Source organism: Moorena sp. SIO4E2, from assembly GCF_010671945.1.
Classification (GTDB): domain Bacteria; phylum Cyanobacteriota; class Cyanobacteriia; order Cyanobacteriales; family Coleofasciculaceae; genus Moorena; species Moorena producens.
In genome coordinates this window covers 1-42,314 of the sequence record NZ_JAAHIE010000020.1, presented here as the reverse complement: position 1 = coordinate 42,314, position 42,314 = coordinate 1, and the positions used below count along the sequence as shown (strand labels likewise).

Here is a 42,314-nt window from a genome sequence, read left to right as displayed (position 1 = left end):
CCGGAACCATTTGTTTGCCAGAAGCTAATATAGAAATTCAATTCCAAGTTGCCGCCGAATTCACTTGGGCGGTTCCCGCTGAAAAAAATCATCGCGCCGTCATTCACCAACCAAAACTCCTGTGCACTGTGAACACAGGCGATCGCACTCAAAAAGCTATAGGTTATTGCAAAATTTATGATGGAGATTACCCCAAGTTTTGGGGCTACCACTTTGTTCATGCCTTTTTCCCTGATTACGGAATCATTTGGAGTGCTGAAGCCACATTTGGCGAAGAAAAATACAATTATTTCAAGCTCCTCAACACCTCCCAAACAGAAAAAGAAATATTGTTAAACGGAGAAGATTCTTACCATCGCAAAACAAGTGCCCATGGCCGCATTCAAGACAAAATATATCACTTGAAATTCGACAATAATGCTTTTGCCAATTGGTCGAGTATCCTGCGAAATCAACCATCGACTATGGAAAGTAAGCTATGCTTGGAATACAGACCCGCTATTCTAGAAATAGACGACCAAAAAGTTGGCGAAGGAATTTGTTTAAAAGAATTTTGTTTCGGCACAATTACATAAATTGATTATAAATTAGTTCAAGGCTATCATATCGAAAAAAAAACAGCTGCTCAAAAAATAGCTAATCCATATAAAATTACCGAGAAACGATGGTGAAAACCCCTGTATTTTAAGCAGGGACTTAAACCGAGCCGTTTAGGCGCTTTCATATTTATCTGTCCTGCCTATGGTAAAATGATTCTTAAAGGAGGAGGTTAAGACAAGATTAACAATAGCAGTGAAGTGATGGATAAGTCTACTTTCTCTAATTGGGATACAGAGGCAGACGTGGTAGTTGTTGGTAGTGGAGTTGCTGGACTAGCGGCTGCGGTTGAAGCCAAAAATGCTGGTGCATCGGTAGTTGTTCTGGAAAAACGCAGCAGCTGTGGCGGAAATTCCATCATGAGTGATGGAGGGGTGGCGCTTGCGGGGACTGATTTTCAGAAACAATACGGTATTCTAGATTCTTGGGAACTCATGTATGAGGATATGTTGAGAGCTGGCTTGAATATGAATGATGCATCTCTGGCTAAGATAGTTGCTCAACAGTCTAATTCTGTACTAGAGTGGCTTACTGAATATTTAGCTGTCAAATTTAGAGATAAGCCCATAATCTTTGGCGGCCATTCTGTTCCTCGTATCCATCTGCTACACAATTTTTCTGGAACAGCAATTGTGAAACCTCTTCTTTCAAAGGTAAAGGAGTTGGGCATTGATATCAAAACCAATATTTGCCTCACAAAGTTCGGAAAGGATGTTCGAGAGATTGAAGTTTATGACAAAAAGGAAAACCAAGCCAGAGCAGTCTATGCAAATACCGGTGTCGTTTTAGCTACTGGTGGTTTTGGCGGAGATGTTGCTTTCCGAATCCTTCATGATGCTCGTCTAACCAGCACCGTAGGTAATACTAATCGTTTGGATACTACAGCAGAAGGAATGCTAGAGGCGATCAAGATTGGTGCTAGTTCTGTGCATTTAGAATATATTCAGTTATCACCTTGGAGTTCTCCTGACGAGAAACGTGATAAAATTGCTACCGAATTTTTTTATACAGTTTTTCCCTATGGGATAGTGGTTCATCCCTTAACAGGAAAGCGATTTTTTAATGAATTAGCGGACAGAAAAATTAGAGCAGATTCAATTTTAGACATTGGTCAACCCAGCATTGGTATTGCTGATTTGGAAGGCATGAACATTTCTGGTCACAGTATGGATCGGTACTTAAGCAGGAATATTGTGAAAAAGTTTGAATACTTGGAGGAACTTGCTGCAGCATATTCTCTGCCTTATCAAGCTTTAAAAGAAACTATCGATCGCTACAACAAGTATGTCGAGAATAAGAAAGATGAGAGTTGGCAAAAGCCTATTCCATTAGATGCAAAACCTCTCCATGCTCCATATTATGCTATGCGATTGTGGCCTAAGGTACATTACACTATGGGAGGCGTTACCATCAACGCTAAAGCTCAAGTTATTGATAATAATGGCCAGCCCATCAAAGGTTTGTATGCTGCAGGAGAAGTGACAGGCGGTATTCATGGTGCCTCTCGCCTAGGGGGTTCTTCTTTAACTGAATGCCTGGTGTTTGGTAGAATCGCCGGTAAAAATGCTGCTTTACAAAAATTTACATCAATATCCTAGACTTACTCTAGTAAGTTATGGAAAAATTTAAATTGTGTTTGCTAAATAATCATTTGTAATTTGTGTTGTTGACTGACATGCTGGAATATCCCGATGTACATACAATAGGCAAATTGCAACATGGCTAGCTTTGTATACTGAAGGGTATCAAGCAAATCACTATTGATTTAGCCATAAAAACTTTAGGTATTTTATCAATGGGTGTCGATCTCCCACAACTAACAATGAACAAAATCGTTTTAGAACGTCTCAAACAACATATTATTGATAGCGAATCGATTGGTTTAGAGGAAGCTTTAGAGGAAGCTTTAAAAGACTATTCACCCCGACAGATTATTAACACTTGCCTCTTACAGGCTATGAGGACTGTCGGCGAATTATATGGTTCAAGAGAAATTCCGTTACCGTCCGTTATAAAATCGGCGGAGACTAAAAAAACGGCGGTAGCCTATTTAGAAACCCATATGGATAAGGAAGAAATTGACGATATTACTCAGGGTAAATGTCTGATTGCGACGGTAGAAGGTGACCTTCACGATCTTGGTAAAAATCTAGTTGATATTCTCCTTTCTAGCAATGGTTACAAAGTAATTAATTTAGGCATTAACCAGCCAATCGATAACATTCTCAAAGCCTACGAAGAACATCAACCAGACTGCATTGCCATGAGTGGCTTGTTGATCAAGACTATGGCAGTTATGAAAGATAATTTGGAAATTTTTAATCAAAAAGGCATTACCGTTCCTGTTATCTTAGGTGGCGCTGCATTAACTCCTAAGTTTGTGGAAAAGGATTGCAAAACTACCTATAAAGGTCAAGTTGTATATGGTAAAAATGCTTTTGTTGATTGGCATTTTATGGATAAACTAATGGCAGCAAAAGCTGAAGATAATTGGGACGACCTGAAAGGATTTTTAGATGAAGAAACTTCACCTCCCCCCCCACTAACCTTAGAAGAGATGGGGCAAATGCCATTTGCAGAAGCCAATCAATATAAACTTTATATGAATGACTCATTTGTTTATACTGAAGAATCTTTGGCAAAAGAATCATCGGCAAAAAAATCTGTGGTAATTGATACTAAGCGTTCCCATGTAGTAACTTTAGATGTAGAACGCCCTACTCCTCCTTTTTGGGGAACTCAAGTATTAAAAGATGGAGACATATCAATTGAAGACATTTACCCTTATGTAGATGTACAGCTTTTATACGTCGGACGGTGGCGGTTCCGTAAGCTAAAAGATCAATCACAACAAGATTATAATGACTTTTTAGCAACAAAAGCTTATGGAATTTTAGAAGAATGGAAAGAAAAAGTTATTGCCCATGACCTAATACATCCGGCAGCAATTTATGGCTATTTCCCCTGTAACGCCGAAGGGAATACAGTGTATGTCTACGATCCACAAGATCACAATAAACTACTAACAAGCTTTGAATTCCCCCGTCAACGGGTCGGAAAACGTCTTTGTATTGCGGATTTCTATGCCACTAAAGAATCAGGTCAAATTGATGTCTTACCGATGCAAATTGTAACAGCAGGTGAAATAGGAACCACCCATGCACAGAAGCTATTTGAAGCGGATAATTATCTTGACTACCACTATTACCATGGTGTGGCGATGCAGATGGCAGACGCTATAGCGGACTGGCTGCACGCTAGAATCCGTAAGGAGTTAGGATTTGGGGCGGAAGAACCCGATAATATAACCGATATAATGCGCCAACGCTATCGAGGATCTCGTTATAGTTTCGGTTATCCTGCTTGTCCTAATATGGCAGATCAATTCAAACAAATGGATTTACTCGATACCTCTCGCATCGATGTGTATATGAATGAAAGCGAGCATCTACTTCCGGAACAGTCTACCACGGCGTTTGTTGCTCATCATCCTGTAGCAAAATACTTTAATACTTAGTTAATTAGATAAATAAGCCTATGATGGTAGGTTAATTACAAACTTTTTTTGTCTCCCGTAGATACGGAAACTTGGTAGATAAATTTTCGATAATAATATATAGCGGTTTTCAGTTTAATGGAATACAAATTTATGTGATTTTATGTGATAAAATTTTGACTGGCAGTGATGCCCATCCCACTCATATTGTATTGAATTAAAGTGAAAACCGCTATAACATCAGAAATGATAATTGACAAAGACTTAATTTATGCAAAACAAAATTTTATCAGCTTACCTAATTTATTTAAATTACAAGCACAAAGAACGCCAGAGGCAATTGCGATCGTAGATCGGACAAATTCAATTACCTATCAAAAACTAGACCAGTTGACAGATAACTTAGCGGGTTACCTTCAAAAACAAGGAGTCACTTCAAATCAACCTGTTGGAGTTTTACTGGAAAAATCTCAAGACTATATTATTGCTTGTATCGCTATCCTAAAAGCTGGTGGGGCTTTTATGCCCCTAGAATTAAAATATCCTGATGCTTTGCTTGCCAAAATAGTGGCAGATGCTAAACCTAGTTTAATTATTAGCAAGAGCCAATATTACCAAAGATTAAGTAGTAAAAACCCTCTACAAATTTTACCTATAGATAGAGAAGATAACTGGAACTTTCCCCTAAACCCAGAACAAAAATTACCATCCATAGACCCTAAAAATATAGCCAATATTATCTACACATCGGGAAGTACAGGAGAACCAAAAGGCGTAATATTAACCCATCAGGCAATTGTTACTGGGGAATTGAGGCGAGAGCAAGTAAGTCTCAGTAAATCAGGATATCCTATAGCATATGTATTATTTCAATGGGAAATATATAGACCTTGGATTAAAGGTGCAACTATATATATTGTTCCTGATGAAATAATTTACGATCATGAGCAATTTTTAGATTTAATATTTCAAAATAAAATCAAGGAACTCACCATATCTCCTTCCTTAATACAAAGTATATTTAATACAATTGAAATCGAAACTATTACTGCAAAATTATCAGGCTTGGAAGTTTTTTGGGTAACCGGAGAAGCACTAACACAACAACTAAAATATCAATTGATAGATAGACTACCATCTGCTCGCTTATTCAATTATTATGGGATAAATGAATGTTTTACCGTTGCTATTGATAACCTGCGAGAAAGCGAAGATTTACCATCAGGATTCTGTGCTGTTGGGATTCCTTTTGAAGACGATGAAATAATTTTATTGGATGAGAATGGGCAGCAAGTTACTCCAGGGAAAGAAGGGGAGATGTATATTAAGAGTCCCTGCCTATTTCAAGCATATTTTAATAAACCAGAATTGACTGCTGAAAAGCTTGTTGACCTGAACGGCAATCGCTTTTTTAGAACAGGAGATTTAGCAGCTATTTTACCCAACGGCAAACTAGAAATTAGGGGTCGTTGTAATTATATGGTCAATCTGCGGGGATATAATGTATCTTTAGCTGGGATTGAAAACACCTTATTAGAACATCCTGAAATAAAAAGCTGTGTAGTTATTCTTCAAGGCAAAGAAGAAGCAGAAAAGAAACTGATCGCCTATTTCGTACCTCAGAAACAAAGCACTGAACCCCAGCAGATTAGGGAGTTAAAATTAAGGTTACGTCATCACTTACAAGACCATTTACCTCCTCATATGATTCCATCGGTGTTTGTGGTAATCGATAAAATTCCCATGACACCGATGGGTAAGTTGGATCGTCGCCAACTACCAAGTATAGACCATTCTCGCCCAGAATTGGCAGTACCTTTAGTCAAATCCCAATCCGATACAGAGAAACGTATTGCTCAGATTTGGCAAGAAGTACTTCAGTTAGAGGAAGTAGGAATTAATGATAATTTCTTTGATTTAGGTGGTAATTCTTTACTGCTGATCCGGGTTCACAAAAACCTGAGCAAAATCTTTGCAATTCATCTACCTGTAACAACACTGTTTGAACACCCAACCATCGCTACTCTAGCTCAACACTTGGAGCAAGATAAGGGAGGAAAAACAGCCGCTAAGCAGTACGAGAAAAGAAAGAAATCCATCGGGCATGGCTCCGATATAGCCATAGTGGGTATGTCTTGTAGGTTTCCTGGGGCAAACAATACCGATGCTTTCTGGAACAATTTACGAGATGGGGTAGAATCAATTTCCTTCTTTAGCGATCGCGAAATTGAGCTAGAAGATCCCAACTGGATCGAACACCCCAATTATGTTAAAGCCAGTCCTATCTTGCCAGATATTGACCTATTTGATGCTGAGTTCTTCGGCTACAGCGATAAAGAAGCTGAACTAATGGACCCCCAACATCGGCTTTTCCTGGAATGTGCTTGGGAAGCACTGGAAATTGCTGGTTATAATCCTGGAAATTATCCAGGTGCGGTGGGAGTTTATGGGGGTTCGAGTCCCAGCACCTATCTAATTAACAATATATCTCATAGCTTAGGATCTTCTCGGACAAGTCCTTTGCTTACCCATTGTCTATTTAGGGGCACTAAAGATGTCCATACCGACCTAGGCAATGGGGGAGATTACTTACCCATGCGGGTCTCCTACAAATTGAACCTAAAAGGGCCTAGTCTTAATGTTCAAACTGCCTGTTCCACCTCACTAGTTGCGGTTCACTTAGCTTGTCAGAGTTTACGCAGTGGTGAATCTGACTTAGCACTAGCTGGGGGGGTTTCGATCTTCGTTCCTCAAAAGACTGGTTATTTATACCAAGAAGGCATGATGTTGTCTCCCGATGGTCACTGTCGTGCTTTTGATGCTGAAGGTCAAGGAACTTTATTTGGTAGTGGAGTTGGCATAGTTGTATTGAAGCGATTAGAGGAAGCGATCGCTGATGGAGACCATGTATATGCCACCATCAAAGGGTCAGCAATTAATAATGATGGGGCGGTTAAAGTTAGCTACACAGCTCCTAGTATAGAAGGACAGATAGCAGCCATTTCCGAAGCACTGGCTATGGCTAACATAGATCCTAGGACGGTGAGTTATGTGGAAACCCATGGAACTGGGACACCCCTGGGAGATCCAATTGAGATTGCAGCACTGACAAAAGCGTTTCGACAAAGTACGAACAGCCAAGACAATAATTTTTGCGCGATTGGATCGGTTAAAACTAATATCGGGCATCTCGATGTCACAGCAGGGATAGCAGGTCTAATTAAAACAGTGCTGGCACTCCACAATAAAGCCATCCCGCCAAGCTTGCACTTTAAAGAACCCAATCCCAACATAGATTTCCCCAATAGTCCCTTTTACGTTAATACAGCCCTCACCCCATGGGAACCAAAGGTCACGCCTCTTCGTGCTGGAGTCAGTTCTTTCGGTATGGGCGGAACCAATGTCCATGTTGTTCTAGAGGAAGCCCCGAAACAAGTTGAAAGTGGATCCCCCCTAACCCCCCTTAATAAGGGGGGCATAAGCGAAGCATCCCATGGCTTCCCCCTTAATAAGGGGGACATAAACGAAGCATCCCATGGCCTTAATAAGGGGGGCATAAGCGAAGCATCCCATGGCGTCCCCCTTGCTAAGGGGGACGGGAGGGGGATCGACGGGGGTGATGCAAAAGTCAAAAGTGAACGTTCTCTGCATATTTTGACTCTATCAGGGCAAACAGAGCAGGCTGTGGCAGAGTCGGTACAGAATTATATAACTTATCTGGAGTCCGATCCAAAGGCAGAGATTGGTGATATCTGTTTTACTGCCAATGGTGGACGTCAGCATTTTAACCATCGTTTGGCTGTTATTGCTGGCTCCACTCAAGACCTTCTCGAGCAGTTGCAAAGGTTTGGAAAGCCTGTTGATATCAACGATAGTTCCGAACCCCCAACAATTCACTCCCTCAAAGCAGACTCTACCAAGCAGATTGCCTTTGTGTTTACCGGACAAGGTTCTCAGTATATTGGTATGGGTCGTCAACTCTACGAAACTCAGCCCACTTTCCGCAAAACTTTAGACGAATGCGATCGCATCCTCCGTTCCTACTTAGATATTCCCTTGTTAGAAGTTCTCTACCCGGATTTAGATAACAGGGAACAGGGAACAGAACCTGACTCACCCATTCACCAAACAAGCTATACCCAACCTGCCATCTTTGCCATTGAATATGCCCTGGCCGGGTTGTGGAAATCCTGGGGTATCGAACCCGATGTAGTAATGGGTCATAGCATTGGGGAGTATGTGGCGGCTTGTGTTGCTGGGGTTTTTAGCCTAGAAGACGGACTGAAACTAATTGCCCAACGGGGTAGGTTGATGCAATCCTTACCCCAAGACGGAGAAATGCTAGCGTTGTTAGCTTCAGTTGCAGAAGCAGCAGAAGCAATTAAACCCTATGGCCGGGATGTGTCTGTTGCTGCGATTAATGGACCCCAGAGTGTGGTAATTTCGGGAGAAAGAGCCGCGATTAACACCATTGAGCGCAATCTTGCCGCAAAGGGAGTCAAAACCAAGAAATTAACTGTTTCCCATGCTTTCCACTCTCCTTTGATGGAACCGATATTGGGAGAATTTGAGCAGGTGGTGGCACAGGTGCGGTTTAATCTACCACAGTTAAAACTAATCAGTAATGTTACCGGAGAACTAGCCACAGAAGAAATAACCACTAGCAAATATTGGTGCGATCATCTCCGGCAGCCTGTGCAATTTATGGCTAGTATGTCAACCATTGCACAGCAAGGGATAGATGTATTGGTAGAGATTGGAGCCAAACCAATTTTATTAGGAATGGGTCGTCAGTGTCTCCCAGAACATCAAGGGTTATGGTTACCTAGTCTGCGTCCTGGACAAGAAGATTGGCAACAAATATTAACCAGTTTGGCAGAACTATATTTGCATGGTGTGCCAGTCAATTGGCTCGGTTTTGACCAAGACTTTGCTCGTCATCGCATTCCCTTACCCACTTATCCTTTTCAACGGCAACGTTATTGGGTGAATCCAGAGGATAGTTTAATGGGAATAACTGCCCCTTCAACATCCTCTGGAGCGATTGGCGCGGTAGCCCCAGCGCTAAAAGCGATCGCACCAAAAGATATAGGTAAAAAGCCGGATATTGCTGACTGGTTTTATATTCCATCTTGGAAACGGTCTATTACCCCCGCTTATCAACCAGGTGAAAAGCTGCTTGAGTCTGACACTCTAGTATTTATCGATGAGTGCGGACTGGGAGAAAAACTCGCAGAAAAACTGGCAATACAGGGGAGTGACGTTGTAAGGGTGAGTCACGGTTCGGAGTTTGCTAAGCAAAGCGATCGCGTCTACACCATTAACCCGACCCAAGCTGATGACTACCATACCCTACTCCAAGAACTGAAACAACTGAATAAAAACCCCAGTAGCATTATTCATCTCTGGAGTGTCACCCCAAATAACCACACAGAATTAGGAATAGAATCTTTTGAAGCGTCTCAGGATTTGGGTTTATACAGCCTGATATTTCTTGCCCAAGCCCTTGACAAACTGAATTTGATCGATCCACTCCAACTTACAGTTGTATCAAACAACCTGCAGGAAGTGAGCGGAGAGGAAGTATTATCTCCAGAGAAAGCAACATTGCTGGGAGCCTGTAAAGTGATTGGACAAGAATATCCAAATATAAACTGTCGCAGTATTGATATTGTTCTTCCCCCATCCCAAAAGCAAAAGCAGGAAAAACTTCTAACCCAACTACTGGCAGAAATTACAGCACAGTCGGAAGATTTAACCATCGCTTACCGGGGTAAACATCGCTGGGTGCAAAAGTTTGAACCCATGGGATTAGAAACACCTGGAGCAGAGACATTACCTCTGACAGAAGAAGGGGTTTATCTGATTATCGGTGGACTAGGGGCGATTGGTCTGTCCCTAGGGTTACACTTGGCAAAAACTGTACGCGCCAAACTAATCTTAATAGGGCGTTCGCAGTTTCCTGCCAGGGATGATTGGTCTCAATGGCTAGCTACTCACAATGCAGAGGATCGGATTAGTCGCAAAATTCAGAAATTGCAGGCTATGGAGGCTATGGGAGCCGAGGTGATGGTACTCAGTGCTGATGTAGCCGATGGACAACAAATGGAGGCTGTAGTCGCACAAGCAGAGGCTCGCTTTGGTAACATCAATGGAGTCATCCACAGTGTTATGTTTACTGGAGACAAGGCATTGTGTTCCATCAAGGAAATAACTAAAACTGATATTTGGCAGCACTTTCAAGGAAAAGTACAGGGAACCATAGTTTTATCAAAGGTTTTGCACAACAAAAACCTTGACTTTTGTATCTTAATGTCCTCCATCGCATCAGTGCTAGGAGGTTTGGGGGACGTTGCTTACTCAGCAGCCAATTTGTTTATGGATGTTTTCGTTCACCAGCAGAACCGAAGTAATTCCGTTCCTTGGCTGAGTGTGAACTGGGAGACTTGGGAATTCGAGAAACAAGATCAAAATTATGAGATTGCAGCAGGGCTGGCTGAATTTGCCATAACTCCAGAAGAGGGTATCCAAGCCTTTGAAAGGGTTTTATCCACTCAAGAACTCAATCAAATTCTTGTTTCCAGTGGAGATATACAAGCTCGCATCGATCGATGGGTCAAGCTTAAATCTGTAAAACAACAAAATAATTCCCACAATCAAGTATCATATACACCAGTTACCTTCCGTAAGCAACTAGAAACAGTTCCTGTGGGAGAGCGTCAGGGATTATTGCTTACTCACGTCCGGGCGCAGGTAGCCAAGGTACTGGGAATTTCTCCTGAGCGAATAACATTAGAGCAAAAACTCATAGACTTAGGATTAGATTCTTTGATGTCTATTGAGTTGAGAAATGCTCTCCAATTGAGTCTGGGTTTTTCTGTGCCTTCTACTTTACTCTTTGACTATCCTACACCGGAAGCCTTGACTAGTTATTTGGCTCAAGAAGTTGCTCACTTGGAGGACTCAAAAAGTTTAAGCAATGGCTCAATTCAACAAGGTATAGTTGAGGATGACTCTTACCACTCTACCTTAGTATCGATTCAGCCAAATGGCTCTAAACCTCCTCTGTTCTTTGTCCCCGGAGTCTTGGGAAATGTTTTCGATATCTATCCCTTGGCACAACACCTAGATTCAGAGCAACCTTTATACGGCTTGCGAGCCCTTGGTTTAGATGAGAGGGAAAAGCCATTAACCCGGATGGAAGACATAGCAGCCCATCACATCCAAGCCTTACAAGCCGTTCAGCCTGAAGGGCCATACTTTCTGGGCGGTCATTCAGCAGGAGGAAAGGTGGTTTTTGAGATGGCTCAACAGTTAAAAAATCAGGGACAGGAGGTGGCTTTACTTGCCATTATGGATGGTTTAGGGACAAATCTGCAAAAATATCAAGATTTTGCTGAGTGGGACAATAGCAAACTGATCGACGATCTAAGCAGTTTCTATCAAGGTTCTTTGGGAGAAGCGGTCAAAGTTGATCCTGAAACACTTCAATCTATTGGAGAAGACCGCAAGTTAGATTACCTTCTGGAAAGATTGACCATAGCTGGTTTGAATTTAAGCCAAGGTGAACTAAAACGCATTTTTAAAGTTTACAAAGCTAGTATTCAAGCTGATGTTGACTATATTCCACAGGAGAGTTACCCAACTTCAATTACTTTCTTCCGAGCTATGGAAACAGAAGTCTTTGAAGCTACCCTCGGTGAAACAACAATACTGGAAGACCCAACTTGGGGGTGGGGTGAGATTTCTGCTCAACCTGTGACAATTCACAAGATTCCAGGTAACCATTTCACGATGATGCGAGAACCAAATGTTGGAGTTCTAGCCCAAACCCTTAGGACTTGTCTGGAAAGCTACCCACGGGCGGTGCATCACCCCCTATGAATGGAAGAGCCCAATTTCTTTTCCTTTTCCGAAGCTCCCTGCTCCCTACTCCCTGTTCCCTGTTCCCTTGTGTTTTATAAAATTACCAACAAATAGAAAAACCATGAAAAAAATATTAGCTTTATGGGCAACCCTTCGCTCAACCTCCACCGCCTTTGAAACAATGATGCTCCAAAGAGGAGATTTTCTTATTGTTCACGAACCTTTTGGCTTATCTTACTACAATTCTCCAGAGCGTCGCGATAGTAATCGTTATCCAGATCTAGAACTCAATCCTGAATATAATTACCAAACAACCTGGCAAAGGCTAAAACAACAGGCAGATTCCCAGGCGGTTTTTATCAAGGATATGGCTTATTATATGTTCCACGTAGCCGATCGAGAATTTTTGTCTATATTTGAAAATACTTTTATAGTGCGTCATCCCGCTAAAATGCTGCCATCACTTTACGACAAGTGGCCTGATTTTACTTTAGAAGAAACCGGTTATGCTGAACTCTACAAACTCTTTGAAATGGCTAAAGAATTCAGTGGAAAAATTCCAGTAGTAATTGATTCCGATGATCTGGTGCAAAAGCCCGAAGCAACAGTTAAAGCTTACTGCGATGCTGTTGGTATACCGTTCATTAGACAAGCCCTACAATGGGAACCGAAATCCCGTCCCGAACTTACTAATTGGGACGGGGGAACTTGGATCGCTAACGCAATGTCTAGTAGTTGCTTCAAGGAACAAAAGAAAGATAATTATGTGGCAGTGGAAGATAATGAGCACTTACAAAATGCTTATAATTTTTGTTTGCCTTATTACGAAAAGCTTTACGAACATAAGCTTATTATCGATTAAATTTGATGGTAAAGTTAATCAACATATTATCAATTAAGTCCATGGTAAACAAAAATTTTGTCACAATTGATGGTAAATGCTTTCACTACATGTGGTTGCGGGATAACTGCCTATGTCCAGAATGTCGCGATTCTAATTCATTTCAGAAAATCTATGACATTAGTGAAGCTCAATCTCCCCCAGAACCTTTATCTATAGTGGAAAATAACGATAAATTAACTATTACTTGGAAAGAAGAACCTATTCACCAAAGTGAATTTTCTATTTCTTGGTTAATGGCTCATGCTAATGAATTGGAAATTCCATTAGAATCTTCAAGAAAGATTACTTTATGGAATAAAGCTGAGTTACGAAAAGAGGGAATACTAAGACATGACCTTCACAATTGTGATTCTGATATGTGGATGAATCAGCTTTTTAACTTGGGTTTTACAATACTAGAAAACATCAAATCTACAAAGGAATTAGAGTCTTTTCTTTACTCTATTGGACCGATTCATGAAACCTACTATGGAAAATTAATTGCAGTCAAGCCAATCAAGGGTAATGAAGCGGTAGATTTAGCTTTTTCATCTGTGGGTCATCCTTTGTTACCTCATGTGGATTTAACTTACCTCAATGTAGGGCGAGTAGTAATGTTTCTTTATTGTGAAGAAAACAATGTTTCTGGTGGCGAGTCAATAGTTGTAGATGGCTATCGTGTAGCTAGAGATTTTCGCCAAAACCATCCTGAATACTTTAATATCTTAGCTGAAACCCCAGTGCATTTTAAACAATTTGATTCATTGCGTCAATATTATTTATCTAATAAAACTCCCATATTAAAACTCAATCAAAAAGGTGAAGTCAGTGAAGTTTACTTCAGTCACAAAAACTTCAAGCCAAATTTAATATTCGACAAAGTAGAATCTTTTTATGAAGCTTATAAAACTTTTTTTAAGTATTTAAAAAGCCCTGATTATCAATATTGCTTTCGCCTCAAACCAGGAGATTGTTTGATGGTACAGAACTTCAGAATATTGCATGGAAGGAAAGCCTATGATACTAATTATGGCTTTAGACATCTTGAAGGAGGATTCTTAGATTGGGAGTACTTTAAAGCAAGACAAAATTTTAGAGACTTCAAAAAGTCGCATCTAAAAAATATATAGAAAAATAGGGTTGAAAGTACTGATTCAGCTAACATTTAATTCAGAGGGTGATTTAGAACATGGATTATCAAAAGGTAATAACTGATGCAAAACATATTCAGGAACTGAACAAACCCGATCGCTTTGTCAAGATTTCTGCCAGAGAAGATAGATGCGATTTACCATTTGCAACTTGGAAAACACTCTTAAATAACACTTATTTACAGACTTGGAAAGGAATAATTCTGAACAAAGGTGTCACCGAAATTGGAATTTATCCTATGCTTTTATGGGAACTTAAACCCCAAACCATAATTGAAATTGGTGCTTTAAATGGTGGTAGTGCTGTTTGGCTAGCAGATAATTTAGAACTTTTTGGAATTAAAGGTTCAGTTTATTCTATCGATATCGATTTATCTCTTCTGGATAAAAAAGCTAGGGACAATCTCAAAGTCAATTTTATTGAAGGAGATTGTAATAATTTGAGTACTGTTTTACCAAAAACAATGCTCGAGCGACTTCCTCATCCTTGGTTAGTTATAGAAGATGCCCATGTTAATGTTCTGGGAGTAGTGGAGTATTTTCACGAGAATGGTCTCACAACTGGAGATTATTTAATTGTAGAAGATACTAATAAGTTGATCTGGAATTCAGGCAACGAAAATTGGGACGATAAAGAAGAATATGAAAAAGGAAGGCAAAAAATGTCTAACTTAAGGGGTTGGTTGTTTAACCATGAAGATGAGTATTTGATTGATACCTACTATCAAGATGTGTACGGTTACAATGGCTCGAAAAATTGGAATTCTATTCTCAAAAAAGTCTAAATTACGGCATTTATAAATTACGGCATTGGTGACAAGTTAATGCTTCTTTAAAAAACCTGCTAAGATAGATGAAATTTCTAATTAAAGCTGTACGTTTGCCAATAAATCCAATTATTAAGCAGGGAATGCCAGGATTAGAAGGCGATCTTGGTACTAACATTAATGGTCCATCCCTGATTCGCGTTCCTGACTGGATTGAAAATCCCCTAGGACGCTATTATCTTTATTTTGCTCATCACTTGGGTAAATATATTCGTCTTGCCTATGCCGACTCTCTAGAAGGAGAATGGAAGATCTATGATCAGGGAACCCTAAACTTGAATGAAACAGCTTGCTTGGATCATATTGCTTCTCCAGATGTCCATGTTGACAATGAAGCCAAAGAAATACGGATGTACTTTCATGGCGACTATCAAGGGAGAGATAAGTATGATCAGATAACAATGGTGGCAAAATCTGAAGATGGTCTGCATTTTACTGCTTTGCCAGAGATACTTGGACCATACTATTTTCGAGTTTTCCAGCACAATGAATTCCACTATGCTATTGCCAACAACTGGTATGGTACAGTGATGAACAACCGTCCCATAGCTGGAATTTTACTGCGGTCGAAAGATGGTGTGACGGCGTTTGAGCCAGGACAAGATTTTATACTTAACCTACGACACGGTGCTGTATTGGTAAAAGGTGACAGGTTGCTCCTCTTTTATTCCAAATATGGCGATGCTCCCGAACGTATTTTAATGAGCTACGTGGATTTAACCAAGGATTGGGACAAGTGGATTCTTTCAGAACCAGTGACAGTTATGGAACCAGAAATGGATTATGAAGGAGTTGCTTTGCCTATTGTTTCTTCGGAGGTTGGTATTGCAGAAGAACCGGTGCGAGAACTGCACGACCCAGCTATCTACACCGAGGGAGAAAAGCTGTACTTACTCTATTCAGTAGCAGGGGAACAAGGTATTGCGATCGCTGAACTAAAATTTTGCTATTAATGGGACAGAGGATGGCATCGCTGGGGAACTCCTAGAAGCAGGGATTCCCAAAGAGCTTATTGTTCTAGGCTTTAAATCACCCGGAGTGAGGAAGCACACAGGGTTTGCAGTTGCCTAAAGTCACCCTGAATTCCATACGGTTTTGGTACAATTCCTTAACTATCGCTTTGCCCTCAAAGCCGAAGATCCAGAGAGACTCTTGTATTTAGCTATTCCTCTTGAAATTCACGAGACCTTCTTTGCCCGTCGCTTCGTTCAAATGATTACCCAAGAGTATCAACTGAAATTGATTGTATTCGAGCCAACTAAGTAGGAAATTGTTCAATGGCAAACCTAGAGTAATATCGGCAACTCGTCAAAGAAATTATAACCGAATATAGTAGCCACAAACCCGCTTATGGTGAAGTAGAAGTGGAATTAATCTTTGATACCGAAAGAGACCGCTACCAGCTTGTCCATGCCGGATGGAGTAATCATCGCCGTATTTATGGTTCCACAATCCACATTGACCTTAAAGATAATAAGATTTGTATTCAAAATGATGGTACAGAAGTTGGGATTGCTAACGTCTTAGTTGAACGCGGTATCCCTCACCAAGATATTGTTCTGGCCTATCATGCCCCTTACCTCAGGAAATTTACTGACTTCGCAGTAGGATAAGAAATAATAACTGAGCTTTTTAAATTGTCCATACCAAGAATAACCAGGAGGTTTTGATGGTAACTGCTTTAAGCACTCCCGATGCAACCTTAGCAGCAATTGAAGCCGCCTTACCCATTGACCCTCAGCCCTATACTATTGGCGATCGCGCCACGGGTTTGATCGTTGTGGATGTGGTCAATGGCTTTTGCACTGTTGGTTTTGGTCCTTTGGCTCCAACAGAACCAAATCAACAAATAGCCACCATGGTATCAGAAAGCGATCGCCTAGCCAAAGCTTTCACAGCCAAAGGTTGGCCAGTCTTAGCTTTCCTAGATACCCACGAACCAGGCAAACCAGAACCTCCCTATCCTCCTCATTGCGAGAAAGGGTCTGGGGAAGAAAAGCTGGTTCCTGAACTGGAATGGCTAGAAACTCATCCCCACACCACCTTAATTAAAAAAGACTGCATCAATGGTTTTATTGGTTCCATTGATGTAGATAGTGGCAACAATAGTTTAATTCGCTGGATAAACCAGCACAAGCTAGAAGCCTTAGTAGTTGTGGGCATCTGCACAGATATTTGTGTAATGGACTTCGTGGTTACGATGCTATCAGCACGCAATCATGATATGGTACCAACGTTAAAAGATATTGCCGTCTATACCGAAGGTTGTTCCACCTTCGACCTCTCGGCAGAGATGGCAGCCCAGCAGGGTTTGCCAAAGACGGCAATTCATCCCCAGGAAATCGCTCATCATGTTGGTTTATACACCATGGCAGAGCGTGGAGCGTTCATTGCTTCTACAATTTTGATGTGACCAATTCCAGGCATTGCTGAATCAAGGAATTAATATGAGTGGGGTGGGCATCCTGACCGCCGGAAAATATATTGAAACTGGCAAGATGCCAGTTTCACGCCAGATGCCCATTACACAGCAAGATGCCCATTACATAGCAAAAGCCTATTACATAGCAAAAGCCCATTAAACCTCACTCTTAAAATCATTCCATTATTAAGCAACGCCCAATCTCAATTTAAAAACCAAGTAAAATTTACCTTTTTAATAAAAAAAATGAAATCTCGACTAACAATTGTCACAGGTGCAAGCGGCGCTCTGGGTAACAGTTTTGTTCAACACTTTATACAGCAAGAAAATACCACTTGCGTAGCCATTTCTAGATCCCCTATGGAAACGGATGCCCTGCATTGTCAATTCGATCTTCTCGATAGCCAAGCCGCAGAGCAAGCCATCACTAATCTCGAGCTTTCGGAAGTTTCTGATGTGATCCTTATCCATGGCGTAGGCAAATTCAAATATGAAATCGAGACAGAAACCACCGAGGCAGACTGTGATGAAAAGGGAATTGATGATGAAATATTATCATCAAACTACCATACCTTTGTCAACGTAGCCCAGCCACTTGTCGAAAAACTTAACCAAGAGCATAAATGCAATCGCCAGACGACCCTTGCTCTTTGTGGTTTCGGTTCTGTTACGGATAAATATAAGATCCCTTTCTGGCGCTCTTATACTTACGCCAAAGATACCTTACGGAGCTATATCCAAGACCTAGCTAAGTCAGAAGACTGGCAAGGACTAATCAGGGGACGGTTTATCAATGTGAGTACTACAGACACAGGTAATGAAAACAAATTGCGACCCAATGCAACAGCTGAAGAGAAAAAATATTGGCTCAAGCCAGAAAAAATCGTCAAGCAATCTCTAGAATCTCTGGAGTCCTTGCAGCCTCTGTGGCAGGAAATAGATGTCTATGAACCCATGCCAGGATTCGAGCCAGACGACTATTACAGCAATTACGATAAAATTCAAGAAAAATGGCAACGACAGATGGGAGTGCCATCTTCATTAACTTAACTGCTTTTTTGCTAAACTTTTAACTGAGTAGTATTTCCTTATCCTTTTTTGGCAATAAGATAGGAAATACTCCTGGATCTAGGAAGTATAAATAGTAGTCTAATTGCTGCATAGGAAATTAAATTGGTTAAGAGTTATGGCAATATTACCTCCCCCAATAGTGTTAGACTCTCTACTGCATCAATGGCTCAAAGAAGATATTGGTAGAGGCGATCGCACCACCCAAGCTTTGTTCGCTCAAGAAGTTAGTTCTGGAAACGGACAATGGATCGCTAAGCAAGCAGGTACAATTGCGGGACTGACAATTGCAGCGCGGGTGTTCTATTTATTAAATGAAAAGGTCAGCTTTATCCCCCTAGTAGCAGAGGGAGAAAGTTGTCAGCCAAGCCAAGCCATTGCTCGTTTTCACGGACCATTTGATGCTTTGTTAATGGGAGAGAGAGTAGCTTTAAATCTAACTATGAGTCTGAGTGGCATTGCTACCCTAACCCGTCAGTATGCCGAAAAAATTGCTGATTTGCCTGCTCAGTTGGTGGATACTCGCAAAACTACTCCAGGCTTAAGACTCTTGGAAAAATATGCAACTCAAGTGGGAGGAGCTATTAACCATCGCATGGGCTTGGATGATGCGGTGATGATTAAGGATAATCATATTCAAGCGGCTGGGGGAATTGGGGAAGCGATCGCTCGAATTCGTAAGACTATTCCCTATCCTATGACCATTGAAGTAGAGACAACAACTCTCGCGGAAGTAGAAGAGGCTATCGCCCACAATGCTGATATTATCATGTTGGATAATATGCCAGTTGAGCAGATGGAGGTAGCAGTTAAGCTAATTCGCGTACGCAACAACAACATTAAAATTGAGGCATCGGGTAATGTTACCTTAAAGACGATTCGTGCAGTGGCAGAAACAGGAGTAGATTACATCTCCAGCAGTGCTCCCATTACTCGCTCTAGTTGGTTGGATTTGAGTATGAGATTAGGGAGTTTAGATCAACAGTAGTATCGCCATTTATCTCAAAGAGTATACCAAGTATACCCTGGGATATATTTTGAATAAAGTTCGAGCTTATTACTGTACTATTAACGAGGATGACTTGAGCGAGCAGCCATGACAGAGTTAATGAATGCTGTTATTCTTACCGGATTTGGAGGGCCAGAAAAACTGGTCTATACCCAAGTCCCTAAACCAGTACCGAAACAGGGAGAAGTGTTAATTAAAGTAGGAGCTTGTTCTGTTAATAATACAGATATAAATACTCGTACTGGCTGGTATGCTGCGGAGGATAATTTTCAAGATATTCTGCAAGATACCAAACACAATGACCCGAATCACTCCTCTTGCTGGGCGCAAAGTGGTATAGAATTCCCTCGGATTCAAGGTGCTGACATTGTTGGTCAAGTTGTGGAAATGGGTTCCGATGTAGAACCGCAACTCCTTCATCAACGAGTTATGGTTGACAGTTGGATTCGTGATGAAACTTTAGATGACTATCAATATGTTGGCAGTGAATTAGATGGGGGATTTGCCGAATATGCCCTCATTCCAGGGACCAATGTTTATCCCATTAAGTCTCCACTTTCCGATCTTGAACTCGCTACCTTTCCCTGTTCCTATTCCACAGCAGAAAATATGGTAACTAAGGGAAGAATTTCAGCAGCAGACACAGTATTGATTATGGGGGCTTCCGGTGGTGTAGGCAGTGCTTTGATTCAATTAAGCAAAATTAGAGGAGCCAAAGTTATTGCCATTGTTGGCGCTAATAAAGAGCATTTTGCAGAGGAGTTAGGTGCTGATTATGTCTATCGACGAGATGAGCAATTAGCCTCTAATTTAGAGCAACATCTAATTACTGTTGCTCTAGATGTGGTGGGAGGAGATTATTTTAATTTGATGATTAAAGCGCTTAAACCCAGAGGAAGATATGTTTCTTGTGGTGCAATTGGAAATCCCATGGTTACTCTAGATTTGCGGGATTTGATTTACAAGGATTTAGAGATGATTGGAGCAACGCGGCTTGAACCTGATGTGTTCCAGCAATTGGTTGGATATCTTGAAGAAGGTCTTTTAAAACCTTTGATTGCTAAAGTTTTTAAACTTTCGGCAATTAAGGATGCTCAGCAATTTTTTCAGACTAAAACCTTTTTTGGAAAAGTGGTTATAACCCCTGAGTAAATAACTCATTCTATAGTTAACATAAAAAAGAGGTAAATTTAGAGCATTAAATGAATATCACTTTAAAACTTTTAGATTGCACTCGCTCCAAACACAACCTTACATTACTTTATCAATATGACGAAATAACTTTTACAACTACTCTCTGGTATTCAACAGTTGACTTTCATCAGCTTGAGTCTGAGTATAGTCAGGAATACATGGAAAAAATTTATTTCCATATTTTGTTATTTCATGGTTTAAAAATATTAAGTTTAAAACCGACTCATCTGGATTTAGGAAAATATGGCAAATATTGGACAAATAATCTACAAAAACTATGGGAAGTAAGTGTTGAACAATGTTTAGGGCAGTGGCGGTATGAAACGGGTAATTTAGATTATCAAGGAGCCGAAATTATTCATCAAGATGTTACCACCATGAAAAGAGAAGCGGTAACTCTAGTTCCAGGAAGCACTCCCTTGCTTCTTTGTAATGGTGGTGGTAAAGATAGTCTACTAATGGCACGTTTGTTGGACGATAATAGTGTTCCTTTTGATAGTTTCAGTATTAACCTACACACCCATGCTAATCCTGAAGAGTTGTTTGAAATGCACGAACAACATCTTTACAAACTCCAAAATCCGCCACCCAAGATTCATCGTCAGTATATTATCGAGTCATTCCTCAATTCTCCAGCAGCTAAACTTCATGGGGTAGAAGGTGTACAGGTTTCTGAAATTAGAAACTATGAAGACTTGCCCCTCGCTTATGGTATATTTGGTATTCTTCCCATAATCCTTCAGGAGAAATATACCCAACTTTGTTATGGAAATGAAAAAAGTGCTGACAGCGAACAGGTTAAGGTAGATAATCAGGTGATTAATCACGCCTGGTGTAAAAGCACCGAATGTGAAATTTTTTATGAAGAATATATTCAACAAGAATTTATCAGTAATCTGACAATTTTTAGTTTACTCAAACCCATGTCAGATCCCTTAGTTTATCGGTTCTTATCTCAAAAATTTAGAGAAGAAGATCTCAAATTAGTTTATTCATGTAACACCAATCCTCCTTGGTGTAAATCCTGCCCTAAATGTGCTTACGTTTATTTATCTTATATGGCTTATGTTACTCCAGAGCAGGCAAATGAAGTTCAACACCTCTTAGGCAAGGAAAATCTTTTTGATCGCCCAGATTTACAGCTTTATTATCGTCAGTTGATGGGGCTAGAAGCTCATAATGCTTTTGAATGTGTGGGCGAAATCGAAGAAACGAAAATTGCTTTAGAAAAATGTGTTGAACGGGGATTTACTGGAGAGGCGATTAACTGCTATTCTAAAAAAGCCCGTCTAGATAGGAGCGAATATCAAAAGTTGTGGATACAATACCACCAACTGGATTTATCCTATCAGCGTCTGCCGCCAAAACTGATGGAAATCTTGCTAGAGGAATGTCAGAAATTGGAGAATAAATAAAATTTTATACTGGTTGTAAATATTACACACCATTGCAACAACAAATAATCAGGAGGTCTTGATGACAAGCAATGTAATCACAAAAGAGAGCTTTTTAACAGTTGCAGGTAAACGCTTCCACTACATTTGGTTGCGGGATAATTGCTTATGTCCCCAGTGCAGCCATCCAACTTCTTTTCAGAAGCTCTATGAGATTAGTGGCACCTCAACCCCAGAACCCTTATCTTGGGAAGAAAAAGATGGGGAACTGAGGATTACCTGGAAAGAAGATCCGGCTCATGTCAGTATATTCCCAATCTCTTGGTTGCTCGCTCATGCCTATGATGACGAATCAGAAGCAGGTAGTGCCAATCAACAGCCGGAATCAGATCCTCACAACCAGGAAATTCTGTGGGATAAAGCTTGGATAGAGGCAAACATATCCGGGTTGCAGGAAGCCCTTTCATCCGATCCTGAGTTGTGGCTCAATCAACTCCTTACCGTAGGATTCACCGTACTGCATAACATAGAATTTAAGGATTTGCAGCCAATGCTCGAATCCATTGGACCCATCTACAAAAGTGACTATGGATTGTTCGCACCATCAAAGACCACAAAGGAAGGAAAGGACTTAGCAGAGACTGGTAATGGGATGAGCTTGCATACTGACTATACCTATTGGCACACTCCCCCTCTCCTGTCGTGCTTGTATTGTGTGGAAAATGATGCTTCTGGTGGGGAATCACTTATAACAGACGGTTTTCGAGTCGTGGATGACTTTCGTCAGCAACATCCAGACCATTTTCAGCTTTTGACTCAAACTCCCATTCAGTTTAAACAGGTTTACACAGAATGGCAATACTTTTACTCTAGGACTCAGCCTATCCTAGAATTGGATGACTCCGGAAAGGTCACGAGAATCAACTTTGCCAATTCTCACAGCTACAGTTGGAAACTACCATTTGACCAGATGGAGGCATTTTATGCAGCCTACACAACCTTCTTTCTCTATCTAAAAAATCCCGTTTACCAATACTGCTTTCGTCTCCAACCGGGAGATCTTCTGCTGATGAATGACTCCAGGATTATGCATGGACGGAAAGCTTTTGCAGGTAATCGACATCTGGAAATCGCCTGTATTTCTTGGGACTTTTTGGAGGCAAGGCAGCGCTTTCATCAATATAAACATCTCTATGTAGATCGGTAAATCCTCCCATCTGAGAGATTTTAATAAGAGATTTTAATAAAATGAATTTACGAAGCGCTACAGTAGTGGTATTGACAAACTGAATATTATTACCAAACCGCTCACCATTCATAATATCCTTGATCAACAGTTCCACAGTACCACCAGAGTCAGCAGGACGAGAATAAGGAGCTAGGAAGTAGTGCGTAGGGTGCGTTAGGGGCGGACTAGCCCTTATTTTTCGCCTAGTAGTCAGCGTTGCGATAGTCCGCCCCGTAACGCACCACCAAAAGGCTCGCCCTCATTTTCTCGGTAGCCAGTGTTGGGACAGTCCGTCTGAAAAGAGCAGAAACGGGCAAGATCCCCATTCCACCAAGATCCCCATTCCACCAAGATCCCCATTCCACCAAGATCCCCATTCCACCCACCGGGTCAAACAGCTTTAATCAGATGCACCCTTAGCTTCTCTGTTACCCCCTAAGTTTAAGTATAAATCACCATGCCCTCACCATTCCCTGGAATGAATCCCTATTTAGAAAATTCAGCCTATTGGTCAAGCGTACATCATTGGCTAATTACGGAAATTGCTCGCTTATTAAACCAACAGTTAGCCCCTAAATATGTAGTTGCGGTAGAAGTGCGAATCTACGAAACTAGTGGAGAAAAGTCCACGCTTATTGGTATTCCTGATAATGTCATTGCTAAAAGCTCTGAAAATACGATCAGATATCCCGAGTCTAATGTAGCTGTTGCAGTCCCTCCTACCGAACCTTTAACCATAGAACTTGCTCTCACAGAAACTATTAAGCAAGGATATTTAGAAGTTAGGAGAGTTGGTACAGGAAAAGTGGTTACGGCTATTGAAATTATTTCTCCTATCAATAAAAATGTAGGAGAAGGTCGGATAAAATATGAAAAAAAACGTCAGCTTATTTTAAGTAGTAAAACAAATTTTGTAGAAATAGATTTACTACGTCAAGGGAATTCACTGATTAATTTAAATCAGAATATCGAGCGTGACTATCACATTTTAGTTAGTCCTAGTCATCAACGCCCTCAAGCCTATCTATATGCTTTTAACATTCAAGATGTGATTCCTGTTTTTCCTTTACCTCTATCTCCAGAAGATCCAGAAATAATTCTAGATTTACAAATGATTTTACATCAAGTTTATGACCAAGGACGCTATGATTTAATGATTGACTACAAACAAAAAATTATTCCTGCTTTATCAAAAGCTGATGCAATTTGGGTAGAAAATATTTTAAAAAACAAGGATTAAATTAAATTAGCTATTGTAAAAATTGACATCATAACTAGACTCGTTAAAATCAAAAAAAATCACCAGGTTTTTTGGTAAGAGTTATGGCAATATTACCTCCCCCAATAGGGTTAGACTCTCTACTGCATCAATGGCTCAAAGAAGATATTGGTAGAGGCGATCGCACCACCCAAGCTTTGTTCACTCAAGAAGCTAGTTCTGGAAACGGACAATGGATCGCTAAGGAAGCAGGTACAATTGCGGGACTGCCAATTGCAGCGCGGGTGTTCTATTTATTAAATGAACAGGTCAGCTTTATCCCCCTAGTAGCAGAGGGAGAAAGTTGTCAGCCAAGCCAAGCCATTGCTCGTTTTCACGGACCATTTGATGCTTTGTTGATGGGAGAGAGGGTAGCTTTAAATCTAACTATGAGTCTGAGTGGCATTGCTACCCTAACTCGTCAGTATGCCGAAAAAATTGCTGATTTGCCTGCTCAGTTGGTGGATACTCGCAAAACTAAGTAGGTGGGCATAAATAAACGTTAAAACTCAAAATAGGAAAATGAAGCTGAAAGCCTTTATTAAAGGGGTTTTCAGCATTTTGAATTTCAATCGCTATTTTACGGATAATTAAGCCCACCTACTTACTCCAGGCTTAAGACTATTGGAAAAATATGCAACTCAAGTGGGAGGAGCCATTAACCATCGCATGGGCTTGGATAATGGGGTGATGATTAAGGATAATCATATTCAAGCGGCTGGGGGAATTGGGGAAGCGATCGCTCGAATTCGTAAGACTATTCCCTATCCTATGACCATTGAAGTAGAGACAACAACCCTCCCGGAAGTAGAAGAGGCGATCGCCCACAATGCTGATATTATCATGTTGGATAATATGCCAGTTGAGCAGATGGAGGTAGCAGTTAAGCTAATTCGCGTACGCAACAACAACTTAAAATTGAGGCATCGGGTAATGTCACCTTAAAGACGATTCGTGCAGTGGCCGAAACAGGAGTAGATTACATCTCCAGCAGTGCTCCGATTACTCGCTCTAGTTGGTTGGATTTGAGTATGAGATTAGGGAGTTGGGATAAACAATAAATAAATTGAAACGGGCAAGATGCCCGTTCCACACAAGATGCCCGTTCCACACAGGGGATCTGGGAACAGGGAACGGGAAATAACCAATTTAAATACACATGAGCTTACCAATTTTCAAGAATATTCCTACAGATTAATAATTTCCCTATCTCCCTATCTCCCTATCTTCCCATCTCCCCATCTCCCCATCATCATCGCTAGCAAACATAAATGAAATTAGTATAAGGGTTAAGGGATTGGCACAAATTCATACTCCAAGCTAGAACTATTACTTGGTTCAATTGTCACCAAGTTGACCGGTTGATAGCGATCGCCTGATGGAAAAAAACGAATCGGAGCAGCAGCACCTCTAGCAAAAAAGTTCGGTGCTGAAAGTTCCTGTTGAACTCCGGTGCGACTAGGATTACGTCTAATCGCCGCACTTAAGGCTTGCACAGCATCATAAGCCATGGCTGTGCGCCAGTTAACATCAATACCCCAAAGCTGATCAGCGGTTTTGGGAAATTCCGAGCGAGGGTTGGCTAGGGGATGCCAGGGTAATGCTACTACCATCCCTTCAGCATCTTTACCTGCTACTGTCAATGTCTTGCTATTGTAAACTTGATTTCCCGCCAAAATCACTAATTGTTGACCTAAACTATTGCGGTGTTTGCTATTGAGCTGAACCACATTTAGTACCTGATGTTGGGTGCTAGAATCAGCACCTAACATCAGCGCTTGAGCACCACGATTAATCGCTTGTTTAAAGCTTTTAGCAGCACTAAAATTTTTCTCAGACACGTCAAACTCACTAACTACTCGTCCTCCTTCTAAGAAGACAGCGGTTACAAACTCTGACTTAAGAGACTGACTAGACTCACTTTGAGAATTGTAGAAAACAGCAACATTATGCTGTTTTAGGTCTTGCAGCATGTGTTTAGCTAATGCTCTAGCTGCCAGGAGATCATTCGCTACACTGCGAAAAACAAAGTCGCTAATTCCTGATAGCTTTACTGAAGTGCTAATGGGAGAAATTGTTACTAATTTTCCGGATTCATAGCTATCTGCTGTGGCTTGGGTCACCTTGCTGTTGAAATTACCAACAACTGCCAAAATCTCTGGCTTACTAACCAACTTTGATGCTAATTTTTTGGCTACCTCTGGATTATTATCATCATTAGCGATGAGGACTTTGATAGGAATACCTTTAATTCCACCAGCTTGATTGATTTCCTGTTGAGCTTGAGCCACACCCCGAAGTATATCTTTGGCAGTATTTATGTCATCACTAATGGACACAACAGCAGCAATGGTGTAAGAGGGTTTGTCCCCAATACGAGCATTATTAAGGTAGATGAGAGCTTCTGGATCATCACGGTGGAGGTCTAAGGATTCGGTGAATTTAACCACTGCCTCGTCGTAATTACCAGCAGTAACCGCTTCTACTCCTAGCTGTTTTTCCAGTGTTGTTGAATCAGAAAATAAAATATGGTCTCCCCGACTAAGGTAATTTGGTATGGTTGCTTTCTCTGAAGATGTATTTTTCGATACCAGGATAGATAAGGGAGATGTGGTCACTTTAAACCACCACAGACACCCAGATACCAAAGCTAAGGAGATCATCAATGATAGCCCAAGAAGCTTAGTTTCGTTGTTCTGATACATACGCTATTGCTAATTTTTATACAGGCCAACCCTGTTGATTACCCGGAATACTGCTTAATACTAATTTGTTTTGTAATCTTTCAAGGTAATTGATGAGTGGAATGGTTGACGGTTGACGGTTGACGGTTGAGGGTCAACGAAAAACCATCAACGGAGGTTGAAATAGTGACCCTGTAGAATACAACTAAATACAACTAAATACAACTAAATACAACTAGTTAACAAAAGCCCTTGTTGGATACTCCTGGTTAAGTAAATAACTTATGGAAATAACTTATGGAAATAACTTATGGAAATAACTTATGGTACAAGATTTGACCACTGATTAGGTGACAAAATGGCAAAAATATTGATCAGTCCTGAGTTCTTAGTTCTGATGCATGCTGATGGGTGAGTCCTTAGTTGTTAGTCAACTCGACTGTTGGCATTGCTGAATAGGGTTTGGGTACTCAAATCGAGTTAGGTCAGTTACCGATTACCGATTACCGATTACCGATTACCGATTACCGATTACCGATTACCGATTACCGATTACTGATTACCTATTACCCTCAATCATTCCAGAATTGGGCAACGCTCTTATTTCTATGTTGCCCCGTTTCTACTTGCTAGGAATCGGCACAAAGTCATAACCAAAGCTGGAACTATTACCTGGTTCAATCTTGACAAGCTGGACAGCCTGGTTGCGATCGCCTGATGGTAAAAAGCGAATTTTGCTGGATACTCCTTGGGGCTGAAAACCTGATCCGGATAGGGCGTTTTGGACACCGGAACGGCTTGGCTGCTGTTTAAGGGCTGCAATTAAAGCTTGAGTAGCATCGTAAGTCAAGGCAGTGCGCCAGTTCACATCTGAACCCCATAATTTAGTGGCGGCTTGGGGAAAGGGGGAATTTGGAGCGCCCAAAATATGCCAGGGGACTGCCAACACCATACTAGCCGCATCCTTACCACCGATTTGCAAGGTCTTGGGTTTGTAAAGACTATCCCCTGCTAGCATCGGTAAACGTCCATCATTGACTTGCACTACTAGTAACGCTTGGTTAAGGGTGGCGGAATTGGGGGCTAAGATCAACACTTCTGCACCTGTTTCGATCGCCTGTTGGACATCAACAGCAGCATTAAAGTTAGGTTTAGTAAAGTCAAACTCTCTCACCACCTCGCCGCCATCAGCAAACAGGGCAGTGGTAAATGCATCAGCAAGAGATTGGCTGTAGTTGCTCCGGGAATTAAAAAAGACAGCTGCTTTGCGTAGATTTAATTGATTTAGCATGTAGCGAGACAGGGCGCTACCAAAAAAGCGATCGCTAGGGATAGTCCTAAAGACATAATTACCCAGTCTTGAAATAGTTACTGAGGTACTAGTCGGAGAAATCACCACCAACTGATTCTCTTGATAAACCTCTGCGGCTGCCAGGGTGACCTCACTGCTAAAATGACCAATAACCCCCAAAACATCTGGATTATCCACAAAAGCTTTAGCTATTTTTTTAGCAACCTTGGTATCATTGTCATCATTAGCAATCAGCACCTTCAATGGTATATTATTAACGCCACCCCTAGCATTGATTTCCTGTTGGGCTTGGGCAACACCCCGTAACATTTCTTTGGCTGCATTTACCTCGACACCAATAGGTATTGAGATCGCAATTGTATAAGACTCAGATGTACCGATCCGAGCGTTATTGAGGTAAATCAAAGCTTCTGGATCGTTTTTCTTACTTTTAAGCGATGCCTCCAGTAAGGAAGCCGCTTTACCATAATTCCCAGAAGCAAATGCTTTGACTGCTGCCTGTTTTGCTGGTGTTACCTCTGTTGATATTAAGCTTCTATCTCCGGCACTAAGGTGCTCTGCTATGATTATCTGAGGCTTAATGTTTGTAGTTTTTGGAGTTACCTTAGCCCTAGGTTCATCTTCCTCCGTTTCCTCCGGAAATGGCAGTGTGATTATCTGACTTTTCTGAAGCCACCATAACCCTCCCAACACCATAGCTACCGTAATCACCATGGATAGCAAAAGAACACTCGTTTCGTTTTTCATCGGACATAAGTTCCGTTGTCAGTTACCCTGCATCATTCCTTTAATCAGCAACGCCCCTGCTATAGTATTCGAGATAACAGTTGATAAACCAGCCGGAAAAGTGCCGTCAGAGCGATCGCTGCTGCTGCAGCTAGAACTGATATTATGATAACTAACGGGATTGACTGCTGGACTCGCAGCACCGGGAAAAGTATCAAAAGTCCCAAGCTTATGCCTCCAATAATCACTAAGTCAATTTTTTCAATAAACCTGCGATATTGAGCATAAATTAGCCCTCCCAAACTCATTCCCCATAAAAGCATACCGAGTGGGTTGGAGGATACCAGCTTAGCAAAAGCAGTTGCAGCAATGAATAATAAAGCTCCCTCAAATCCAGTAAAAGCAGCCGCCCCTAGTACCTCAAGTAGAGAAAAGTTTGCTCTGACGGGTTTGGATAGGGGTGAGTGGGTTTGTGGTCGCCTGGTGTGGGGCTGGGAGGGTGGGGATACTGGTAGAACTGAGCCATAATGGCGTTGAGGGGTTGTCTGAGCAATGTTTAAACAATTTATGGCATCAAGAACCTCCTGAGCAGACTGAAAGCGTTGATGGGGCATTGGCATAAGTAGTCGATTGAAAATACTCTCAAGTGCATTGCTGATTTGGATATAACTTCTCCAGTTCCATTCATGGGTAACAGGTTCGTAGAGTTCATTGGGTTCTCTGCCAGTCATCAAAACCATCACAGTCACTGCCAGAGCATACAAATCCGTTGAAGGGTAAATTTGAGAACCGGTCATTTGCTCCGGTGGTGCAAATCCGATGGAATAAATACCAGTAGACCTCGCCGCTGTTGATCCTGGGTTGACCTGTTGCTTAACTGCACCAAAGTCTAATAGATAGAGAAGCCCATTGCGATCGCGCATAATATTGGAAGGCTTGATATCGCGATGAATGGAGCCATTGTCATGGACAAATTGGAGGACTTTGAGAATTTCTGTTAACACTTCTATGGCTTTGGCTTCAGAAAATGCTCCTAAGGTGTTGAGTTCTTCCTCCAAGTTTTGTCCATCAATATATTCTTGTACCAGATAGAAAAACTGGTCTTCTTTACCCGGTTTCAGACTCGGCACAGTCAACGGAAAGTAGGCATACAAATCGGGGATTTGGGGGTGACGCCTGCCCAATTTCTCTAAAACCGTTGCTTCCCGCTCAAACAATCTGTGGGCAGTTTGTAGTTCCCTCTGGCTAATTCTCCCAGACGGTTGGAACTGCTTAACTACACATTGACGCAAGGTAGGGGTATAGCGATCGCGTGCTAGAAATGCGGCTCCAAATCCTCCTTTCCGCAGCAGCTGGGAGGGAATGTAGCGACTTGCTACAATCAGGGGCATACCACAGCTATTACAATACCTTTGCTCTGTGGTGGTTAGAGTGGTTCTGTTATCTAGATCATCAAAGTAATTATGGGGATTTGGGCAGCCAGGACGGGTGCAGAAAATTTCCATGTTTTAGAGGATCACTACGAAAGACAAGGCGCTACCAGGCATCTACTTGATACTCTACTAGAGTCTATTTATCTCCCTCAATCAAGGGTTAGGCATTTGTACATTAGTTCTAGATAAATCTATATCTATATCCAAATGCTAATGTTCATTCCTTGCTACCGCTTCGCGCTTCGCTCAGGTATCAGAGGTTGGACGTCAGCTGACAAGCTCTAGCAAGTCACTGCTTGTTGTGTTTATTTTAGTCGTTAGCTATTATTAAACTCACGCCATTTTGAAGAAGCCCCTGGAATTTTTTGCATTACTGATCAGATCTTCTCCTGGGCAGCGGGATAAATTCCGTCACTTGTTTTCTACCCTTTCAACCCCCGGCTTCAGCGTGGGGGCTATCCACTTCTAGATTGTTGGGATTAGTTACCATCCCTGATAGTGGCAAGGATTGCCCGTGCCATGCTACTGAGCCAAACAAGGGCAAAATCTGCCTACAGAAGGCTTCTGTTGCTTTGGAAAGGTAACGATTGGGGTTAATCACCAAAGACAATACCCGTTTAACCACTACTCCCTCTATTTTTGCCCTGTGTAGCACGCCCATTTGTAATTCTTTTTCAATAGCTGTAATCGATACAAAGGCAGCTCCTAGTCCTGACTGTACTGCGTTCTTAATCGCTTCAATGGAGTTAAGTTCCATCTCCACCTTAAACCGTTTAGCATCAATGCCACTGCGACCTAATACCTGGTCAATTACCTTACGGATGGTGGATTGGGAGTCCAAGGCAATAAACTGTAACTTATACAGGTCCTCTTTTTCGATCTTCTCCAAAGAAGCCATGGGATGAAATGCAGGCAAGATTAGCACTAGCTCATCTTCAGCATAAGGACTAATGGTCAAGGTTTCCTGAAGTTCTAGGGGAACTTCACCACCAATAATGGCCAAATCCACCAGTCCATTGGCTACACCCCAGGAAGTGCGGCGAGTGGAGTGAACCTGTAATTGTACTGTCACTTCAGGATAGTGTTGTCGGAACATACCAAGCATCCGAGGTAGTAGATAGGTTCCGGTAGTTTGAGATGCACCAATAATTAAGGTCCCACCTTGGAGACTTTGTAAGTCGTCAATGGCTCGGCAGGTTTCCTGGCATAGAGCCAGAATTTTTTCCCCATAGTCCAACAGCAGGTGTCCAGCTTCGGTCAGTTGGGCACGGCGTCCACCCCTGTCAAATAACGGCACCTCTAACTGTCGCTCTAAATTTTGTACTTGCAGGCTGATAGCAGGTTGGCTTACGTATAGACTATCAGCAGCACGCTTGAAACTCCCCTCAGTAGCGATCGCTTTGAGTATACGGAGTTGATCGAGAGAAAAAGGTAGGTCAGACATAGGGCTAAACCATTAACAGAAAGGAGCGAGCTGAAATCGACACTAACATAACCCGGACTCAAGTTCCTACTCTTTTTTGCTATAATAGAGCGTTATTTCTCATCTATCACCCTTGCCTATGGTATTTCCAAATTGGCTGAGTGTCAGCCACTTTGTCATGTTTGGGTTGCTATTGACTTTTGCGATCGCTCATAGTGGTTTAGCCGCCCTGCGTTCTAAGGGTGAACAAATAATTGGTCCAAGGCTTTATCGTATTGTCTTTGCTTTAGTGAGTCTTCCGCTAGCAGTTGTATTAATTATTTACTTTTTGAACCATCGGTATGATGGTCTACAGTTGTGGCTCCTTCAGGACCTGCCAGGGATGAAGTCATTAGTATGGGGGCTTTCAGGGATTTCGTTCTTGTTTCTTTATCCAGCTACGTTTAATTTATTGGAAATTGCTGCGATTCAAAAGCCCCAAGTCCATCTATATGAGTCTGGCATTATGCGGGTTACCAGGCATCCCCAAATGGTAGGACAAGTAATATGGTGTATTGCCCATACCCTCTGGATTGGTAGCACCTTTACCCTATTGACCTCCGTGGGATTAATTCTCCACCATCTTTTCGCTGTCTGGCATGGAGACCGCCGGTTGTTGGCACGGCATGGAGAAGCCTTTTGTACAGTCAAAGCTCGCACATCGGTAATCCCTTTTTTGGCAATTATCCAGGGACGTCAATTCCTGAAATGGCAAGAGTTTGTTCGTCCGGCATACCTAGGAGTCATCGGTTTTACTGGGCTGTTGTGGTGGGTACATCCCCTCATGATTACAGCTGTAGCCCAAGTAAATTGGTAATTAGGGCATTTCTGTTGTTCAGATGATCCCGATTCGATGTAGCATGATCCCAAACAAATGTAAAAACCCTTATATTTTAAAAAACCATGGTATTGTCTGTTGATGAACGGACGTTTTCAAAAACAGTTTTAGACTCTTCCACCCCAGTTATCGTTGATTTCTGGGCCCCTTGGTGTGGAGTGTGCCGGTTTGTTCACCCCATACTTGAGGAATTCCAAACTCAAGGAAGCAATTATGTCAAGGTTGTCAGAGTAAACGCCGATAACAATCTCAAGCTTGCCAATACCTATCGACTCAAGACCCTACCGACATTGCTATTCTTTGAGCAAGGTCAGTTGGTCTCACGAATAGAAGGTTTCCAAGGTCGGGATGAGCTGCTCAGGGAAATTGCCAGGCTGCTCAAATCACACTGCCAATACCCAGATTTCACCAAGGACTTGGATAAAAGGCAGCGCCAAGGTTTGAAAGCTTTTTCGGTCAATATCTCCTCAAGAGAAATTATAGGTATTAGGTATTAGGTATTAGGTATTAGGTATTAGGTATTAGCTATTAGGTATTAGGTATTAGCTATTAGGTATTAGGTATTAGCTACAAGAGGGTAATGGTACAGAAGGAAAGCTTTTGAGAGCCTCCGTGCTTGACCAGGCGCTAGCCAACTAGGTCAGAACACCCTTAGCCATTCAACCTAAAAGCCTAGAACCTTAACTTAAACTAATTAGCGCGCCTTAACCTAATTAGCCATTGAATTGGTCATCGGTAACCAGGTTGTGGGTTTACCCTTTCCCATGACCAATTACCGATTGCCAATTACTAATTGGTTTCTGACTCTTGTGCCTGATCTGTGCCTGTGAATTTATCAATTATCGATTATAGCACTTCCCTTCCATGTAATTGGCAATGGCTCCGTAACGAAAAGATAAATTTTTGTTAACTAAACTTTTTTTATTATTTTCATCAATTAGTCCGATTATCTCATGATGATTACCCATTTTGATGAGATATTTTGTGATGAAGATTACGAAAAAGGTTAAGATTTGTATCAGATATGAGACCTTAGTAGCCTATTCACGGGATGGCGGCTGTTGGTAGTAGTCGCCGCAAGCCAATGCCGACCGTAAGTCCATGGCCTAGGCTGCTATAGTGCAGTTGAGATTAAAGCGTCTGGCCTTCTACAGACAAACAAAAAGAAAAACTTTAGACATGAGCGGTTAACAGTTTGCCAAAATAGTAACGAAATCTGAAGTAGGCTGTCTTAAATGGAACCGCTTTATCAATATGCCTGGCTAATCCCAGTGTTTCCCTTGGCAGGGGCAATGCTGGTTGGTCTGGGGCTAATTTCCTTCAATAGAGCAACGAACCGTCTGCGGCAGCTGTTAGCTGTATTTATTGTCTCCTGGTTGGGGGCGTCCATGGTGTTCTCCTTTGCTATACTCTGGAGTCAATTTCATGGTCATGAACCCTATCAACGCACCCTGGAGTGGGCTGCTGCTGGCAATTTTCACCTAATGATGGGCTATACCATCGATCACTTAACGGCACTGATGCTGGTAGTTGTGACCACCGTAGCTTTTCTGGTGATGATTTATACCGATGGCTACATGGCTCATGACCCCGGTTATGTGCGCTTTTATGCTTATTTAAGCTTGTTTAGTTCCTCTATGCTAGGGTTGGTCGTTTCTGCCAACCTGTTGCAAGTTTATATTTTCTGGGAACTGGTGGGAATGTGTTCCTACCTGTTAATTGGATTCTGGTATGACCGTAAGGCAGCAGCAGATGCTTGTCAAAAAGCTTTCGTGACTAACCGTGTCGGAGACTTTGGTCTGCTGTTAGGCATGTTGGGACTCTACTGGGCAACTGGCACCTTCGACTTTGATGTCATGGGAGCCAATCTGGAAGCCTTTGTGGAATCAGGTTACCTGGGTGCAGGCATGGCAGCTGTGTTCGCTGTCTTAGTGTTTCTAGGTCCGGTGGCTAAATCCGCCCAATTTCCCCTCCACGTTTGGCTTCCCGATGCCATGGAAGGCCCAACCCCGATCTCTGCCCTAATTCACGCCGCAACCATGGTAGCTGCTGGGGTGTTTTTGATTGCCAGGATGTACCCCGTGTTTGAAGGGATTCCAGTCGCCATGACTGTGATTGCCTGGACGGGAGCATTTACCGCTTTCTTAGGGGCAACCATTGCTATTACTCAAAATGATATTAAGAAAGGGTTAGCCTATTCAACTATGTCTCAATTGGGTTATATGGTAATGGCAATGGGCATTGGAGCCTATGGTGCTGGCTTATTTCACCTGATGACCCACGCTTATTTCAAAGCCATGCTGTTCCTCTGCTCTGGGTCAGTAATTCACGGTATGGAAGCTGTGGTTGGCCATGACCCGATTTTAGCTCAGGATATGCGGTTAATGGGAGGCTTGCGTAAGTTTATGCCCATTACCTCCCTGACATTCCTAATTGGAACCTTGGCAATTTGTGGAATTCCCCCCTTCGCAGGGTTCTGGTCAAAAGATGAAATCTTAGGCAGTACTTTTGAAGTAAGTCCAATACTTTGGGGAATTGGCTGGCTGACTGCTGGAATGACTGCTTTCTATATGTTCCGGATGTATTTCTCTACCTTTGAAGGGGAATTTCGGGGCAATGAAATGGAAATCCGTCATCAACTCAAGGAAGCTGCTGGTGTAGCTGTACCTGCTTTTGGTCCTGGTGCTATGGATGTACGGGAACTTGAAGCTCAGGCTGACCATGATCACCACGACCACCACCACAGTGAGTTTCCCCATGAGTCACCCTTAACGATGACTCTACCGTTGTTAGTCTTAGCCGTGCCATCGGTACTGATTGGTTTGGTGGGAACTCCCTTTAACAACTACTTTGAGGAATTTATCCACCCAGCCAGTGAAACCATAGCCGAAGTCGTGGCAGAAGCAGAAGCCTTTGACTGGTCAGAATTTCTGATTATGGGCGGCAGTTCCGTGGGAATTGGTCTGATTGGGATTTCCGTTGCGGTACTGATGTACTTACAGGGCAAGATTGACCCCAATGCGATCGCTAAAAAAATCCAGCCCCTATATCAGCTGTCTCTCAATAAGTGGTACTTCGATGAAATTTATGACCGGCTGTTTGTTCAGGGAAGCCGTCGATTAGCACGGCAAGTTATGGAGGTAGACTACCGTATCGTTGATGGTGCTGTAAACCTGACTGGCTTTTTCACCCTGCTCAGTGGTGAAGCACTGAAATACGTAGAAAACGGTCGTGCCCAATTCTATGCTCTAATTGTCTTCCTCGCAGTACTGGGTTTAGTAATTGTCTCAGGTGTGACCTGACCTGCTTTGTTAATTGTTAGTTGTTGATCAAAAATTAACAATTAACAATTAACAATTAACAATTTGCAATTTTCTTTTGACCAATGGTGACTGACTAGTTGACTATGACAGATTTCCCCTGGCTAACAATAATTATTCTGTTTCCGATTGCGGCATCGCTTCTGATCCCGTTTCTGCCAGAAAAAAATGGGACTTGGGAGCGTTGGTACGCTTTAATTATTGGGTTAATTGATTTTGCCCTAATTGTCTATGCTTTTGTGACCCAATACGACCTGAGCAACCCAGAACTGCAACTGGTCGAAAAATACAGCTGGGTGCCTCAAATGGACTTGAATTGGTCAGTAGGTGTAGATGGCTTATCCATGCCTCTAGTGTTACTGACTGGCTTTATTACTACCCTAGCGATGCTGGCAGCTTGGCCGGTAACCTTCAAGCCTAAGCTGTTTTACTTCCTGATGTTGGCAATGTACGGTGGTCAGATTGCTGTATTTGCTGTTCAGGATATGCTGTTGTTCTTCTTGGTATGGGAACTGGAGTTAATTCCGGTTTACATGCTACTGTCAATCTGGGGGGGCAAAAAGCGTCTCTATGCAGCTACCAAGTTTATCCTCTACACCGCAGGGGGTTCCCTGTTTATCTTGCTAGCTGCCTTAGGCATGGCATTCTATGGAGATACCGTAACCTTTGATATGCGATCGCTAGCCCTCAAAGATTACGCCCTCAATTTCCAGCTATTGCTTTACGGAGGCTTCCTGATTGCTTACGGGGTCAAGCTACCCATCTTCCCTCTACATACCTGGTTACCAGATGCCCACGGGGAAGCCACAGCCCCGGTACACATGCTCCTGGCTGGAATTCTGCTGAAAATGGGGGGATATGCCCTCATCCGCATGAATGCTGGCATGCTACCCGATGCCCATGCCGTGTTTGCTCCGGTATTGGTGATTTTAGGGATTGTCAATATTGTCTACGCTGCCCTTACCTCCTTTGCCCAGCGTAATCTCAAGCGTAAGATTGCTTACTCATCCATTTCCCATATGGGATTTGTCTTAATTGGTATTGCTTCCTTTACCGACTTAGGCATGAGTGGGGCAGTGATGCAAATGATTTCCCACGGTTTAATCGGTGCCAGCCTATTCTTCTTAGTAGGAGCTACCTATGACCGTACCCATACCTTGATGCTCGATGAGATGGGGGGTGTTGGTAAGAGAATGGGCAAAATGTTCGCCATGTGGACAACCTGTTCCATGGCATCCTTAGCATTACCCGGAATGAGTGGGTTTGTGGCAGAAGTGATGGTGTTTGTTGGCTTTGCTACCAGTGATGCTTACGGTTCCTTCTTCAAGGTATTAGTGATCGTCCTGGCAGCTGTCGGGGTTATCTTAACACCAATTTACCTGCTCTCGATGCTGCGCGAGATTTTATACGGTCCGGAAAACAAGGAATTAGTCGCCCACGAAGCCTTGATTGATGCGGAACCTCGGGAAGTGTTTATTATTGCCTGTCTATTAGTACCAATTATCGGGATTGGTTTGTATCCGAAAATTGTGACTCAGATCTATGACGCTACCACAGTCCAGCTAACCGCACGACTCCGCAACTCTGTACCAACCTTGGTCAACGAACCACCAGTAGCACTAGAAAATGCTCCAATAGTTTCTTTCGCTCCACCCATTAGTCCTCGTTAAGGATTGATATTTTACTGTTGACTAGCTAGTAGCAAAAACTAGTAGGGTGGGCAAAAACAGTTCTATTTTTTTGAGCTTGTAGGGTGGGCAAAAACAATTCTATTTTGTTGATTCTTTTAGACTCGATTACTTTGCCCACCCTACTAGTGCTTAACAAATTAGTAGGGTTTATTAATGTAGTAATGTAGGGGGAGTATGAACCAACCCCTACATTTTTTTGTTGAAAAATACACTAACTATAGTTAATGTTCTCTTCCCTTAGAGAAGCTCTTGCCAGCGATCGCTTAACCAAAACTTTAGAATAGAATAAACGTAAGCATTCAGCCGTCAGCCGTCAGCCGTCAGCTTTAGACTCACGCTGCTTGAGGTGCTTATTTTGTTCAAAAGCTAGCTGTTTGGTGTAGCGTGCGCTATGGGTATAAATTGTTTACGTAGCGTCGCCACAAGCTTTTGGCTGATAGCTGATAGCTGAGAGCTGAATGCTTACGAAGAAACTCTTTTATGCGGGAAGTAGCTAAATCATGACAGTAGCCACCACACCTGTTGAAACTAATCCCATTGTGCTGAGGATGCCTCCAGCATTGGATATGGATGATGACCAATTTTTTGAGTTTTGTCAGGTTAATCGAGATTTACGTATTGAACGTACATTAGACGGAAAAATAATTGTTATGCCCCCAACAGGAGGTGAAACATCTGACAGAAATTCCGACATTAATTTTCAGCTACGGTTATGGAACCGCCAAACAAAGCTAGGGAAGGTTTTTGAGTCTTCTTGTGGCAATAAGGCTGCCCAATGGGGCAGATCGTTCTCCTGATGCATCTTGGCTCAAGCTGGAGCGCTGGGAATCCCTGAGTAAAGAAGAAAGAAAAAAATTTATTCCTCTGTGCCCAGATTTTGTGATTGAGTTGCGTTCCCCCAGTGATAGGGTAAAAGATCTCAAGGAGAAGATGGAGGAGTACATGGACAATGGTGCGAGGTTGGGGTGGTTGATTGAGCCAAATAGTCGTCGGGTGTATATTTACCGTCCTGGTGCTGATGTGGAGCAATTGGAAAATCCCGCTACGGTGAAGGGGGATGATTCGGTGCTGCCTGGTTTTGTCATGGTTATGGAAGAAATTTGGGAAGCTTGAGGAGTGGCACGTTCGTAAGCATTCAGCTATCAGCTATCAGCGTGTCGCGTATCAGCTTATGGGCTACGCGCACGCTACGCCAATGGCTGACAGCTGACGGCTGACGGCTGAATTCTTAAACACTTTCAGCCTACTCCCTTCGCTCCTCCTTATCCAAAACTGACCTTAGTTATTCTTGCAGTCTGTGATTAATGTCTTCTACTGATAAGCTCAAGGCTTCAGCTATCTGTTCCACACTTAACCCTAATCCTAATAAATGGGAAATAGCTTTCTGTAGTGCTTGTTCAGTTTGCTGTAGTGCTTGTTCAGCTTCCTGATAAGCCATGTCCAGTTCTTGAAAGTTTAATAGCTTTTTTCCCAACTTCGGATCGAAAAACTCTAGTTTTCCCTGATTCACTTGAAGTTCTAAACCTAAGACTTCACTGTAAATCGAGAAATCTTCATCTCCTAAAGGTTTGCTAGCTATAGGCTCATAGTTTCCCTCCACCAGACGTAATCCTTTCAGGGGTGGTTGGAGATAATCTTCCACAGGGTCATACTGCATGTATTCTAATACTCCCATATCTTGGTATGTTTGGCGATTAAATCTTTGATCAGTTCCCTTAGTATTTATTGAAGTTACTTCTAATATCCAACTCGGTAAATTTCCTCCTTCTTCCCAAACTTTGTAGTGTTTTCGTAGTTTATTTTCTACTCCGAAAATTACAAATACATCAGGCTCAATTACCGCATCATATACGCCTTCTAGGTAGTAAATCGATAAGTTGCCGGAAACATAAACATCGTCTCGATTTTTGAAATAGTTTTTCAAGGCTTCTACGCCATAAATGATATAATCTCGGTTAGGGTCACTTTCTGCCATTGGTGTACCATTAGTATTGCGATAAAAAAATTTAGGTTTTAATTGCTCATTAGTCATTGGTCATTCAGCAAGGGAGTAGGGAGTAGGGAATAGGGAGTAGGGAATAGGGAACAGGGAATAGGTAAGGGGGAATAACCAATTTAAACGTGACGGTTAACCTCTGCCACTGATAAATTTAGTGCTTCAGCTATCTGTTCAACAGTCAAGCCTAAGCTTAATAACTGGGAAATAGCATTCTGTAGCCCTTCTTCCGCTCGTTGTCGGGCTTGAGCTTCAGCAGCTCGCTCTAACTCCGCTTGTTGTCGGGCTTGAGTTTCTGTGGTTTGCTCTAACTTTGCTCGCTCATAAGCTATCTCCAGTTCTTGAAAATTTAATAGCTTTGTACCCAGCTTCTGATCAAAAAATTCTAGTTTTCCCTGATGCACTTGAAGCTCTAGACCTAAGACTTCACTATCAATAGAAAAATCTCCATCCCCTAAAGACTTGCTGGGGATAGGTTTATACTTTCCCTTCACCAAAAGTAATCCCTTAAGTGGCGGGTTAAGATAATCCCCAGTAGGGTCATACTGAAAGTATTCTAATACTCCCATAGTTTGGTATAGTTGGCTTTTTGTGGTTTGATCACTATTCCGGCTGCTTTTTGAGGTTATTTCTAATACCCAACTGGGCAGTTTTCCTCCCTCTTCCCAAGTTTTGTAGCTTCTTCGCTGTTTGTTTTCTACGCCAAAAACCACAAATACATCGGGAGAGACTACCTGATCGGGTTCTCCTTTCTGGTAGTAAATAAATAAGTTACCGGAAACATAAACATCTTCCCGATTTTTGAAATAACTTTTTAAGGCGTTTACCCCATAAATCAGATAATCCCGAGTAGGATCACTTTCTGTCATAGGCTTACCATCACTGTCGGGGTAGAAAATTTCGGTTTTGAGTTCGTCAGTTACTTTAGTAATAGGTACTTTAGTCATAGGAAAGACACCATTCGATTAAAATTGAAACTAGAAACTTGAAACTTAACAAATTAACCGGACTTGGTATTAGTGAGTAAGCAGTCAGCGGTCAGCGGTCAGCGGTCAGCGTGGCACAGGCTTTGGCCTTGGCCTTTCGGCCACGCGTGCGCGTTTGGCCACGCTGTGCGAACGAAGCTGTGACTTCACTGAGATTAAACCAATGCTTACCTGTTTGATTCAAAAGCTGTTCCCATAGCGCATTAGCTGATAGCTGATAGCTGATAGCTGATAGCTGATAGCTGATAGCTTACATTAGTGAGCATTTTCTGTATGGGAAATAAGGGTAATGGTAAAAAGACTTTCCCCATTACCCAAAGGTGTAATTGCAATCACACCGCATTACAGAATCTCTAATTACCTTAATTTGACCATCAGTAGAAAAAACAGATCACCTGTCACTGGACATTTGAGCCACTCTATGATACCGCTGCTAGCATTAACCATCAAAAAGTGTGTTAAGTGTTGGAAGTGTCGGAAGTGTTGGAAGTATGGCAGGATTCCTACTCCCTACTGCCTGCTCCCTACTCCCTACTGCCTGCTCCCTACTCTCTACCCAATTTAGAACTGCTATAGAATAGATACACGCTATGTTGAATCGTCGAAGGTTACTAAAGTTAAGTCTTGTTTCAGCTGCTAGTGCCTTGGGTTGGTCAGCAGTTTGCTCAAGGGTCAGAACTGAGGTTAGTAGTAGTGAAATGCCGGACTATAGCAGCACTGGAGTGACGTTATTACAGCAGACAACACCCCTTGAGGATGGCTTTTTCTTTCCAGCAGAATGGCAGCCCCATGAATTCACGATCATGGTGTTTCCTCCAGCTCAGAATTGGAAAGGGTATGGTCTGAAGAAGGCAAGGCGAGAATGGGCAGCAGTGGCGAATGCTGTCAATGAGTTTGAACCCGTTTCGATGGTTGTTCATCCTCAAGACAAGGGTGTGGCTAAAGGCTTGTTGAGTTCAGATATCGAACTGATTGAATTTCCCGTAAACGATGGCTGGGCAAGGGATTCCGGTCCAATGTTTTTGGTGAACGGCAAGGGTTCACGTCGGGTAGCTGGGTTTACTTTCAACGGTTGGGGCGGTAAGTTTCCCCCCTATCAGGACGATGCTTTACTTAAGGCGCGATTATCTCACTATCTTGATACTACCATGTACTCATCCTCTCTAGTGGTGGAGGGGGGTGGTGTGACATTAGATGGTGAAGGCACTATTATCACCACTGAGGAATGTTTACTGAACCCTAATCGCAACCCCACGATGAGTAAGTCTCAAGTTGAGAGAGTGTTGAAGCACTATCTCGGGGCTGAAACCGTGGTTTGGCTAGGTCGTGGTATCGTACCTGATCCGGTGACAGATGGACATGTGGATGGCATTTGCGCATTTGCCGCACCTGGATTGGTCTTACTCCATAGCACTGATGATGCTAATGATCCAAATTACAAGATTTGTCGGGATGCTAAGCATCGATTACAAC

General features: G+C 42.2%; 27 protein-coding genes and 11 pseudogenes. 30 read left to right on the top strand and 8 right to left on the bottom strand.

Features of this window, described 5'->3' with window-relative positions; all coding sequences use genetic code 11:
• The 20 genes and pseudogenes from F6K37_RS04530 to F6K37_RS04445 all read left to right on the top strand — a co-directional run.
• Nucleotides 1-575: pseudogene (locus F6K37_RS04530) on the top strand (methyltransferase domain-containing protein); the annotation flags it as partial.
• A 225-nt stretch (nucleotides 576-800) separates the two neighbouring features.
• Nucleotides 801-2,195, top strand: a complete 1,395-nt coding sequence (locus F6K37_RS04525) for a flavocytochrome c (RefSeq protein ID WP_287248462.1) — start codon at nucleotides 801-803, stop codon at nucleotides 2,193-2,195.
• Nucleotides 2,196-2,419: 224 nt separating this feature from the next.
• Nucleotides 2,420-4,114 (top strand): annotated as a pseudogene (locus F6K37_RS04520) (vitamin B12 dependent-methionine synthase activation domain-containing protein); the annotation flags it as partial.
• A 225-nt stretch (nucleotides 4,115-4,339) separates the two neighbouring features.
• Nucleotides 4,340-6,121, top strand: a pseudogene (locus F6K37_RS45370) (AMP-binding protein); the annotation flags it as partial.
• 102 nt (nucleotides 6,122-6,223) lie between these two features.
• Nucleotides 6,224-7,555, top strand: a pseudogene (locus F6K37_RS45365) (type I polyketide synthase); the annotation flags it as partial.
• A gap of 192 nt (nucleotides 7,556-7,747) precedes the next feature.
• Complete coding sequence (locus F6K37_RS45360; RefSeq protein WP_502887728.1) at nucleotides 7,748-11,977, top strand: SDR family oxidoreductase; 4,230 nt, start codon at nucleotides 7,748-7,750, stop codon at nucleotides 11,975-11,977.
• A gap of 103 nt (nucleotides 11,978-12,080) precedes the next feature.
• Nucleotides 12,081-12,821 (top strand): sulfotransferase-like domain-containing protein, encoded by a 741-nt coding sequence (locus F6K37_RS04510; RefSeq protein WP_287248458.1) that lies wholly within the window; start codon nucleotides 12,081-12,083, stop codon nucleotides 12,819-12,821.
• A 41-nt stretch (nucleotides 12,822-12,862) separates the two neighbouring features.
• Nucleotides 12,863-13,972, top strand: coding sequence for a TauD/TfdA family dioxygenase (locus F6K37_RS04505; protein WP_287248455.1), 1,110 nt, complete (start codon nucleotides 12,863-12,865; stop codon nucleotides 13,970-13,972).
• Nucleotides 13,973-14,031: 59 nt separating this feature from the next.
• Nucleotides 14,032-14,778, top strand: a complete 747-nt coding sequence (locus tag F6K37_RS04500; protein WP_287248453.1) for a CmcI family methyltransferase — start codon at nucleotides 14,032-14,034, stop codon at nucleotides 14,776-14,778.
• A gap of 68 nt (nucleotides 14,779-14,846) precedes the next feature.
• Nucleotides 14,847-15,773 (top strand): glycoside hydrolase family protein, encoded by a 927-nt coding sequence (locus F6K37_RS04495; protein WP_287248452.1) that lies wholly within the window; start codon nucleotides 14,847-14,849, stop codon nucleotides 15,771-15,773.
• Between the two features lie 4 nt (nucleotides 15,774-15,777).
• A pseudogene (locus F6K37_RS04490) lies at nucleotides 15,778-15,891 on the top strand (element excision factor XisI family protein); the annotation flags it as partial.
• A 21-nt stretch (nucleotides 15,892-15,912) separates the two neighbouring features.
• Nucleotides 15,913-16,086 (top strand): annotated as a pseudogene (locus tag F6K37_RS04485) (element excision factor XisH family protein); the annotation flags it as partial.
• 41 nt (nucleotides 16,087-16,127) lie between these two features.
• Nucleotides 16,128-16,433 (top strand): annotated as a pseudogene (locus F6K37_RS04480) (XisI protein); the annotation flags it as partial.
• 56 nt (nucleotides 16,434-16,489) lie between these two features.
• Complete coding sequence (locus F6K37_RS04475) at nucleotides 16,490-17,233, top strand: isochorismatase family protein (protein ID WP_008190782.1); 744 nt, start codon at nucleotides 16,490-16,492, stop codon at nucleotides 17,231-17,233.
• A gap of 13 nt (nucleotides 17,234-17,246) precedes the next feature.
• Entirely contained in the window at nucleotides 17,247-17,402 is a 156-nt protein-coding gene (locus F6K37_RS04470; protein WP_287248449.1) for a hypothetical protein, read from the top strand.
• A gap of 86 nt (nucleotides 17,403-17,488) precedes the next feature.
• On the top strand, nucleotides 17,489-18,292 hold the full coding sequence (locus tag F6K37_RS04465) for an SDR family NAD(P)-dependent oxidoreductase (protein WP_008190792.1): 804 nt from the start codon (nucleotides 17,489-17,491) through the stop codon (nucleotides 18,290-18,292).
• Between the two features lie 136 nt (nucleotides 18,293-18,428).
• On the top strand, nucleotides 18,429-19,298 hold the full coding sequence (gene nadC / locus F6K37_RS04460; protein WP_287248446.1) for a carboxylating nicotinate-nucleotide diphosphorylase: 870 nt from the start codon (nucleotides 18,429-18,431) through the stop codon (nucleotides 19,296-19,298).
• Between the two features lie 108 nt (nucleotides 19,299-19,406).
• Entirely contained in the window at nucleotides 19,407-20,471 is a 1,065-nt protein-coding gene (locus F6K37_RS04455; RefSeq protein ID WP_287248444.1) for an alcohol dehydrogenase family protein, read from the top strand.
• A gap of 50 nt (nucleotides 20,472-20,521) precedes the next feature.
• On the top strand, nucleotides 20,522-21,928 hold the full coding sequence (locus tag F6K37_RS04450; RefSeq protein ID WP_287248442.1) for a MurL C-terminal domain-containing protein: 1,407 nt from the start codon (nucleotides 20,522-20,524) through the stop codon (nucleotides 21,926-21,928).
• Nucleotides 21,929-21,989: 61 nt separating this feature from the next.
• Complete coding sequence (locus F6K37_RS04445) at nucleotides 21,990-23,114, top strand: TauD/TfdA family dioxygenase (protein WP_287248440.1); 1,125 nt, start codon at nucleotides 21,990-21,992, stop codon at nucleotides 23,112-23,114.
• 231 nt (nucleotides 23,115-23,345) lie between these two features.
• Here the strand turns inward: F6K37_RS04445 and F6K37_RS04440 are convergent, their stop codons facing one another.
• Nucleotides 23,346-23,483, bottom strand: coding sequence for a hypothetical protein (locus tag F6K37_RS04440; RefSeq protein WP_287248437.1), 138 nt, complete (start codon nucleotides 23,481-23,483; stop codon nucleotides 23,346-23,348).
• A 109-nt stretch (nucleotides 23,484-23,592) separates the two neighbouring features.
• On the opposite strand from F6K37_RS04440, the gene F6K37_RS04435 reads away from it, so the two are divergent.
• The 3 genes and pseudogenes from F6K37_RS04435 to F6K37_RS04425 form a co-directional block, all read left to right on the top strand.
• Nucleotides 23,593-24,375 carry a DUF4058 family protein gene (locus tag F6K37_RS04435; RefSeq protein ID WP_287248436.1) on the top strand — a complete coding sequence of 261 codons (783 nt, stop codon included), beginning with the start codon at nucleotides 23,593-23,595 and terminating at the stop codon, nucleotides 24,373-24,375.
• Between the two features lie 83 nt (nucleotides 24,376-24,458).
• Nucleotides 24,459-24,872 (top strand): annotated as a pseudogene (locus tag F6K37_RS04430) (nicotinate-nucleotide diphosphorylase); the annotation flags it as partial.
• 127 nt (nucleotides 24,873-24,999) lie between these two features.
• Nucleotides 25,000-25,454: pseudogene (locus F6K37_RS04425) on the top strand (nicotinate-nucleotide diphosphorylase); the annotation flags it as partial.
• Here F6K37_RS04425 and F6K37_RS04420 read toward each other — a convergent pair.
• Entirely contained in the window at nucleotides 25,373-25,552 is a 180-nt protein-coding gene (locus tag F6K37_RS04420; RefSeq protein ID WP_287248464.1) for a hypothetical protein, read from the bottom strand. The pseudogene F6K37_RS04425 and the gene F6K37_RS04420 overlap by 82 nt on opposite strands.
• Nucleotides 25,553-25,682: 130 nt before the next feature.
• Nucleotides 25,683-27,098, bottom strand: coding sequence for an ABC transporter substrate-binding protein (locus F6K37_RS04415; RefSeq protein ID WP_287248434.1), 1,416 nt, complete (start codon nucleotides 27,096-27,098; stop codon nucleotides 25,683-25,685).
• 441 nt (nucleotides 27,099-27,539) lie between these two features.
• Here F6K37_RS04415 and F6K37_RS04410 point away from each other — a divergent pair, with 441 nt between their 5' ends.
• A complete protein-coding gene (locus tag F6K37_RS04410) occupies nucleotides 27,540-27,710 on the top strand; it encodes a hypothetical protein (RefSeq protein ID WP_287248433.1) in 171 nt (56 codons plus the stop codon).
• Here F6K37_RS04410 and F6K37_RS04405 read toward each other — a convergent pair.
• From F6K37_RS04405 to F6K37_RS04395, 3 genes and pseudogenes are all read right to left on the bottom strand, one after another.
• Entirely contained in the window at nucleotides 27,700-29,136 is a 1,437-nt protein-coding gene (locus tag F6K37_RS04405; RefSeq protein WP_287248430.1) for an ABC transporter substrate-binding protein, read from the bottom strand. The genes F6K37_RS04410 and F6K37_RS04405 overlap by 11 nt on opposite strands.
• A gap of 59 nt (nucleotides 29,137-29,195) precedes the next feature.
• Nucleotides 29,196-30,620, bottom strand: coding sequence for a serine/threonine-protein kinase (locus F6K37_RS04400; RefSeq protein ID WP_287248428.1), 1,425 nt, complete (start codon nucleotides 30,618-30,620; stop codon nucleotides 29,196-29,198).
• 459 nt (nucleotides 30,621-31,079) lie between these two features.
• Nucleotides 31,080-31,992: pseudogene (locus F6K37_RS04395) on the bottom strand (LysR family transcriptional regulator); the annotation flags it as partial.
• A gap of 118 nt (nucleotides 31,993-32,110) precedes the next feature.
• On the opposite strand from F6K37_RS04395, the gene F6K37_RS04390 reads away from it, so the two are divergent.
• The 5 genes and pseudogenes from F6K37_RS04390 to F6K37_RS45355 all read left to right on the top strand — a co-directional run bounded on the left by F6K37_RS04390 (nucleotide 32,111) and on the right by F6K37_RS45355 (nucleotide 38,972).
• Entirely contained in the window at nucleotides 32,111-32,827 is a 717-nt protein-coding gene (locus tag F6K37_RS04390) for an NnrU family protein (RefSeq protein WP_008190806.1), read from the top strand.
• An 86-nt stretch (nucleotides 32,828-32,913) separates the two neighbouring features.
• On the top strand, nucleotides 32,914-33,345 hold the full coding sequence (gene trxA, locus F6K37_RS04385) for a thioredoxin (protein ID WP_008190808.1): 432 nt from the start codon (nucleotides 32,914-32,916) through the stop codon (nucleotides 33,343-33,345).
• A 738-nt stretch (nucleotides 33,346-34,083) separates the two neighbouring features.
• Nucleotides 34,084-36,150, top strand: coding sequence for an NAD(P)H-quinone oxidoreductase subunit 5 (locus tag F6K37_RS04380; protein WP_008190813.1), 2,067 nt, complete (start codon nucleotides 34,084-34,086; stop codon nucleotides 36,148-36,150).
• A gap of 104 nt (nucleotides 36,151-36,254) precedes the next feature.
• Complete coding sequence (locus tag F6K37_RS04375) at nucleotides 36,255-37,838, top strand: NAD(P)H-quinone oxidoreductase subunit 4 (protein WP_008190814.1); 1,584 nt, start codon at nucleotides 36,255-36,257, stop codon at nucleotides 37,836-37,838.
• Between the two features lie 521 nt (nucleotides 37,839-38,359).
• Nucleotides 38,360-38,972 (top strand): annotated as a pseudogene (locus F6K37_RS45355) (Uma2 family endonuclease).
• 169 nt (nucleotides 38,973-39,141) lie between these two features.
• On the opposite strand, the gene F6K37_RS04365 reads toward F6K37_RS45355, so the two are convergent.
• Both F6K37_RS04365 and F6K37_RS04360 read right to left on the bottom strand, forming a co-directional pair.
• Entirely contained in the window at nucleotides 39,142-39,891 is a 750-nt protein-coding gene (locus F6K37_RS04365; RefSeq protein WP_008190821.1) for a Uma2 family endonuclease, read from the bottom strand.
• An 83-nt stretch (nucleotides 39,892-39,974) separates the two neighbouring features.
• The gene (locus tag F6K37_RS04360; protein ID WP_287248422.1) at nucleotides 39,975-40,802 is read right to left on the bottom strand and encodes a Uma2 family endonuclease; all 828 of its coding nucleotides are present in this window, start codon (nucleotides 40,800-40,802) and stop codon (nucleotides 39,975-39,977) included.
• 629 nt (nucleotides 40,803-41,431) lie between these two features.
• On the opposite strand from F6K37_RS04360, the gene F6K37_RS04355 reads away from it, so the two are divergent.
• The coding region (locus F6K37_RS04355; RefSeq protein ID WP_287248420.1) for an agmatine deiminase family protein at nucleotides 41,432-42,314 on the top strand (883 nt) is incomplete at its 3' end.

Bases quoted from the DNA above. Each gene is read 5' to 3' on its own strand.
- F6K37_RS04415 (WP_287248434.1), bottom strand. From the start codon at position 27,098: ATGTATCAGAACAACGAAACTAAGCTTCTTGGGCTATCATTGATGATC.
- F6K37_RS04475 (WP_008190782.1), top strand. From the start codon at position 16,490: ATGGTAACTGCTTTAAGCACTCCCGATGCAACCTTAGCAGCAATTGAA.
- F6K37_RS04380 (WP_008190813.1), top strand. From the start codon at position 34,084: ATGGAACCGCTTTATCAATATGCCTGGCTAATCCCAGTGTTTCCCTTG.
- F6K37_RS04390 (WP_008190806.1), top strand. From the start codon at position 32,111: ATGGTATTTCCAAATTGGCTGAGTGTCAGCCACTTTGTCATGTTTGGG.
- nadC (WP_287248446.1), top strand. From the start codon at position 18,429: ATGGCAATATTACCTCCCCCAATAGTGTTAGACTCTCTACTGCATCAA.
- F6K37_RS04505 (WP_287248455.1), top strand. From the start codon at position 12,863: ATGGTAAACAAAAATTTTGTCACAATTGATGGTAAATGCTTTCACTAC.
- F6K37_RS04450 (WP_287248442.1), top strand. From the start codon at position 20,522: ATGAATATCACTTTAAAACTTTTAGATTGCACTCGCTCCAAACACAAC.
- F6K37_RS04365 (WP_008190821.1), bottom strand. From the start codon at position 39,891: ATGACTAATGAGCAATTAAAACCTAAATTTTTTTATCGCAATACTAAT.
- F6K37_RS04405 (WP_287248430.1), bottom strand. From the start codon at position 29,136: ATGAAAAACGAAACGAGTGTTCTTTTGCTATCCATGGTGATTACGGTA.
- F6K37_RS04400 (WP_287248428.1), bottom strand. From the start codon at position 30,620: ATGGAAATTTTCTGCACCCGTCCTGGCTGCCCAAATCCCCATAATTAC.
- F6K37_RS04455 (WP_287248444.1), top strand. From the start codon at position 19,407: ATGACAGAGTTAATGAATGCTGTTATTCTTACCGGATTTGGAGGGCCA.
- trxA (WP_008190808.1), top strand. From the start codon at position 32,914: ATGGTATTGTCTGTTGATGAACGGACGTTTTCAAAAACAGTTTTAGAC.
- F6K37_RS04510 (WP_287248458.1), top strand. From the start codon at position 12,081: ATGAAAAAAATATTAGCTTTATGGGCAACCCTTCGCTCAACCTCCACC.
- F6K37_RS04495 (WP_287248452.1), top strand. From the start codon at position 14,847: ATGAAATTTCTAATTAAAGCTGTACGTTTGCCAATAAATCCAATTATT.
- F6K37_RS04525 (WP_287248462.1), top strand. From the start codon at position 801: ATGGATAAGTCTACTTTCTCTAATTGGGATACAGAGGCAGACGTGGTA.
- F6K37_RS04435 (WP_287248436.1), top strand. From the start codon at position 23,593: ATGCCCTCACCATTCCCTGGAATGAATCCCTATTTAGAAAATTCAGCC.
- F6K37_RS04465 (WP_008190792.1), top strand. From the start codon at position 17,489: ATGAAATCTCGACTAACAATTGTCACAGGTGCAAGCGGCGCTCTGGGT.
- F6K37_RS04500 (WP_287248453.1), top strand. From the start codon at position 14,032: ATGGATTATCAAAAGGTAATAACTGATGCAAAACATATTCAGGAACTG.
- F6K37_RS04445 (WP_287248440.1), top strand. From the start codon at position 21,990: ATGACAAGCAATGTAATCACAAAAGAGAGCTTTTTAACAGTTGCAGGT.
- F6K37_RS04375 (WP_008190814.1), top strand. From the start codon at position 36,255: ATGACAGATTTCCCCTGGCTAACAATAATTATTCTGTTTCCGATTGCG.
- F6K37_RS04360 (WP_287248422.1), bottom strand. From the start codon at position 40,802: ATGACTAAAGTACCTATTACTAAAGTAACTGACGAACTCAAAACCGAA.